Source organism: Streptomyces sp. NPDC002446, from assembly GCF_053595675.1.
Genome location: NZ_JBSFYC010000039.1, coordinates 1 through 56,783, shown reverse-complemented (window position 1 = coordinate 56,783; position 56,783 = coordinate 1). Strand labels below are relative to the sequence as shown.

Sequence of the window (56,783 nt, the reverse complement as noted above, 5' to 3'; positions counted from 1 at the left end):
CAGCCGTGGACGTACGGGAGAGCTGGCGGCTGATGCGCGGCGCGGTCGATCCGCTTACCGGCCTGGTGCCCGAGCTGCGGGTGGACCGGGCGGCGGAAGAGGAGACCGGGGGAGTGGGCCCGGCGGGCGGAACCACCTACGCACGGACGGCCGGGATGATCACCACGACGTGGTTCTCGCCGGTGGCGGCCGAGGCCCGCGGCGGGGCGGTGAAGAGCGATCCGGTCAACGCCCGGGTCTGCGCGGTCGGTGAGACGCTGGAGCGGTATGCGGCCGGGGTGTACGACCCGGGCCGGTTCGTCCGCGCCACGCTCAAGGCGCTCGGCGAGGAAGCGGTCGATCCGCGCAGTCTGCCGCTCGGGTCCGCCAAGGAGTACGCCGAACAGCGCCGTTACGCGCCCTTCGACCCGGACGTGGAGATCGACTGGGTGCGCGGCCGGTCCCTGACCACCGGCCGGGCACGGTACGTCCCGGCCTGCGCGGTCCACCTGCCCTACCGCTTCCCGCGCGCCCATAAGCCGTGGTTCGACCCGATCTCCACCGGGCTCGCGGCCGGCGGCTCGTACCACCACGCCGTCCACGGCGGGCTGATGGAGGTGGTCGAACGCGACGCCACCCTGGTCTTCTGGGAGAACCGGCTCACCCTGCCCAGCCTCGATCTCACCGGACTGCCCGACGGGCCCGCCCGCCGGATCGTGGAGCGGATCACCGGCGAAGGGGCGACGGTCACCGCCAAGGACCTCACCACCGACCTGGGCATCCCGGCCGTCGCCGTACGCTTCGTCGAGGGCACCGCCGAGCGGCCCGTCGTCATCCACGCCGCCCGCGCGGACCTCGATCCGCGCGCCGCGCTGCTGGGAGCGCTGGAAGAGGCGTGCCTGTGCCGGACCGGCGCCGGCATCTGGCTCGAAGAGGCCGAGATCCCGGCCGCCGACGCGGCCCTGAGCAGCCTCAGCGAGTTCTGCCTCTACTACTGCGCGCCCGAGCGCCAGCACCACCTCGACTTCTGGAACGACGGCCCGCTGCGCCCGGTGCCCGAGGCCCGGCCCGCCGGAGCCCTTCAGGACGATGTCGCCGAGGCGGTCCGGCGGCTGGCCGACCGCGGCTACGAGACGATCACCGTCGACATCACCCCCATCGACGTGGCCGAATGCGGCGTCTCGGTCGTGCGGACGGTGATCCCCGGCCTGTGCCCGCTCACTCTGCGCAGCGACTTCCACCGGCGCGGCGGCCCCCGGGTCTTCACCGCCCCGGTCGCGATGGGCGCCCGCGACTCCGCCCTGACGGAGGATCAGCTCAATCCGATGCCGTTGCCGTTTCTCTGACGGCGTTCCCCCCCCGCGGATGTTCCCCCGCAGATGTTTCCTTACGGATGTTCCCTGGCGGACCGTCCCTGACAGGCATTCAGCTTGCGGGCGAGGTCCGCGACGACCTGACGGAAGGCGAAGCCGTCGTGAACGACGCCCCGATCACGGACGACACCCTGACCACGGACGGTGCTCCGATCACGGACGACGCCCCGATCACGGACGGCGCCCTGACCACGGACGGCGCCCCGACCACGGACGACACCCGGGCCACGGACGACGCCCCGACCATGGACGGCGCCCCGACGACACACGGAACCCCGACGACACGCGAAACCCCGATCGCGAACAACGCGCCCCATGAGGAGTACGGCGACAAGTGCCGCTACCGCCGCAACCCCGACCTCCTGCTGGAGTGGGCCGAGGGAGGCGGCCCGGTGCTCGTCGACTGCCGGCGCTGGCGGAAGTTCGCCGCGAAGCCCGTCCTCATCGACCTCCTCAACCGGCTCGACCATCCGCAAACCGCGGACCAACTCCACGAACACTGGAGGGAGTCCGCCCCCGGAGGGGACGTCCGTAAGCTCCTGGACCGCCTCACCGCGGCCGGCATCCTCCAGCGCCGTGGCCCGGACGAACCTGACGAGCCGGAAGGCCCTGACAAGCCGGAAGGTCCGGCTGGGTCGGACCACCTGGAAGGCATGGATGGCCCGAACGACACGGGCGTTACCTTGCCCGGGGACGGCGGCCGCGACGGCTGGACCCCGTACGAGCTGGCGGTGCACGCCCAGGCCGGCCGGGGCCCGGTCCCCGGCGCCGGTCAGGGCAGCCCGCCGCCCGCCCGGCTCCGCCACCCCGAAGCCGACGACGTCATCGCCCTCCCCGACACCTCCGACGTGCCGAGCCGTCCGCTGGCCGCGGTCCTGGCAGCCCGCCGCAGCGTCCGCGGATACGCCCCCGAGCCCGTTCCGCTGCCCCTCCTCGCCGCCCTGCTGGCCCGTTCCGCCCGGGTACGCGGCCACCTGCCGCCCCGCGCCTACGAACAGACCCAACGCCCCGCGCCCTCCGGCGGCGCCCGCCACAGCCTGGAGATCTACCTCCTGGCCCGCGCGGCCGACGGTCTGACCGCCGGCGCCTATCACTACGATCCCTTCAGCCACAGCCTGCAACGGCTCACCCCATGGACCGGCGAACTGGCCGCCCTCCAGCAGCACACCGTCATCGACCCCGCGCTGCTGGATTCCCCGCCTCCGGTCAGCCTCTACCTCGCCTCCTACGCCGGCCGCACCGGCTGGAAGTACGAGGGCATGGCGCTCAGCCTGATCTACCGTGACACCGGCTGCCTGATGCAGACCCTGTCCCTGACCGCCACCGATCTCGGCCTGGCGTCCTGCCTGACCGGACGTATGGAGTCCCCGGCGACGGCCCCTTTCCTGCGGCCGTGGCACCGCGACCGGCTGATCCACGTGGGCAGCATGGCCCTCGGCCTGCCCCCGGACCGACCGGCAGCCCCGACCGTCACGCCCCTCGGCGCCGACAGGTCAGGGGCCTGAGCCGCATCGATACACGCAGGGCATCGCGTCCGACAGCGGCATGGACCGGGTGATCACCCCACTTTGGTCGGCCCCTCCAGCTGAGCGAAGGCGAGGACGTCGGGGACGGCTTCGCGCAGGCTCGCGAAGTGACGGTGCACGCCGGCCACCGCGGCCGCGGTGTTGACGCCCCACACCGTCATCCCGGCCCGCAGCCCCGCTTCGACTCCGGAGGGGGCGTCCTCGATGACCAGGCAGTTCTCGGGCCGAGCACCGAGCTGCTCGGCGGCCAAGAGGTAGGGCACGGGCGAGGGGCTTGCCTTCCTCCACTGCGGCCGCGTCCACAATGACGCGGGGAACCGGCAGGCCGGTCCGCGCAAATCGCCCGCGCACCCGGTGCTCATAGTTGGAGGTCACGAGCGCCCACACCCCTGACGGGAGGGCACCCAGCAGCTCCGACGCGCTGTCGAAGGCCGCGTAGACGCCGGACCGGACGTCCTCGTCCTCCAGTTCGTGCAGCGCAGCCAGGCACTCTCTCGCATCCTGGTCCGCAGCCACCACCGCGAAGGCCTCCATCGGCCGCGTCCGCAGCGCCACCCGGTAGACCTCATCCGCGTCCAGCCCGTATCGCTCCGCCCACGTTGCCCAGACTCGCCGTTGGTTTCTTTTGGTTGACAGCGGCCACTCGCTACGTCAACGATCAGCCCGCCAGCCCCAGCAGGTCTGTCAGGTGGCGTCGGGTGTAGGCGTATGCCTCCTAAGCATCGAGCGTCCCTACATCCACGGTCAGAACGTGCCACGGGGTCTGCGCGAGCAGGCGAGATGTCAGGCTCGCCTCGTAGCGGAGGTGAGCGGCGGCCGATGAGAGGTCATGGACAGCCTGAGTGCCTGGGGAGCCGGCAAGTTTCCGCACGTACCAGTCTTCCCAGGCGTCCCCTTCTCGGTCGACGGCGCGTCGCAGTGCCGTCTCCGGGTTGTCGTGGACGTACACCACGATGACCTGGGCCGGCTCCACGGCCCGTGCCTGTTCTCCCATGACGTGGACGAGAGTGCTCTCGTCGTGGCCCCAAGCCACGAGGGACGGAATGAAGGGCAGGAGGGCATCCGTCACCAAGTAGTCTCTGCCTGCCGCGATTGACTCCGCGACGTAGGCGCGAGTGGACTCGACGAGGGTCTCAGGCCGGACGCTGGCAGCCCCGCCGGCGAACTCTTCGGCCACCGGCTGGAAGGCCGGCCGCATGAGAATGTCGGCTTCCTCGAAGTGGTCGACCGACGCGCCGGTGCTGGCCAGCCACTTGGCCACCGCACGGCACAAGGTGGACTTGCCGACACCAGGACTGCTCCCGATGACGGAGATGAGGTGCGCAGTCATGGTGGCAGTCTCGCACCCCTGCGACGCCGTCCTCTTGGTGAGGCGACGACAACCGGTCAGGGCTGCGGCGTTGCCGCCGAACCCACAACTCCCGCCCTGTGAACGGCACTTGATGTGTATCGCCCAAGGGGGAGCTTTGAAGCATCTGAGTGCGTACGCCACCTCGACGACCCCGTTCAACGGCATCATGCCGAACAAGGGCTCACCCGTCACCGACACGAGCCGCTCGGGGCCGGATAGAGCTGAATGGCGGGTTGGCGGTGTTCTCGCCATGGTCGGGATCGGGCCCCTCCGCCAGCTACCGATGGGAGGTGTTTCCCAAAGCTCGGCCTTGGAGGGCCAGTCGGTGATCATGTGGCCGTGACCGGACCCTAGGGGCGGAGGTCTTTACGCAAAACAGAGGTCTTTGCGGAAGACGGTGGAGCTGTGCCGGACCGTCATGCCCACTCGCAGATACAGGTCGAGCGCGCCGGTGTCCGAGTGCGTCCACAGCGTGCAGGAACGGCGGCCCGCCCGGTGGAAGGCGCGGAACGTGTGGCGCAGTAGCAGTCGGGCGAGTCCCCGGCCGCGGTGGTCGTAGCGTACGGCGACCTGCTCCAGGTAACCCTCGTCCGCGCCCGGCACATCCAACGCCAGGGCAGTGCCCACCAGTTGATCGCCGACGAAGGCCAGGGTCGACTGTGCCGGGGCGAACGCGGGCCGCTCGATGGTGTGCGTGGCCCACTCCTCGTACGCCTGCCGCCGCTGCTGCCACTCGTCGAACGCGTCCTGGACGAGGGCGTGCGCGGCGGGCCCGTCGCCGACGCGGAAGGGCCGCACCGTGAGGCCCGTCGGCGGCTCGGGTACGGCGGGTTCGTCCGGCATGGCGAACTCCAGCAGCCAGGCCGTCACCAGCGGCTGATACCCGCGCGAGCGCAGCAGCGCGATGGCGCCGGCGTCCGCGTCCGGCACGGTCTGCACGATGCCGTCGCCGCTGGCCTGCCGGGACCGCGTGTGCGCCCAGTCGAGTAACGCCGCGCCCAGGCCCCGGCCTCGGTGGTCCGGATGCACGTCGACCTCGGAGCGCCGGTCCACCCAGGCCCGGGCCGCCAGACGCCCGGCCCGGTCGAGGACGAGCACGGTGTCCGACTCCGGCACCAGACCCGGTCGCGCAAGGTCCGCGGCGATGGCCCCGGCGTCGCTCTGCACCTGCCCGTACACCTCCCGTTCGCAGGCCGTGACCAGGGCGTGGATCGCAGGAACGTCGCGGACGCTCGCGGATCGCGAACGGTAGCCGGGCGGCAGCGACGGGACAAGCAAGGACATCAGCGGAACCTAGTCGCACACTGATCTCCCGGTCCAGCTGGGGTCTGATCCATCGGACAGGCTCCAGCCCGCTCTGGGAGCTGTTCGACGTCCCGGCACGTCCTCGGGAGCTGGCTGGGAATTGTGCACTGCTGTGGCAGCAGCAGAAAGATAGAGAAATGGAAATGCGGCGGCGGTGTGCATACGCATATACATATACCGCTTCAGTCTTATGAGGCCGGGGAAGCCTTAAGAGGGGGAGAGGGTAAGTGGGGAAGCGGCGCGGAAACCCGGGGTGTTGGATTCCGTGGGCTTCACTCGATTGGGTGCGCTCGGGGCGAAACTGGCCGTAGAGGCGTGCACTGTTATCGCATGAACACTGCACAGATGAATCGCCCCAAGGAAACCGTTTCGCGAATACTCGCCATCAGCGCCGCTCTGGGTATCGCTCTTGCGGCAGGATCGGCGGCGCCCGCCTCCGCCGTCACGGCAACGCCCGCCCCGCACCCCACCACAAAGTCCACGACCAGCCAGTCGAGCCCGGCCGGTGGTCACCACAACGGCTGGAGCGCCGGCTGGGACCAGGGTAAGGGCCACAAGGGCCACGGTGATGACGGCGACGACTGCAGCGGTCTCATCGTCCTGGTCTGCGGGTAACGCACCTCTCGCAGATGTGGGCCGGGCGGAGGAGAAGCCCGTGCGCTCGCGCAGCTCCTCCTCCGCCTCGCTCTTTTACGGATGCTCGCTCTTTTACGGATGCTTTTCAGCTGTCGAGGTCAGCTTCTCTGCAATGGCGGACTTCCCGCATCCAGGCGGACCACCGAGCAGCGTAAGCCCGCCAAACTGCATAAGCCCGTAAGCCTGCCGACCTGCGAAGTGTCGTCCGCGTCTTGGATCGACAATAGGGGCTTGCTCCTTGTGTGGGCGAGTAATTCCGGTGGCCGAGCTTATCCAAAGGGGACGAGGCAAATCCGAGCACCGGAATGAAAAAATTTCTTCAAGGGGAGGGGAAGTCGGAAGTCGCAGCAGCGCGGGGGCAAGAAAGGCACTACACCGCGTCAGTTCGCACTGTCACGGATTCAGTCGGAGCAGCAGCCGTTCTTCGCGCCTGCGGTGTCGGTGTCGAGGCGGCAGAAGCACGACGCTTCGACGGGGACGTCCGCGAGTGCGGTGGCCACGGTGAGCTGCTGGGCGACGATGCGGGCTTCTCCCGTCTTGCCGAGCCGTACGAGGCATTCGTGGAAGCCGTGGAGGGCCCATACGTTCCCTGGATGCTGTGAGGACCTGGGCAGGGTGTCGTCGAGTCCGAGGTCGGCCCGGTAGACGGCCTCGGCCTCGTCGACCCGGCCCTGTTCCAGCAGGAGCGCGCCGTAGGCGTGGCGGGTCGGCTGCATCCAGCCCCAGGGTTCGTCGTAGGGCAGGTTGTCGTCGAGCTCGATGGAGTGCTCCAGGGAGGCAAACGCCCGGGCGTACTCGCCCCTGCGGTATTCGAGTTCACCGTCGAGCATGGCGGAGGCGATCGCCAGGATGTCCCGGCACGTGTTGTTGAACAGCATCCGCGTCTCGGGAACCCGCCCGGCCGCGTGGCGGAACAGTTCTCGTTCGGCCTCGGCCTCGGTGGTCGCCCCCGTGGCGGAGTACGCGACTGCGCGCGCGTAGTGCAGCATCGCCGTGGTGACGCAGTACAGCTGCGGGTCGGAGGGCATCGGCAGCGCGAGGATGTCGGTCCACCGGCCGAAGCGGATCAGCACGTGCACCCGCATGGCGAGGAAGCCCTCCAGCCAGTCGGCCATGGGCGGGCTCTCCACGCGCAGCAGCTCCTCGGGGATGGACGCCTCAAGTTGGGCGACCGTCTCCAGCGCCGTCCTGGACTGGCCGAGGAACATCGCGCCGTAGATCTTGAAGTGGTAGTTGTGCGAGCGGTACAGCGTGTAGAAGTTCATCGCGCCGGCTCGCCGCAGGTACTTCTCGTCGGCTCTGATCGCGTCGCTGTTGCCCGACACGACCCGTCGGTAGTCCCCGCACAGCACGTCGAGATGTGAAGGCATGTGGTGCAGGTGGCCCGCATCCGGGACCAGTCCGCGCAGTCGGTCGGCGATCGAAAGAGCCTTCTCCGGCGTCGGCGACATCTCCATCAGGTGGATGTACATGTGCAGTACGCCCGGATGATCGGTGCCGGTCTCGGTCCGCAACGCGCGGTCGAGGACGGCCTTCGCCTCCGGCGTGCGCGCGCCGACGGCGGGCTCGCCCGTTCGCAGGTCCCACAGCTGCCACGGGGTGAGGTTCATCAACGCGTCCGCGTAGAGGGTGGCGACGTCCAGGTCGTCGGGAGCGAGCTCGTATGCGGTGCGCATGGCCTCGGCATAGGGCTCGTTCCAGATGGAACAGTCCTCCGCGGCGTGCGAGGCGGGATAGCGCTCGCGCAGCGCCTCAATGAGCGCGCGCTCGGCCGGCGTGGCCCCGTCGCACAGTGCGTGGGCCCGTTCGACGGCGGCATGCGCCCGTTCCACCGTGCGCTGCAGATCGGCGTCGTCGAAGAACTCCCAGGGCTTGTTGTAGTTGGGGCCCAGGGCGTACGCGATGCCCCAGTACGCCATGGCGCAGCCGGGATCCGCTGCCGCTGCCGATTCAAAGCAGGTGACCGCCTCTTCGTGGTTGAACGCGTAGCTCCACGCGAGGCCACGGTCGAACCAGCGCTGCGCCTCCGGCGAACGCGTCGATACGGGCCGGGTGAGGGGACCGAGGTCGAAGTAGTCCATGAGATCTCCTGCAGAGGGATGCGACTCGACGGGAGTCGGAGCCCGGTGCGCAGATGAGAGTCTGTCCCTGCTTACAGAGGGTGCACACTCCCGGGAGTTCAGTTCGACTGTAACCCGGGTTCGGCCGGCCCCCTGATACTGCTCGGGAGCCACTCGCCGTCCGCTACGACGCGACCATCCTCATGGCAGCCGGCAACGCACGGCTGTGAGCTGTGACCAGCACATTCGTAGGCGCCCAAGGGCCTTTCCGACCCTGCCCCATCGGACACCCCCTAGTCCCGCCCTAGTCCCGCTGTGTGGGCCGGAGGGTCGGTGGCCATTGTTGGTCGCCGGGCGGGCCGACGTCGCCGTTCTTCCACGCGGGGTCATAGGCGCAGGCCACGCTGACGCCGCCGGTGAAGTACTCCCGGTCCGGGTACCAGGTGAAGGACATCCGCTCGTCCCGGTCGTCCTGCCGGACGAAAAGCTCCCAGGCCTTGTCCTTACCGCCCTCACGATAGGACGTGACCTCCCAGGCGTCGTCCTTGAGGCGCTGATGTAGTCGGCGCAGGCCGGAGACAGCCCGGCTCGCGGGAACGTCGTCCAGCGCCCACCTGTGGCTCATCCGGTAGGCGCCGTCGACGGTCTTGTCCTCCAGCCCCAGCAGGCCCCCGTCGTAGCAGAAACTGGAGCCGAAAGTGTTCTCCGTGCTGACACCGATGTCCTCGACTCCTCGTTTTACGGTGCGCTTGAACCCCATGACGTCGTACGCCTCCTGGGAGCGCTGGAAGGCGCGGCTGGCCATGTCCTCGGGCGCGACGCGCGGAATGTCCTTCGGCCCCCATGAGCCCCATGCGAACTGGACGACCAGAACGAGTACGACGACGAGCGCGACACCGCCGCATCCGAGGGTCCTGAGGACGGAGGAGGGGGCCGGGGCCCCGGACTCGGGCGGGATGGTGGTGGTGTTGGCGGGTGCGCTCTCCTCGGGCATACGGGGACGGTATGTCGGTGGGGAAGCAGGTGGATGGGCACGGTTACCTGGCAAGGAGTGAGTACGCGTACTCAACTGACCTGCACCTGCACCTGCACTCGTAATGACCCGTCGCTGACCAGGGAGGGGGGACTGGGTGACTGGGTGACTCTGCAGAAGGTCTCAGTGACCTTCCAGCCGACTGGGACTGGTGGTTGGGGTGGGGGCAGGGCTGGTCAGGCGTATTTGCCCATGTCACTGGCCCGGAAGGCGGTCTTGTCGTTGATGCCGATGACGTAGCCGTCCGGATCGCGGAAGTAGAACATTCGCTGGCCGCTGTGGCCGCTGTGGCCGCTGTGGTCGGTGACGGTGTCCTCACGACCTGGGCCCGCTGGACGATGTGGTCGTGGACGGCATCGAAGTCGTCGACGCCGAGGTAGAACATGCCGGCGAAGCCGATGGGAGCGTCGGCCAGGACGGGCAGCCAGTTCTTGAGGTCCGCGTTGGCGTAGAGCATCGCGGTGAACTCGCCCTGGTACAGAAGCATGTGGATGTCGTCCCCGGGGCGGGCGGTGCTGGAGTCCACGTCGAAGCCGAGCGATGTGTAGAACGCGATGCTGGCGGCGGTGTCCTTCACGCTCAGACACGGGGCAAACGGCATGGTAAGTCTCCTCCACACGGGAAGCGCCACGGGAACCGCCACGGGAACCGCCCTGCCGCTTGTCGGTCACGGCGCTGTGTTCCATGTCCGTCCACCGGAAGACGTCGGGCAACCTGACCGGGCCCGACCGGGCGACGCCGTTCGACATCACGACGGGACGGCCGATGCCGGAGCAGGGGGGACGGCCCGGAGGCCCCCGCGCTTGGTGAGTGCGGCCCTCGGTCTTCGCGGTCTGGGGCCGCTCGGCGTGCGGCCGGGGTGTCCGGGGCGTTCGGGGTGTGCGGGGTGTGCGCCCGGCCACGGCGTGGGGGTGATCACGCCAAGAATGCTCTTCGGCGGCTGCGTTCCCGCACGTCAGGAGCTCCGGTCTGACGACCCGCCAAGGGTTTGCGTCGAATCCCGCTGACTGAAACTCCGCATTCCGGTGCGGGGCCGGAAACGTTCTGTCGAGGGCTCGCCACGCGGTGTGAGGCTCGCTCCGTTCGGTCGACAGACGGTCACCGAGAACGGAGACGATCACGATGGCAGCAACCTTCGCTGACGCACTGCAGGCTTCGCACGGTCCGGGCCTGGCGGTGCAGACGTTCGCTCAGATGGTGACCAAGCAAGCTGACATGGACACCAAGACGCTCAAGGACAACGATTCGTTCAAGAGCGAGCTGCCGGACGACCAGAAGGATGTCGTCGACGCGGGCGAGGCCGCGCTCGACCAGATCAACACCCACCTCGGCAAGGCGCGGGGACACGCCAACGACTGGAACACCGACCCGAACCTCCTGCAGGGCATGATCGGGACCAACGAGAACATCTACGGCCACGGCGACCTCATCAGCGCGGCGCTGACCGATCTGCCGGGCGCACTGCAGCAGGCCAAGGACAGCGGCGACGATGCGCAGAAGCGCAAAGCCCTGAGCGATGCCCAGGCCCAGCTGAACACGATCGAGCAGGACGTCGAGTCCTATCTGGAGGCCGTGGATGGCCTCGTGAAGCGGCTGGGGACGTTCCAGGCGGACATCGAGGCGGACTACCGGGCCTTCGACGAGGACAACACCAAGGTCACCGCGCTCCTCAACGGTGACACGGGGCTCCTCAACGCGATCTCCGACGAGATCGACGCCCTGCACTCGGCCATCCACAAGGACAACGCGATGATCGCCGGTGGCGCGGTCATGATCGCGGCCGGTGTCGTGGCCGGTGTCGTCGGCGGTTTCCTCATCGCGACCGGGGTGGGGGCGGGCGTCGGCCTCACCGTACTGGCCGGCGGGGTCCTCGTCGCGGGCGGCGGTGTGGCGATGACCACCGTCGCGGGCATAGACCTCAAGGAGAAGCAGGGCGAGCTGGCCAAGGCGGAGACGGGGCTGCACGTGCTGCAGGCGTGCGTCACGACCTTCAACTCCGCCAAGTCGGCGCTCGGCGAGCTCAGGACCGCGGCGCAGAACGCGGCGACCGGCGCCGGTCAGCTGCGCGCCGCGTGGGGTGGGCAGAAGGCGGCCTTGCAGCAGGAACAGCACGACATCGAGGCAGCCCTCAAGGCGGGTGGTTCCCAGCTCGACCTCACGCTGACGAAGGCCATCGACTTCATCAAGGCCGCCCTGAAGGAATGGGGGGTCGTGCAGACCAACGCGGCCAACATCAGGACCGCTCTCACCGGTCTGTCGGACGAGCCGAAGGCGTACGTGCCCGAAGTGGAGCTGCAGGCGGCCTGACCGCCCCCTGGGCGGGGCCCTTGCCCCAAGGGCCCCGCCCAGGCCGTACGCCCATCCACCCCTCTCCAGGAAGTGCCTCCATGCCCCAGCCAGCACAGACCTCTTCACCCGTGCAGACCTCTTCGCCCGTGCAGACCTCTTCGCCCGTGCAGACCTCTTCACCCGTACAGACCGCTCTCCTGGGCTCGCACGCGCCCGCGCTCGCCGTGCAGAGCCTGATCGAGTGCATCGAGCTGACCTATCCCCTCCAGTTCGCCGATCTCAAGGAACTTCCCAAGGTCCAGGAGGAGCTGGAAGACGTCGTCAAGGCAGTCGGCCAGGCGACGGCCGACGAAGCCGTGACGGCGCTGAGCGGCATCGCCACGCACACCGGTGCGGCGCAGCGGCACGGGCAGTACTGGCGGGACCATCTCCTCCAGCAGTTCCAGAACACCGCCGCCGACGTCCAGGGATACGCCGGCGTGTTCGGCGCAGCGGCCGAGGACGTCGCCGAGCAGTTCAAAGCCGCCGGCTCCGATGCCGGCAAACAGCGCAAGGCGTTGAGCAACGCCCGTGATCAGCTGTCCGCATTACTGGAGGATGCGCACAGCCGTAAGAGCCCCGCTCGCGATCTGGGCACGGACCTCGCCAACTTCGCCGTACTGGTCGGCAGGGACAGCGCCGCATTCGACGCCGACCGGCAGACCGTCGAAAAGGCCGTCACCGGCAAGGGCGGCATCATCGAGAAGCTCAAGGAACGCCTCGACGGGCTCGGCAAACAGCTGGCGGCCGACCTCGCGAAGATCGCCCAAGGCGTGATCGAGATCGGGGAGGGCATCGTCCTGATCGTGATCGGCGGCATCTTCACCGTGGCCGACAAGCCGGATGCCGGGATCGGGTTCATCGACGCCGGTATCGGACGGCTCAACGACAGCAGCGGAAACACGGTGAGCGACGTCAACCTCGACCAGGAGAAGAAGGAACTGCGCAACCTCCTGACCGGGCTGTCCGTACTCCAGGCATCCATCGCCTCCTTCAGTACGGCTCAGCAGGCCGTGGCCACCTTCGCCGGCAGCAATCAGAACAGCGCCGCGGGAACCGACGGCCTTGTTGGCATGTGGGGCGCCCATGGCGACGCCCTGGACGCACAGGTGAAGGCGATCGACGACCCGCACGCCGATCCCGCCCAACTCATCAAGGACATCGGCCGGTTCTTCGAGACCACGCTCAACGACTGGCAAGCGGGGGAGAGGACCGCGAACTTCATCCTGGACGGCCTCAGCGGCATCCAGGACAACATCGACACCACCCGCGTCGACCGGCCGGTGGCCGCATGAGCCAGAAACCGTTGCTGCGTACGTTCAACGATGCGGTCGCCGCCACGCAGAACGCCTTGTACGCCTACATCCTGGACGTCACCCCGGACGGCGGCAGCCCGGCGGCGAGCGCCATGAACGACGACGTCCGGTGCGTGACCAGCTATCTGTGCAATCTGACGCAGTGGATCAACGATGCGTGCGGCAACCTGCGCGCGACGCCGTTCGCCGAACTGCTCGACCAGCAGGACATCGACGGGCTCAACCAGCACATCCAACCGGTGCTGCGCGACTTCGACGACACCCAGGACAACGCGAAGATCAAACTCCTGCACAGCTACATCGGGCAGTTCGGGGGCGAGAAACGCGCCCTGAACGCGGAGACTCCGCCCGAGAAGTACAAGGGCGACTGGCAGGCGTGCGTCACGGCGGCCGAGGGCATCGCCGCAGCGCTGACTCCGCTGTACAGCGCGATGTACGCCATGGGCGCCGCCGCGAAGGAAGCCCTGCACCTGGCGGGGATGCCGTCCGGCCACGCCGGGGCACTCGACGAATGGCAGCGGACGATGGATTACGCGACGCAGATCGCGGGACCCGCGGCCTGAAGGCCCGCCGCTGGCCGCCGCCGGTCGCCGCTGGCCGCCGCCGGCCGTCGTCCTGCCGAGCTACCTCTCCGACCCCGCCTGCGGGAGCAGATCACGCGAGCCACCGACGAGGTCGAGTGCTGCAACGGCTGCAACGGCTGCAACGGCTGCACTCGACCTCGTACGGCTTTGCCGCTGCGCTTCTCCACCGCCATCGACATGCTCCGCTGCCCGGCTTGACCTGATCGTCGATGCTCAGGACCTCGTAACGAGCACCAGACAGAAACGGATTGAACTCAGTGAACGAGAAATCGCGAAACGAGAAATCGCGAAACGAGAAGGCGCGCCACGAGAATGCACGAAACGAGAATGCACGAAACGAGAACCCGGTCGCAGCAGCCGACACGAAGTGGGACTGGGACAAGCTGCGCAAGCAGCTCACCGGCGGCAGCCTGATCATGAGAGGCGACCGGGAGTACGCCGCTTTTGCCACCCACGGCGACAACCCCAACCCGCTGTACACCAATACGCCCGACGGCATCGCGGTATGCACGAACACCGACGACGTCAGGGCATCGGTTCGGTGGGCGAGCGAACAGGGCGCGCCGCTGTCCCCGGTGGGCCAGCAGCACAACTACGCCGGGTACAGCGACATCCCGGGTGGCCTGTCGATCTACCTGCCCCAGATGAACAAGGTCGCCCCCTACGACCCCGAGCGCAACACCGTCGTCGTGCAGGCAGGAGCCAATATCCAGAACCTGTACGACGCACTCCGCGCATCGAATGAGAAGAATCCGCCGTTCCCCGTGGTCGGCCTGTGCCCCACCGTGGGAGTGGGCGGGTTCCTGCTGGGCGGCGGGATCGGGCGCGCCACCCGTATGCACGGCATGGGCGCCGACAACGTCCTCGCCACCCAGCTCGTAACCGCCGACGGAAGCCTGCTCACCTGCGACGACACCGTCCACAGCGATCTCTACTGGGCCTGCCGTGGTAGCGCCGGCCGCAACTTCGGCGTCAACACCTCCTTTACGCTGCAACTTCACCGCATCGAAAAGATGACCCAGTACAAGATCACATGGGCCTTCGACAAGGCGCCGGACGCGTTGAGTCGACTGCAGGAGGCGCTGCTGGCCGACAGCGGCAACAAGCTCTACGGCCATCTCGCGATAGCGGCGGACCCGGGGGTGACCGAGCCGCCCGTGCTTGTCGCCGACGGGGCCTACTTCGGTCCTCGGAGCGAGGCCATGGACCAGGTACTCAACGGTGTGCTCCAGGAGGTCCCGCCGTCGCAGACACCGGTCATCAAGGAAGGCACGTACTGGGAGCTGTTCGACGCGCCCACGCCCCACGCGCTCAGGCTCTGGCAGGACGACGCCGAGTACTTCACGGTCAAGTCACGCATCATCGACAGCGCAGGGCTTCCGCACGCGGCAATGCAGGAGATCATCAAAATCCATCAGGAATGGCTGAAGGCAGGAGCGGAGGGCGAACTCGGTGTGACCTTGATGACCGTCGGAGGTACGGCAAACACCATCGACCCCCAGGCCACCGCCTTCCCCTACCGCGACGCTCTCTACATCCTCGAGATGCACGCATTCTGGAAGGCGAGCCAAAACCCGGACAAGCTCCGGCAGTACCTCCACCGGCTGTACGACGCCATGGGCCGCTACGCACTCAAAGACCCCGACAACGCAGCGTTCGCCAACTTCCCTGACCCCGATCTCGTCGACGGCGGACAATACAAGAAGGCCTACTACGCGCAGAACTACAACAGACTGGCCGGCATCAAGCGCACTTACGACCCCCAGAGCCTGTTCACCTACCCCGAAGGCATCAGGCCCGAGGACGCCATTCGGTAATCCAGCGCGCGCTCTGAACGCGGCGGGCCCTGCCTCCGGCGCCGCGGCCCGGTGGCCCTCACCGGCGAGACGGCCGAGTACGTCGGCCCGGCCGCAGTCATCGCCCGCCGCGGCACAGCGCATGCGCACCGGACTGCGCCCGGGTTGACGGACTGCGCCGGGGCCGACGGACTGCGCCGGGGGCGACGGACGGCGCCCGAGCCGGCAGGGATTTCATCGGCAATGGAGCAGGGATTTCACCGGCAATGGATCGGTCGCCGGCCTGATGGGGCCTGAGGCTGGTGACCCGCAGACAGTCCCGGTGTGATTCGGCCGGCCTTCAAGGTGGCGGACAGTGAGACGCCGCCTTCGAGCACGGGAGCTTCAACAACCCACATGCTCAAGGCACTCATGCCCGCCCACCCACCCGCGAAAGTCCGCCCTGCACTACGGATTTACTTCGACTGTTCCGGGGCTCTGGACCACACGCTGGGAGAACCGCCACAGCTGGCCTTCCCAGGTGCATACGTAGATCATGCTGTTGACGCTGTCCACCGCGACGCCGAGTGGGGAAAAGGCTCCGGATTTCGGCTTGACCACCTCGCGCCGTGCGCCGTCAGCCAGGTGGACCTCGTGCAGGCGGTCGCTGCCGTGGTCGGAGACGTATGCCTTGCCCACGCCGTCCAGCGCTATGCCGCAGCTGACATGGGAAAGGGTGGCCACCACCCGCTTGGTGCGCTTGGCCAGGTCGACCTCGTACAGGGCCCCCGCGTCGTTCCAGTGGCCGGTGTACGCCCTACCGTTCCCGTCCAGCGCCACTTCGGAGGTGGACGGCCCCAGGCCATCGATGATCATTTTCTTCTGTTTGGCCGCCAGGTCGACCTCGAGGAGCTGCCCTTTGGCCTGGTCGGTGATGTATGCCTTGCCCTGCCCGTCCAGCCCGATGCCGTACGCCGTCACATGACGACGGCGGCCCGGGCCGGCGCGCCTCAGGTAGTGGTCCCCCAGATAGTGGACCAGCCGTACTGGGCCGCCCGAGTGGCCGAGCTGGGCATCGGCTCCGCCTCACGACGGCCCGACGCCGACCTTGAGGTCGTCTCAATTGACCGGTGGACAGTGAGAGGAGGCACTCCGATGTGTGGGTGCAGTCACGCTCAATGCGCATGGGAATCTGCCTCCATCATTGACCCACTTTCCGGAGGGCGATGCGGTCCGACTGCGTCCACCTGCTGTCAACATGCGCGCGACCGAGCCTCGCCATGAGCGTGAGCTAAGCAGCCCGGCCATACTTGATGCTCGCGAGCCGAGCCCGGAACGGCCGCGTGCGGAAGGGCCTTCGGGCTGCTTCCCCTCGCATAGGTCGTCGCAGGCGGGGCGTCGATGCGGGATCACGGGGCCGATGCCCGGGTAGCCGCCATCGGCGATTGTCGTCCCTTTCCCCACGGCCTCCTTGGCTCAGGATTCGGCCCATGCCTTGCAGTCGTTGCGGTTGCCCGAGAACGGCCGTCCGGCCGCGACGACCAGGCGGGCGTCAGCGTCGATGACGACCTGGTGGTTGGTGGAGTACCTGTACTTCTTCGACTGCTCAGCGATGTTGTGATCGTGGGTGGGAACCACGTGCCGTCCACGATAAGCATCGCGCCTTTGCGGAACCGCTGTCGCTGCTTGAGCGCGGGCAGTGGGCTGGCGAGGGCGACGATCCGGTCGGCTGCGGATTTCGAGACGCCGAACAGCGAGGCAAGCTGCTACAGAGTCAGGTTGTGCGCCAGCGAGCGGCGACGAGCAAGACCTGGTCCTCCAGACGAGCAAGACCTGGTCCTCCAGCGGGAGTGAGCAGGGGCGCCCCGGCCGCAGTGCTTCGGCTCCTTCGCGGCGCAGCGTCGTGATCAGCCGGCGGAAGCCCGCGGAAGCCCGCGTGTTCAGCCCGGTGGAACGGGGCTGTCCAGATGCTCCGCCGCCGTGATCACTGCTGGCACATCAAGATCGCCCCATCACCCGGAGTCCGACTCACGGAGATCGCTGCCCGCCCGAATTTCGCTGGGCCGTCTCGTCATCGGTCAGTACCGTGCCAGGCAGGGGCAGGGGCAGGGGCAGAGGGGGGAGGAACTGGTGCTGCAGCCAGTGCTGTTGGTGGATGTGGACGGACCGCTGAATCCGTATGCCGCGAAGCCGCACCGACGGCCCGAGGGATACGAAACGCACCGACTGCTGACGCCTCGCTGGGAGGCCGCCGAGCGGCGCCGGCTGACTGAGTGGGGGCTGCCGAACAAGCCGGTGAAACCGCTGCGTGTGTGGCTCAACCCGCGTCACGGCCCGGCACTGGATGCGCTTCCATTCGAGCTGGTATGGGCGACGACGTGGGAGGAGGAAGCCAACGCATTCATCGCCCCGGTACTGGGATTGCCCGAGCTGCCCATTATCGTCTGGTCCTCGCCGCGGGCTGAGCCGGGCGACGGTGTGTTCTGGAAGACGCCGGAGATCGTCGCGTGGGCGAAGGGCCGGGCGTTCGCCTGGGTCGATGACGAGATCACAGAGGCGGATCGTGCATGGGTGAAGGAGCACCACGACGGTCCCGCGCTACTGCACCGGGTCGACCCCCGATGCGGCCTTGTCGACGCCGACTTCGCCGCGCTGATGGCGTGGGCGGCCGACCTGGACTGACTGCATGCCCCGTCGACAGCCAGCAAGCCACCAAGCCACCTATGCCACCTACGACGCGGTGCCGCACGATCATTGCGAAACAACTCCTTGACGTCGTTTCCTATCGCGGGCGGGGGGACGTCGGGCAGCATGGCCTGCTGGATGGATCACAGCGAACCGCGAGGGGACGAGAGCTACAGGTGTCTGGGAGCGAGCAGGCTGCGTTGACGGAGCTGTGGCGGCAGCGTTGGCCCGACTGTGAACCGGTAGGACACCTACTCCGTGACGTACACGGGGACGTCTGGGTGCGTTTCCACAGCCTGCCGGGCTCGAAGCGCTACCCCGGGGATGAGAGCGAGTACGCGGTTGTCCTGGAGCGCTACAACACCGTGCTGGACGAGCTGTTCGCAGGTGCGGAGGTGTATGTGATCCGTCCGGTGTGGACGACCGAACCCAGTGTCCCCGCTCACGCGCCGGCTGCGGGCTATTGGCGGACCTTGCTGGTAGCGGACGACCCCGATCCGGAGTTCCGCACCTACTACCACCTGTTCGCCGACCGCCGCCCCTGGCACCGTGGATGCATCGACGGCCTGCTGCGTGAGGTCGCCGACGATGAGGTGGCGGACGTCCTCATCACCGACATCCGGATGGAACGCATTCACCACCCCTACGACGGTGGCGCCGACGTCTTCCTCGCCAGTCCTGCGGAACGGGACCGGCTTCGCGACCGGCACGCTGACTGGCTTTCCAGCCACCCGGCCGGCCTCTGAGATCTGCTTGTGAGATCTGCTTGATCGGCGCGTCCGCGACCGTGCCCCAGCCACGGCGGTCCGTCGGCGGCTTCCTACTCCGCCCCGATCCCGGCCCGGCACCACAGGGAATGTCCCCCGCCGGGTCCGTCCGCCCACCTCCTGGTGCAGAGAAGTCGCCACGCTACGCGAACGGCCGTCCGAGCCACACGTCAGCGCGACGCCTGGCTCAGACGGCACTTCTGGTTATCCGAACTGGCCGGGCTGGTAGTCGCCGGCGGGCATCTGGAGCATGACGTTCCCGCGGTTGAAGGCGTTGATGACGGTAATGACCCCCACCAGGGCGCCGAGCTGGTCCTCGTCGTAGTACTTGGCGGCATTCGCCCAGACCTCGTCCGGGACGCCGCCGGCCGCGTCGGCGATGCGAGTGGCCTCCTCCGCCAGCTCCAGCGCCGCGCGCTCGGCCTCGGTGAACACCGTGGCCTCCCGCCAAGCCGCGACCAGGTTGAGGCGCTCCGCGGACTCTCCGGCGTGCACGGCGTCCTTGAAGTGCATGTCGGTGCAGAAGCCGCAGCCATTGATCTGGCTGGCGCGGAGCTTCACCAGCTCCTGCGTCGAAGCCGGCAAGGTCGACTCCTCGAGCACCTTGCCCGCGGCGATGATGTGCTTGAAGACCTTGCCCAGGACGGGGTTGGTGAAGGGGTTCAGGCGTGCTTCCACGATGCGCTCCCATGCCGTTGTTTTGCGGTTACACACCTATGACGAGGCAGCTCAGCGAGTTGTGACATGGACTCCTGTGACGCGTGTCACTCCCATCACTCCCGTCACTCCCGTCACTCCCGTCACTCGTGCTGCGTCAGGCAGCAGAACCCCGCGCCGACCTGGGAGATCAGCAAGATCGTGGGAAATCAGCAAGATCGCTCAAGCCTTGAAGCGGCTGAAGCCCGGTATCTATGACGCGGACGTGCGGGAAGGACGCGGACGCGGATCGCTGGTGACGTCCAGGACGTCCAGGACGTCCAGGACGTCCAGGACGTCCAGAACGTGCAGGTGACGTCGCGGACGTGCATGCCCTCCACGCCGAACAACTCATCGTGGACCCGGAGGCCGCGAGACGGCTCATCCAGGCTCATCTGCAAGAGTCAAAAAAACTCGGCCGGCGATGTCGAGAACCCGTGGCTGGCTCCGTCCCCGTAGTGAACGCGACCACAATGGGGCGCACCAGTACCGAGGAGAACCACGATGGCCAAGTACCTGTTGCTCAAGCACTACCGCGGAGCCCCGGCCGCGGTGAACGACGTGCCGATGGACAAGTGGACGCCGGAGGAGATCTCGGCGCATGTGCAGTACATGCAGGACTTCGCGGCCCGGCTGGAGGGGACCGGCGAGTTCGTCGATGGCCAGGCGCTCGCCCCCGAGGGGGCGTGGGTCCGGTACGACGGCGAGGGACGCCCGCCGGTCACCGACGGCCCGTTCGCCGAGACCAAGGACCTCATCGCCGGCTGGATGGTGATCGACGTCGACAGCTACGAGCGCGCCGTCGAGCTGGCCGGAGAACTGTCGGCCGCCCCCGGGGCGGGCGGGAAGCCGATCCACGAGTGGCTCGAGGTGCGCCCGTTCCTGACCGCGCCGCCCACCATCACGGAGTGACCTCTCAAGTGACCTCTCAGCTGAATGAGGCCCTGCTCCGGAGTCTCACGCCCAGCGTGCTCGCCGTCCTCGTCCGCCGCGGAGCAGACTTCGCGGCGGCCGAGGATGCCGTGCAGGACGCGCTGGTCGAGGCGGTCCGCGTCTGGCCGGCCGGAGTGCCGCGGGACCCCAAGGGCTGGCTGGTCACCGTGGCCTGGCGCAAGTTCCTCGACGCGACACGGGCGGACGCGGCCCGCCGCCGGCGTGAGGACCGCCTCGACGAGGAGCCGGCGCCGGGACCCGCGCCCGCCGTGGACGACACGCTCCAGCTCTACTTCCTCTGCGCCCACCCATCGCTGACACCGTCGTCCGCGGTCGCGCTCACCCTGCGCGCCGTCGGCGGACTCACCACCCGCCAGATCGCCCAGGCCTACCTGGTGCCCGAGGCGACCATGGCGCAACGCATCAGCCGGGCCAAGCGGACCGTCTCCGGAGTCCGGTTCGACCAGCCCGGCGACGTCGCCACCGTGCTGCGCGTCCTCTACCTGGTCTTCAACGAGGGCTACTCCGGCGACGTCGACCTCGCTGCCGAGGCCATCCGCCTCACCCGGCAGCTCGCGGCCGCGATCGACCACCCCGAGGTGGCGGGCCTGCTCGCCCTCATGCTGCTCCACCACGCCCGGCGCGCCGCCCGAACCGCACCCGACGGCAGCCTGGTACCACTCGCCGAACAGGACCGCAGCCACTGGGACACGGAACTGATCGCCGAGGGCATCGAGACCCTCCAGGCGGCCCTGGCCCGCGACCGGCTGGGCGAGTTCCAGGCCCAGGCGGCCATCGCCGCCCTCCACGCCGACGCGCCCACCGCCGAGGAGACCGACTGGGTGCAGATCGTCGAGTGGTACGACGAGCTCGCGCGCCTGACCGACAGTCCGGTCGTCCGGCTCAACCGCGCGGTGGCTGTCGGCGAGGCTGACGGACCGCGCGCCGGTTTGGCGGCGCTCGCGGAGCTCGACGACTCACTGCCCCGCCACACCGCGGTGGCGGCGTATCTCCACGAGCGCGACGGCGACCTGGCGATGGCGGCCCGGCTGTACGCCGAGGCGGCCCAGAAGGCCCCGAACCTCGCCGAGCGCGACCACCTGACGCGCCAGGCCGCCCGGCTCAACGCCCGCCGGTGTCACTGACGGGCCGCGCTCGGACTTTCCCGCGGCGCTGAGCTGCCCGGTGCAGATGGCTCACTGCGACGATTCCGACGATTCCGACGGTTCAGCTGCCTGAAAGCGGCTCACCCCGCTCATCTACGAAGAGCCACTATTCCGCAGCGGTCCTCAGCGGTCCTCAGCGGTCCTCAAGACCCCGCTTGCGTGGAACTTGCCGACACGGCGGCTCTGCGGACCGGAACGTGCGGAAGACCGCGTGCCGGTCAAGCAGTTCCGAGCCGTGGCCACCGCAATGACAAGCGCGGCTGCGTCTTCGTGGGCACCGTGACCGCTGCCGCCGCCGCTGCTTCCGCTGCCGCTGACTGTGCTGGCCATCTGGCTACGCTGGTCATCCGGCTACACACCTGATCCGCGTGCGTCATGGCCCAAGAGCGATCGACCGGTAGGCAAGCGCCTGAGCAACGACGCCCTCGGCCGACGCCTCACCGCCCCTGGGCCAGAAGATCAGATCGCTGATGTGCGGACATCCCAGATCGCGGCTGAGCGACGCGAACCATTCTGTGAGTTGTACGTCGTCGGCATAGTCACCGGCAATGATCCTGCGCACCAGCTCAACGGCCTCATCACGGCTCATCCGATCGTCGGCCATCCGTACCTCCCTCACCTCCCTCGATCTGCGCTGCAGCCTAGTGCCGCAGAGATCGACCGGACACGGCCGAGCCCTTCGCTAACCTACGGCGGTGGAGATCACGCAAGGCGCTGACGAGGGTGACGATGCCTGGGCCGCGCTCTCCGAGGGCATTCACCCCTCCGAGCACCTCGCCCAGGCGTGGCTGTGGGGGCTGGGCTTCAACCGAGCCGCCCCCAAGGAGGTACTGGTCAGCATCCTCGACACCGGTAGGGCGGACTTTCTGTTCCGCGAGGACCTTCCCCCTGGTGTCCTGGATGCGGCGGTCGCCCATCCGGTGAAGCGTGTCTGGGGGACGGCTGCAGAGACCGGGAAGCTCTCACCCGCGCAGTGGGAACGGCTGCTGGCCGCCACTGCGGACCTGCCAGTTCACGAGCTCCTGGCCGACATGGCAGCGGAGCACGCGGTGCGACGCCAGCGAAATGGAGCACGCATCGGCATCGAGCGCGCGCCGCACCCCGAGTCCCGACCACCCCTGACTCCGACCGAGATCGACGCGATGGCCAGCGCCGTTCCCGAGATAGGTCCGGATCACCGCACATACGCCTTGTGGTGGGTCGCCGCCCTCCACGGCAACTCTGACGCCATGCGGCAACTGGCGTCGTCCTCGAACCTCTGGATCCGCCGCAGCGTGGCCCGGGCCACGCACCTTCCCCAGGACGTCGTGGATCTCCTTGCCCGGGACGAGGACCGCGTTGTGCGCCTTTTCCTCGCCGAGTCCTGTGACGACGCCCCGGCGGACCTGCTCCTCGACGTGTGGGCCTGGTGGCCTGGCAGCTTCTCGTTCCCTGGCCGCCCCCGTAACCATCCCAACTTCCCCCGCCACGGCCTGCTCCGCTTCGCGGACGACCCGCAGCCGCGCCTGCGCCTTCTCGCGCTCGACGATCCCGCGTCGACCGGCGCCCTTGTGGAGCAGTTCAGCCGCGATCCCGACACCTCTGTACGAGGTCGCGCCGCAGAAGACCCGCGCCTGTCACCCGAATCCGCTGTCAGGTTGGCCGATGACGCCGACCATGGTGTCCGCCGCCTGGCCCGGCGACACCCTGCCCTGCCACCGGCGTTCCTGGTGCCTTTGCTCCTTGAGGAACACAGTGCCAAGGACACCGCCGAGAATCCGACGATCCCGGCGGCCGTCATGCGCCGCATGATCGCGCTAGCAGCTCCGCACTGTTGATGCGCTACGCCCGCCGATTCAGCCGCACCCAAGATCGACAGGACGGGCAGGTGCCCCGACCGCCGGACTGATCGGGGCACCTCGCGGCGAAACAGCAGGCTACTGCGTAAGCGATGTGAATAGGCTCCGCAGAGGTTTGATGAGTTCGGGGTGGTCGCCGCGCACTCCCCGGTTTTCCAGCTATGGTTAGCCCTTCAAATACAGCAACCACTTTGCGGATTCTATGCACTTCCACTGCTGCCCGGAAGACCTTCCGGCTGCAACGCATTTGTCGAGAGTGCTGTAGTTGCCTGCGTAGTACCAGCCCTGCGCGACACTGTCATGCACGTTCGAGAGAGGTGTCGCACTGGCAGGACCCGCCGTGGCGACGCCACCTCCGGACAATATCGCGGCAGCTATTCCAACAGCCAGAACATGACGCTTTACTCGCATCAACTTTTCCTCCAAATCGATCACTTCAGGTCGTGACGTCCTTGTCCATGCAGTATCGGATTGGATTGCATGGACCTCAGCAGCCTATAAGGCGTCTTGATGCACTCAATCGTGGCCAGAAACAGGGGACTTCGCAAGGATTCATTGATGCAGATGAGGAAGCGATTCATGCACTTACCTGCATAGTTCTGGAGGAACGACACGTGGGATACCCCTCTGTCCCTTCTCTTGGCTCATCGGCGAAGAGGTTCCACGATCGAATCTCGTCTTCCGGTTGCAGTAACCAGTCTCGCGAGCGCTGCCGTGGCCCACGAGTGGAATCCGCCCGGCTCGTCCGCGGCATCGGCGACGGTGCGTTCCGGCGGACCTGCTTCGCGCTGCAGGCCGGGAACGGCGTCGGCGGAGGCTGCGATCGCCCGAAGGAGTGCCGGAGGGGAGTGGGGAGTTCGGGGGCCAGGAAGTGGGGCGCGCTGCTCAGTACGTCGACGGTTTCGGGCGTGACGAGTGCGTCGAGCGACTCCGTGCGGACGGATTCGCGGAAATCGACAGACCGTATTCCTACTTGCGGTGCGGTGATAACGCACTGTGATGTATGGCGTGAATCTGCTCGTGATGTCTGGCGGGACCGTCGCACTCAGCGGAAGAAACTACTCCGAAGCGTTCCTCAAGACCCCGCTTGCGTGGAACTCGCCGACGGCCGGCCCCGCGGCCCTGTAACCGAGGCGCTGCTGCCACTGAGGGTCCGTGGCACGCACGTAAGACCGGCGCAGACGAGCGGGAACGAGACCAAGGCGCGCGTCGGGGACGGGACGGTCGTTGGCGGCCGCCCAGGCGCATACAGCATCGAAGTCCGGAGCAGGCGCCGCGTTGACCGCGTGCACGGGAAGACGGGCAGCGGTGAACACGGTTTGGGGCAAGGAGAGGCGGAAGCGTTCCTCGAAGACGGCCAGGGCGCGGCGCTGACGATCGGTGTCATCGTCGCTCTTGTCCTCTCGAAGAGCGGTGCCGTCGGCCGTGAGGATCCGGGCGGCGACGAGATCGGGCACCAGCAGATCGGGCTCCACGCCCCAACGGACCCACTCTTCCCCCAGCCCGAAGCCACAGATGCTGCGGCCGTCGCGCGCGTAGAAGACGATGGTCGGCGGATGCTCGGGGTTGTGCGAGTAGTACACGGCCTCGACGCCCTCGCGGGAGACCTCCTCAAGGCGCGACAGGCTCTCGCAGTCGCCGTACTCGATCGCGAAGGCCCACCCGTCGTGCTCGCCAACGCGGACCACACCGTCACCGGATTCGCCCGGCCTGTATGCCTCCACATCCAGATCAGAGATCTCGGCGTCGGTCATCGGATCGCCGCCCGGCCCCTCCGGTGCCCCCAGCCGCACCGCCAACTCATGGGCATCGATGCCACGAGCGAAGACCACACCGACCATCGGATCCATCCCGGTGTCCCCGTCGATCAACCACTGAATCCCGTCGCTCACAGCGCCCCTCCCGAGGTTCGCGTGCAGATCCCCTGCACTTTCACCGAAACCCTAAGAGGTTGTCTCACGTGGCAAGCTTCGCGAGCTTCTTGTAGCAGGTCAGGGCGGCGGAGTGGGCCCAGGCCGGGCACCCCGCACCGCCATGGCCAGGCCTCGGCTCTGCCAGTCGTTCCGGACCACGTACGGGATCTTGAGACCGCTAGCAGCCAGTGGCAGGCTCATGCCGCATGATCGATGAATTCGCGAAAGGCAGCCTGCACGGGAGACTGCGGCGGGACCGCAAGGCGCTGCTCTGGAAACTCGACGGCTTGTCCGAGTACGACGCCCGCCGACCTTTGACAGTGACCGGGACCAACCTCCTCGGCCTGGTCAAACACGTGGCCACCGTCGAGGCCAGGTACTTCGGCGAGGTCTTCGACCGCCCTTCCCCGGAACCGCTGCCCCGGTGGCAGGACTCCAACGGTAGCGATCTGTGGGCGACCGAGGACGAGACCCGCGATCAGATCATCGGGTTCTACCGGCGCACGTGGGAACACTCGGACGCGACGATCAACGAGCTTCCCCTCGACGCCCCCGGCCACGTGCCGTGGTGGCCGGAGCCTTATCCCAACGCGAACCTGTTCGCCATCATGGTCCATGTCCTCGGCGAGTCCATACGGCATGCCGGGCACGCCGATATCCTGCGCGAGGGCCTCGACGGCCGGACCGGGTTGCGTGCCGAACACGAGAAGCAGATCGACGAGGAAGCCCGTGCAGCCTACTGCGCGAAGATCGAGCAGGCCGCCAGGTCGGCCGCACCAATCAAGGCTTAGAGGTTGTCTCACGTGGCAAGTTTCGCGAGCTTCTCGTAGCAGGTCAGGGCGGCGGCCAGGCCGATGAAGGCGAGGAAGGCGAGGAAGCGCGAGCCCTTTCGTTCGTATCGGACGGTTTCGTATCGGACGGTGAGGCGGCGGTAGCCGAAGCGCCAGACGATCGACCGTTCGATCTTCCAGCGGTGCCGACCGAGGCGTTCGCCGGACTCGATGCCGGGCCGCGCGATGCGCGCGACAAGCCCGCGCTCGCGCAGCCAGACCAGGTGTTCGGCGGAGAAGTACGAGAAGTATGCCTTGTCCGCGCGGAGTTTGACGGGTCGGCGCCGCCGTGGTCCCCGGCGGGACCGGACGGCGGGTATGCCGCGGATGAGCGGCTTGAGGGCGAGGCTGTCGTGCATGTTCGCGCCGGACACGGCGACGGCGAGCGTCCAGCACCGCCCGATGCAGCCGACGCCACAGGCCGGCCTTGGTCCATACGGTGAAGCGGCGATGCGCGGTGGCGGGCGACGTGCCGAACGTCGGCGGCACCGAGCTCCGCCAATGTCCTCGGGGCGACATCCGCACCGTCGGCGCCGGCAGCGGCAGCGAACCGGCCGCTGGCGAGGGGCGAAGACCTAGAGACATTTTCACCCATGTCTTCATCAAGGGCAGCTGCGTCCCCCTCGAATCTGACGAATTCCGAGACCATCGGCTCCGACCACACGCTGCGGTCTGGCACCGGTGGGCGGCGGAGCGAGCACGGCCCGAAGGGAACGAGAACGAGATTCTCACCGGCTCGGTCCTGCCTCCCCAACACGGGTGCCTGGGGCGCAACTCTCCCTTAGTCCGGACGCCGATGAACTCGGCCAGAGGCGGGTCAGCTCTTCGGCGGAATGGTCGAGGAAATCCTCGTAGGCAAATGCAGTGCGCTGGTCGGCGGGCAGTTGGCTGAGGAAGGGAACTCCGTGCCGTCGGTGACGAGTTCGGTCATGCGGCCGGAGGCGGCGTGCCGACGCCCAGCATGGCAAGGAAGGCGGAGGCTGCGGGTGACGGGGTGAACCGGCTCCAGACGAGACGTTCCACCCGTACCGGCCCGTTGGTGACCGGCACACTCCGCAGGCCGGGCAGTTCGGCGGCGAACGTCGCGGGCAGCAGGGCGATGCCCAGTCCATGGCGGACCATCCGGGCCATGAGCTCGACGCCGGACACCTCGAAGGCAACCTCGCGCCGCAGACCGGCCGCCGCGAACGCCTGGTCCGACTGGGCGCGGGCGGCGCTCCCGCCGGCGAAGTCGACGAACACCTCCTCGGCGAGGAGGCGGAGGTCCACCTCGTGTTCGGTGGCCAGCGGGTGGCCCGGGGCGACCACGGCGACGTGCCGCCCGTGGGCGAGTTCCTTGTCGCGGACGCCCTGAGGCTGGAATCCGGGCTGTACGCCGAGGAATGCCGCGTCCAGTTGGCCGTCGCGCACCTGCTCGACGAGCCGCTCGCTGGAGGCGGTCCGCAGACTGATCCGCACCTGGGGGTAGCGCAGGCGGTAATCCCTGAGCACCGCCGGGAGATCGACGGCCGCCACGGTGGGGATCGATCCGACAGTCAACTTGCCCCGTATCTCGCCGGTGGCCGCCGCCACCTCCGCCCGGGCCCGGTCGGCCGCCTCCAGGGCCTGGCGGGCGGCGGGCAGGAAGGCCTCTCCCGCGGTGGTCAGCCGAACCCGGCGGCTGGTCCGTTCGAACAGCCGGGCGCCCAGTTCCTTCTCCAGCCGGGCGACTTGGTGGCTGAGTGCGGACTGGACGACGTGGCATCGCTCGGCGGCACGGGTGAAGCTGGCGGTGTCCGCCACCGCGAGGACGTAGCGCATCTGCTGGAGATCCATTGATCCATCGTGAAACACGATGGATTGGATGACAAGCATGTGTTGGACCGATGGATGCCTGCTCGGCGATGCTGAAGTCAACGGCGGGCCACGGCGGTCAGCGACCAGCCACCGCCCCGGACCGGCGAGGCCCGGGGCGCGCCGGCCCCGTCGTACGACAACCGACGCCCCGACCCCGTGGAGACACCCATGCGCGTGATTGCCTTCGACCACCTCGTCCTGAACGTCGCCGACATCGAGCGCTCACTCGCCTTCTACACCGGCCCGCTGGGGCTCGAACCGGTGCGGGTGGGGGAGTGGCGGGCCGGCAAGGTCTCCTTCCCGTCCGTGCGGGTGAGCCCCACCACCATCATCGACCTCGTCGAGACGCCCGAGGGGCGGCCGGAGGGCTCCAACGTCGACCACATCTGCCTGGTGGTTGAGCCGCTCGACTGGCAGCAGGTCATCGATTCCGGCGTCTTCACCGTCCTCGACGGTCCTGGCGAGCGCTTCGGCGCACGAGGCACCGCGGTCTCCCTCTATGTGCAGGACCCGGACGGCAACACCGTGGAACTGCGTTGGTATCCGCAGGACGCCTGAGCTCGAGCTCGTCATTTAGTGGCTTCACCAGTGTGCTGCGGTTGCGGTTTGGTGCCTTCTTGCGACGGACTGGTCGGGTGTACGCCTCGCCGGTGGCCAGGACGTGTCCGACAGCATCGTGACGTCGTGTGGGTCGGCGGATTTTCGAGCCGGGTGGGCGCCTGGGCCGGGGGTGGGGCGGCTTCGATGCACCCGCTTGCTGGTGCGGGGCTCTTCGCGCGCAGGTTCCGGAACCCCCGGCGGACTCTGGCCGGGGTGAGCTTGTGCGGCTTGCCCTTCGTAGCCGATGGGCGGCGGAGGAGGACCGGTCGAGCACCACCAGGGGGCCGAAGCGCCGTCTGGGCATCGTTGGCCCACTGACCGGCCGTCACCTCGAGACGTTAGCGGGAGGAGTCTTCTCCGTAGGCGCGGACCCGGGTCGGCAGGCTGTCCTCGGGAAACACGGCGATAGCCGCGGCCGACGGCCTGGTCCGGAACGACGGGCAACCCCTTAGCAGCATCGGCATCGGCATCGGCATCGACATCGGGGCACCCCCTGCGACCGCACGACGCAGCAGCGGCTCGCAAGGATCAACCTCGTCAACGTGCTGATTCCTACCGGGAGATGAGCAACAGAGCACCCCTGCTATGGTGCGCCGATGTCATCGATCAAGAAGTTCCAAGTTACCTTCGACTGCGCAGAACCTGAGCGCGTCGCTCGTTTTTGGTGCGAGGTGTTGGGGTACGTCGTACCACCGCCACCGGAGGGGTTCACCACTTGGGACGAATTCGACCGCTCGCTGCCGCCTGAGCGGCAGGGTTCAGCGTTCGCCTGCAGTGATCCCTCAGGTGTGGGCCCGCGACTGTACTTCCAGCGCGTTCCCGAAGGCAAGGTCGTCAAGAATCGGCTGCATCTTGATGTGCGGGTCGGCACCGGGCTCGTGGGTGAAGAGCGCCTCGCCGCACTTGAAGCCGAATGCGCACGACTGGTCGCGCTCGGCGCGGTACGCGTGCGACTACTGCGTGCCGATGGCGTCGACGAGTCGTGCATGGTGATGCAGGACATCGAGGGCAACGAGTTCTGTCTCGACTGAGCGACTGAGCACCCTCCGAGACGGCGAGGTGGGGAGCCGTCTTCCTTGGGCCTCCCTTAAAGGTGGTCTCGTACGGGGCGGGAGTTATCGGGAGTTATCGGGAGTTATCCCGTGAGGGAAGGGTTGTGCAGTCGGGCGATGCCGAGCATTGCAGTGTGACTGCCGTCGCCCTTCGGACGGCAGTCGCGAAGGATCTTCTCGGTCTGGTTGCGTTCGCGGGGATGCGGGATGACCCAGGCTGATGCCCCGGTAGCCGCCGTCCGTCAGCACGGCGTCCTTGCGGAACTGCTTGCGGGGCTGGCTGGAGTGCGAGGGGGGACGGCCCGAGGTGGCCGATGATGCGGTCAGCGGCCGACTTCGACACCCCGAACAGCGGGGCGAGCTGCCGCAGCGTCGAGTTCGTACGCCAGCAGGTCGCTACTAGCAGGATCCGGTGTTCCCGGGGCAGGCACTACGGGCGGCGCTTGCGTACCGGGTTCGCACCCTCGCGCTGAGCGCCGCTTCCTGGCCGCGGTCGTGCTGGAAGAGCAGGAGCGCCGCCTTGCCCAGCCGCGCCGCAGAGCCGCCGCAGAACCGGCGCAGAACCGCAGGGCGGAGCCGATGCTGGGAACGGCTGACGCAGGGTTAGGCGTTGGCCTGGCATGGTTCTGATGTTGATCGTCTCCCTGCTCATGACGCTTGTGATCGTCGTGCCCCTCCTACTGTCCGGCGCCCGGCGCCTGGTGTTGCGCACCGGTCGTCCCGTGTGGCTGCGGCAGCTCGTGAGCCGATTGACGACGGGCGGGGGCGGAAGCGGCGCTGGGGCGGCTGTCGCCGACGAGCTGGCTGCGGCCCTCAACCCGAACAAGCGGGTGGAGATTGCACAGCGCCGCACGGACCAGTTGGTACGTCATGACAGCCAGGCCGGTGCACCACAGCACGCCACCGATGTGGATCTGACGGCAGGACGGGCGGTGATCAGGCGCCGCTAAGCGCTCGCTGGTCAGTCTTCGAGGCGCCAAGCAGTCTGAGCGTTTCAGGGATGCCTGCAGCGCCGTCTCCTGCTCAAACCCTGGGTGCGGCGTCCCTGGCAGGATGCGTTTCTCTAAGCGGTGGACCGCACCGCGATGCTCGTCGGTCGTCGCGCTCTGGCAGCGGGCGACCTGCAACCCTCGCTGGTCGCGATGACACTCGACCGTGCAGCGATCCAGCGGATGCAGTGTTCAGCGACGGCCCCACCCCTGGAATCGGCGGGAGACGGACCGGGTCCGGCAGGTTCATGTGCCGGACCCGGCAGTGTCAGCGATTCATGGCCGCCCAGAACTCCTCGAAGGACATCTTGCGGTCGCCGTCGGTGTCGAGCGAGTCGATCAGCTCCTGGGCCTCCGACTCGCTGATCTCCGAACCCTCCAGCTCCGCCACGACCTTCCGGTATTCGTCCGCGGTGACCTGGCCGTCCCCGTCGATGTCGTAGCGCTCGAAGACCTTCCGCGCCGCCGTCTCCACGATGTCTGCCATGTGCTCTGCCCTTCTGCGATCTTCGCTGACGGGCCCAGGTTATCCGTCCGCCCAGAGTGACCCGGGCGCGCCCACCCCGCCTAACTCGACGACCGGCTGATACCGGCGAGGGACTGTCCCAGCTGCTCGCCGCTGATCAGGTCCCAGACCGGACCGGCACGAAATCGTCGTGTCCGCATTGTCGTGTCTGCATCGTCGTTTCCGCATCGTCGTGTCCGCCGGACGAGCCGAGGCTCGTGTGCCGAGACACGTCGGTGTCTCCATGAACCTCGCTTCATGATGCGTACAGTTCGACGGCCCGGCCGTCCGGATCTTGCACCACATGCCGACCGGGAGCCAGCGGCGGCTCCACGCTCTGGCCGTCGACCGTGAATCCCAGCCGCACGCTGGAGGCCGGCCTGGCCTCCGTCGCCGGGTAGAGCTCGATCACAGTGTCGTCCGCCTGTGTGGCCGCGTAGTGAAGCGGCCCTTTCCCGTGTTGCTCCGGGACGAAGGTCAGCCCCAAGCCGGTGTAGAAACTGCGGGCTTCCTCGAGGTGATCGCTGTAGAGGACGATGAGCGCGATGCGCGCGGCGGACGCAGGGGTCGCGGACGCGGTGGTCATGGTGGATTCTCCGTTGCGTAGGAGGGGCGGCGCGTGGGGCGGTTGCCTGGTCGTTGCGCAGACGGTCGTCGAGTGCGTCGGCAAAGGCGTGGACGATGTGCAGCACATTCTGACGGTGTGCGCCACGGTCTCTGCGGATGGAACTGTGCCCGGGGCGTGGGGCGCGGCAGGTCACAGTGCGGCGACGTCGAGTACCAGCTTGCCGGTGGTTGCCCCCGTCTCGATCCGACGGTGCGCTTCGGCCGCTCGTTCCAGAGGCAGGGCTTCGACCTGCACCTGCAGCTCTCCCTTGGCTGAGGCCTCCACCGCGTGGCGCAACGCTCGTCCCACCTCGGCGGGGTAGGCGGCGGCGAAGGCGGCCAGGTTGAAGCCGGAGACCGTCTTGTTGGTGAACCAGAGTTCGTTGGCCGGGACGCCGACGTCCTCGGCGCCTGACGCATTGCCCATGACCACCAGGCGCCCCATCGGGGCCAGCCGGTCCAGGCTGGCTCGGCGGGTCGGGCCGCCGACCATGTCGACCACGATGTCGAACTCGCCCGCGTCGGCCACCTGGTCTCGCTGGATCACCTCGTCGTATCCGAAGCTCTTGGCGGTGTCGATCTTGGTGGTGCTGCCGACCGTGCCGACCACGCGGCCCGCGCCCAGCAGGCGGGCGGCCTGGCCGAGTTGGCTGCCCACACCGCCGGCCGCGGCGTGCACCAGGACGCTCTCGCCGGGAGCGATGCGGGCCACCCGGTCGAGTACCAGGAAGGCGGTGGTGCTGTTGGACGGCAGAGCCGCGGCCGTCTCCAGCCCGATGGCCAGGCCGTCCAGGGGGGCGACCAGGTCGGCCGAGGTGACCGCCACCTCGGCGTAGCCGCCGGAATCGACGATCGTCAAGGCGGCCACCGGTTGGCCGGGCCGCAGGTCCTGTACGCCCTCGCCGACGGCACGGATGCGTCCGGCGACCTCGATGCCGGGTACGAAGGGCAGCGGCACGTCGACCACACCGCGCCGGTAGAGGACCTCGGCGAAGTTCGCACCCGCGTAGGCGACGTCGATGGCGACCTGGCCCGGGCCGGGGGTGGGGATCGGCACGGTGTCGACGCGGAGCACCTCGGCGTCGCCGAACTCGGGAATGGTCACTGCCTTCATGTGCGTGTGCGTATGCGTGTGCGTATGCGTGTACGTGCGCGTGTCGTTGCTGTTCATGGCAGTGATCCTGCGGCTTCGTCAGCGGCCCGGGCAGTGTCCGTTCATCCTGGGTGTGCCACCACCAGGTTGCGCCGGCGTGACCCTCATAGGGTGCAGGCCCGGCTGCCGAGCTCGGACGGCCACTGGACAGCCACCCGCTGCGCCCGCCGCCCCGTGGCTGTCTAGCGGTCGATGCCATCACTCGATCAGGTGAATGTGATCCAGTCAGCCTCGGAGTGCCCACGACTGCGTCTTCTCGCCGCAGGGCGGCATGACGACTCGGCTGCCGTCTCGGACGGCTTCTGCCGGCCGTTGTTGCAGTACAAGCAGGGCTGGCTGCGGCGTATGAGTGGGGCGCGGAGGCGAGGAATCGGTCGCTTGTGACACGCGGGGCGGGGTGCGCCGGCCGTCTGATGCTGGCTGATCTTGCCCTACTGCGCGGTAACGGGGGTTTGCGCATCCCGCTGTTCTGTGGAGTTACTGCTCCGAACGAGTGAATGGGGAGGGTTTGTGAGTGACCTGATCGAAGGCAGCCAGTACCTGATCAAGAACAAGAAGACCGGTCTGTACCTGACCGGGAAGCCCAACGAGCAACGCGCAGAGCACGGAACCGTTGAGCTGCAGCCCCTGCGGGAGGGCGAGGCACGCCAGACACAGCTGTGGGAGTTACGGCAGGGAAACGCCCAGGGACGCTTCATGCTGCGCAATATGCAGCGGCGGCAGTCGTACCTGCACCCCACCGGGCACAGCCATTCCGCCAGCACCCTGCTCGAGGAGTTCGTCTACGAGCCGGATCACGCCGACAGCTACATGTGGGAGATCACCAAGGAGAGCACCCCGGATGGTGATGCCTGGACGCTGAAGTGCGTGGGCGGGGGCCACTGGCTCAACATCGTGAGCCACAGCCATGAGGCGGGAGCCCGGGCGGAGGTGTGGGACGACCCGTCGGATTCCCACGCGTACCGGCAGTGGTCCTTCGAACGGATCCCCTCGGCGGAGGCCCGGACCGGGGTGGAACTGCCGCTGACGTTCTCCGTCCCCGAGCAGTTCCACTCCCTCGACCTCGCGGGGTCCGCGGAGGAGAACACCAACCTGTTGCTCGAACGGCTCGGGCAGCTCGAAAGCCGGCCGTCGCAGGACGAGCTCGCCCACGCCGTCCTGGCGCAGCAGACGATGTACGAGATGCTGACCGCGGCCGGTGCCGTCTACGCCGGCGTCCTGCTAGCCAAGACCCCGACGGACGCTCCCCCGGAGAAGCAGCATCTGAGCTCGGTGATGCTGACGGTCGTCGCCAGGCCCAGTGAGCTGGCCAACGAGCACACGGTCACCCGCCTGGCACGCACGCTGGGCGCGATCCACCCCGAGGCCGAGGTCGGTGTCTCCGTGCTGCCCACGGGGCCCGCGGTACTGCTGACCCAGGACACCAAGGTCGAAAAGCCGGTCAACCTCCTCGCGAACGACGACCAGCCCACCGTGGTGCGCCAGCTGCATGTCTTCGTGCCCATCCCGGGCCGGCTGGCGATGGCGGACTTCTCCATCGCCACCGAGAACCTCGCCGACTGGGACCACTGCGTCGACATCCTGGCCGGAGTCTGCAGCACCATCGCCTTCACCTGACAGCCGCCTGCCGCCACGCACCCAAAGGGAATTCCGTCATGACGAAGCCGTTGTACACACCCGAACGCGAAGCCGACACCCAGCTGCAGCACCTCGGCTACAACGCCTCCGTGCACGACCTGGTCGTGCAGGCCGCCCACAAGGAGCTCAACCGGTTCCTTGAGAGGGAGGGCGAAGCCGTGCAGATGTGGGGCTGGAACCCCAACTCCCTGCACGCCGCGGACCGGTATCGCATAGCCCAGCTCCTGCGCTCCTTCATCTACCAGGAACAGCGCATCGTCGCCGCCCTGCACTGGCTGGACGAGAAATACCGCGCCTACGTGGCCTCGTCCCCCCAGGCCCGCGCGCAGGCCGAGGCGTTCATCGCCTCCCTCAACCAGACCGCCGCCCGCCGCGCGGTCGATCTCGTAGCCGGCCACAACCCGTGGAACGCGGCGGCCTCGTGGCTCACGGACGACAAACGCGACCGCATAGCCAAGGACGTGGTGGCCAAGTGGCAGCAGGAAGCCCCTCATGCCGACGCTCACGTCTCCCAGACTGAGCGGTGGCCGGATGATGACGAGCTCGACTCGCGGCTGTCCAGGCCGGTGAATGAGGGCGAACAGCTCGTGGGGCGTGTGATCGCCAACCACCTCAAAGACACCCCCGGTCTGGCGAAGGTGACGGAGACTCTCGCTGAAGCCAACAGCGAGAGCGACGGGGATGGCGAACCCATCGATGAGGAACTCCTTGAGAAGCTCAAGTCCCTCCCGGGCTTCAAGCCCGTTGCGGACGGCGCCAAGCGCGTCGTGGACGCTGTCGAGGACCTTGTGAACCGCGTGTACGCCACGTACGTCGACCCGTCCGCGGGCGACTACCTGCCGCCCGCCTTCCGACGCATCCATACCCTGCGCAGCATCGTGGACTTCCACGACCCCGAGATCGCCCACGAACTCGGCCGACGCGGCGACGTGTTCGGCTTCAACCACTGGGACGAGCAAGGGAGGGAGAGGCCCGAGGACACGTCCTTCAAGGGGTCGGGCTTCGACATGGAGCTGTGGCGGCTGCAGGACCACGGCTACCCCAAGGAGCGCATCCCCGACGGCCTGCTGTACGACCTGGTGGACACCGTCCTGGCCGTGCAGGCGGAGTACCAGCTCCAGTGCTTCTTCGTGGACCGGGAGCTGGCAAAGATCATCGACACCCGGGGCAAGGACGAGCAGTGGCTGTACCAGAAGACCGCGGAATGGGCCGCCGAGCGCGCCAGGGCCGAAGCCGAGGCGAAGGCGAAGGAGAGCGGCTTCTGGGGCTTCGTCGGGGACATCCTCGGACTGGTCAGCGCCGCCGCCGGCGTCCTGGCCCTCATCCCGGTGCTCACACCGATCATGGCCCCCATCGCCATCGTCACCGCTGTGGGCTCGCTGGGCGCGCACGCGGCGGCCGCCTCCATCTCGGGTAACTGGGACGCCGCCACGATCGCCGGTCTCGGAGCGGATGCGCTGGCTGCCCTCCCGGCCATCGGCGCCATAGCCAAGGGCGCCAGGGGTGCCTGGGCCGCGGCCCGTATGAACAAGGTCGCCAACGTGATCATCAACGAAGGCGGGCGGGCCTTCGTCGGAGCGATCGCCGGCAAGGGCGCGTCGGATGCCGCGCGCTTCTTCGACTACCTCGGCAAGAAGGGCGCCGGAGTCGTCGGGGGCACCGTCAGGCAGGGCCAGGTCGCCGGGAAGGTGCTGCAGGGGGCGGTCAGCCTGTCCACCCAGGTGCCTCTCGTCATCGAACTGTCCAGCGGCTCCACCGTCGACCAGAGGGCGAAGGACGCGGCCACCGGCACCGCGCTGACCGCCAACATCGGCCAGACTGTGGGCAACTGGGACACGGTGGGCGCCTTCGCGAAGAAGGCCGGCACGATCAGCATCGAACGCTTCAGCCGCTTCTTCAGCCGGTAGATCTCGGTAGATCACAGTCCTCGCGCCGCCGGTACAGGGGCAGGGGGAGGGGCCACCCTGTACCGGCGGCGCCCAGTTGGCCGCCGGGCCCGCAGAGGCCCGGCGGCCGTATTGTGCGGCGGCACGCTGCCAGCCGTCGGACTACGGGAGTCAGCAGGACTGTTCAGGCCTTGGTGCTGCCGAGTGTGCCTGGTCACGAGCGGCGGCCATGCTCCCTAGGCGCCGAGCCGACCTGGCCGCATTCGGACAACTTCCGGCGGGTGTGCCGCGGGTGTAGCGGGCACGTCAGGAGGCTGCTTCCTCCCGGCGGACGGAAGAGATCACTGCGGTGGACCGGCGAACGCCCAGGTCTGATATGTGTGCGGGAGGGACGCTCGCGGTCCTTGGCGTGATTTCGTCTCCTTTTGCTCCGGTGTCCCATGGGGCCGAGGCAGAGCTACCCGCGGGTAGGCATGATGTTGATCATGAAGAGGAACGCGAGCGCGACTGCCGGAACAGGCCCCCGTGGGTCGCAGGTACAGCAGGTACAGGCGGGAGACGCCGCCGCAGCACAGCACCCGCTGACGGCCTATCAACGGGATATCCGGGCTGGTGCTGGTGCTGGTGCTGGCGCCGGGGCTGCCGCTGGCGCCGGGGCTGGCACTGGCGCTGGCGCTGGCGCACCGGCTCCGGAACCGGGAGCCGTGATCGCCCCCTCCCGTTCGATGAGCGACCTGGAACGGGCCGACACCCCCGTACGGGAGCACGCCCGGGACGACCACCTCCACCTCCAGCTGACGTCCCAACAGAAGCACGCCCACCACTCGGAAGCGCACGCCGTCCCAGGCGTCCCGGAGCCCGAACCCTGTGTTCGGCGGGCCCTCAGCCCCCTGGAGCGCTGGTACTGGATCGCGGACCGGACCTCACCGCTCAACGGGGTCGTCCGCACCCGGGTCCACGGCCGCCTGGAGGCATCGCTGCTGCGCCGCGCCCTGGACGTCCTCCAGTCCCGACACCCCCTGCTGCGCACCGCGATCAGCGGCGACGACGAAGCAGCGGCCGCCATGTTCCGTCCGGTGGGCGGGCGGCCGATCCCGCTTCGGCACGTCCAGATATCGGCTGCGGACCCCGACGCCGACACGCGGTGGGAACACGAGGTCGACGAGCACGAGCTCGCCGAGGGCATCGACTGGCGCACCGGACCGCTGCTGCGAGCCGTCGTCCTCACGCAGGAGGGCGCCGAGCACGGCGAGGACGTCCACGACCTGCTCCTGACGGCGACGCACTGTATAGCCGACGGCATGACGGGTCTGTCCCTGCTGCGTGAGTGGATCGACATCGCCGCGCAGCTCGCCCGCGGTGAGCAGCCGTCACGGACGTCGCACCGGGCGCTGCCCGCCGCGGAAGACCTGCTGCCGCGCCACCACCGGGGCGAGGCGGGTGCTGCCGGTCTCTCGGCACTGCTGGAGCGCGATGCGCAGGAGACCGCTCGACTGCGGCCTCGGCGCGTCGTTGCGAGCCGTCCGGTTGCGTTCCACCACCGGCGCACCCGGTTTGTGCACAGGTTCTTGACCGCCGGGGAAGTGGAGCTGCTCGTGGACGCCTGCAAGCGGCAGGGCGCCACGGTGCACGGAGCCCTCGCTGCCGCCATGGTGACTGCCGTCGCCCTGGAGGCGGAAACGTCACAACCCGCCCACTTCGCCATCGGCTCCCCACTCGACTTCCGCGCCGAACTCGACCCCGCCGTCTCCTATGACGAGGCCGGGACCTACGCGGCCACCCTGCCCTCCCGCGTCCTGTACCGGCCCGGCGCGCCACTGTGGCCCATGGCCCGCACCATCAGCCGGGACCTGGCCGAGCGCCGCAGTCGTGGGGAACACCTGGCCCTGGTCAACCTCCTGGACCGGGCAGGGCCCAGGACGTCGGCCGATGCCGAGGCGTTCATGCACTACCTGGACGAGCAGGGGCCGCTCAACCTGTGCCTCTCCAACCTCGGCCGTTTCGATGTCCCGGACCGGGTGGGCCCCTGGCGCCTGTCCGACACCCAGATCGTCGCGGGCATCTCGGTGACGGGCGCCGTCGTCGCCACCGCCGTCACCAGCCACCGCCAACTCGCCTGGAACTTCAGCTACGTCGAGCACATCGTGTCCGCACCACGCGCCCGCCACCTCGCCGACGCATCCGTACGCACCCTGCTGTCCGCGATCTCGGCCGCGTCCAGCGCACCCCCCGTCGCCGGCTGACCCGTCCAGCGGCCCCATCCCGCCTCCCCACCCCCACCCCCAACTCCACCACCCCAACTCCACCACCCCCACCCCTCACCCCCACCTCAAAAGGAGAACTCAGTGTTCAACCATCAGCCCACGCCCCTGCCACCGGCCGGGCGCGCCGTCGTCATCACCGGCGCCTCCTCCGGGCTTGGCAAGGAGTGCGCGCTGCAATTGGGGCGGCGCGGCTTCCGGGTCTTCGCCGCAGTGCGTACGGCGGCGGACGGCGAGCGACTGCGCGCCGCGGCGCCCTGGGCACGGCTGCAGCCGGTCCTGATGGACGTGACCGACGAGGACTCCCTACGAGCCGCTGCCGCCGAGGTCGCCAGTGCCGTGGGCGGACAGGGCGTGTGGGGGCTGGTGAACAACGCCGGTACCTGCTTGTCGGCGCCGCTGGAGTGCGTGCCGCCGCAACGGCTCCGGGCACAGCTGGACACCAATGTCGTCGGTGCCCTCGCCGTCACCCAGGCCTTCCTGCCACAGCTGCGCCGCAGCCGCGGGCGCGTCGTCAACGTCTCCTCGGGACTCGGCAGCGTGGCAATCCCCTACCTCGGCGCCTACGCAACGGGGCAGTTCGCCAAGGAGGCGATGAGCGACGCGCTCCGCCGCGAACTGCGGCCCTTCGGCGTCGGTGTCTCCGTCGTGAAGCCGGGTGCGATCGCCACCCCCATCTGGGACAAGGTACGACAGGCCGGTGAGGAGATCCTCGACGGGGCCGCCGCGACCGTCGCCGACCCCTACCGGGCTTCCTTCGAACGGTTCTTGCGCCACAACGAGCAACGGGCGCGGTCGAGCGCCACACGCCCGGAGCACTTCGCACGCACCGTCTTCCGGGCGCTGACCGCTCCCCGGCCCCGGACCCGCTACTGCGTCGGCCCCGATGCCCGGGCGGCCGCCGTGCTGTCGCGCCTGCTCCCCAACGCCGTCCTGGACCGCGCCCTCGGCGCCGTCACCGGCGGCCGGCCAGGGGCGAGCTGACCCGCACGCGGCCGGGCGGAGCGGCCCGGCTGCATCCGCCCCGTCAGGCGGGCGTTGGGCTGATCATGTCGTTGATCTGCCCTGCGCGGCCTCGGCGGCCGTGTCGTCCTCCACCGTCGTCAGCGGCCCGTACTCGTCGGCCAGTTCCTGCCAGCTCAGGGTGTCCGCGCAGCGTTCGTCGTGACTGGTGTGGTCCCAGCCCGGCAACTGCCAGGTGCCCGCGGGGGAGCTGCGCCGCCATATCTCGCCGTCGCCGTCGATGACCTCGGCGGGGGCCGGACGGGGCTCGGTCCCGTCGGTCGGCGCCCACGTGGTGCGGTGCGGATGCTGGGCCCTGCGCGCCCCGGTGACGACGATCTGCGCGGCGCGGCCGCGCGCCTCCGACGGGGCGGCCGCCACCTCCGGGAGGCGAAAAGCGTCATCGAGCGTCATCAGGTCGGTCACGAGCCTGCTCCCTTTCTGTGGCCGCTGCCCCATGGGGCAGGCGATCACCAGTATCTCGGCAGCTGGGCAGGGGCTCGTACGTGGCAGGGGCCGCGTCCCGCAGCAGCAGGGTTACCCCTGCTGTGACGAGGGCGAGGACAGTGCAGGCCACCAGCAGTCTGGCGCGCCATGGGTGCCGTAACCCGATCAACTGCATTCCCCACCCGCCGCGCACTCCGCAACAGGTACTGGGTGGTCGGTCGGCTGGCTTGCGCGGTCCTTCCCACCGCGCAAGCACACTTCATGCCCCAATGACTCCGTCGATCTGCTCGCGGATGAGATCGGCATGACCGTTGTGCCGTGCGTACTCCTCGATCATGTGCACCATGATCCAACGCAGGGAGACTCGCGGCTCGCCGACGTGACCCGCATCCTCTTCGGACAAGCGGCCGGAGTCGTCCAGTGATGCGTCAGCGATGAGTTCGCGTCCTTGAGCGATCTCCGCTTGCCAGGCAGACATCACCTCGTCGAACCCTCGGTCCGGCCGAAGGGCAAAGCCGGCGCCATCGTTCTGCCCGAAGACCGGAGGCACATCCTGGCCTGCGAATACACGCTGGAACCAGTTGCGCTCGACCTCGGCCATGTGCTGGACGAGACCGAGCAGCGTTATCGGCGAGGGTGACGCTGCAGCAAGCCGTAATTGATTATCCTTCAGGCCCGTGCACTTGAGGGCGAGAGTCGCACGGTGAAAGTCCAGCCACGCTTTCAGCATGGCGCGCTCGTCAGCGTGGGCGGGTGGGATGGGACGTCCATCCGGTGTCGTCTTCATGAGTACACCCTGGCAAGAGAGGCCGTGACCCACGGCTGACTTCGCTGGCGACGAACACGCGTATCGCCCGCCTCTCTACCAGCGGCTTGGTTTCCTGTAGACGAGCCCGAGCTTCTCAGCTGCGCCCCGACCTCCGCCGATCATCTCTGCGACGGACTTCGGATCCGTGTTCCTCATCGACTCGATGATCTCGGATGCGAGGCTCTCCGGGGCCCGGCCTGCCACGTCGACCACGAGGCCGAACTGCAGGGAAGGGTCCTTGAAGGAGCCCCTGCGAGCCGGGTGGGTGAACGTCAGGCGCGCGCTGTCGTAGTCCTTCAACCAGGCTGTGCACCAACCGGGTGCGCAGTCCCACCGGCCGAGGATCGTCGGGTCGGCGCGGAGCTGGTCGCCCACCAGCCGGGCCACTGTGCGGGCCGGCCACTCCCAACTGTGGTCCTGCTCGGCTCGGGCGACCTCCCGGTCGTACGCTGCCGCGTCGAACCGGACCTCCTGCGGCGGATCGCCGGGCATCGAGGATCGCCAGTCCTTCCAGACCACCTCCGCCCCCTCGCGCACGATCGTGGTGTAGAGCCCGCCGCAGCACCCTTCTGTGCAGTACGCCTCGGCGAGCATGACCTCCCTCGGTTCGCTCGTGGCTCTCAGCTGCCCCTTGTGGACCAGCCGCTCGGGCATCTCGGCGGGTCCCTTGTCGAATGCGGCCGCGACGATCGGCATCCCGTCGATCGCGATCCTGGCCTCTACTTGGGGGAAGCCGACCGGATTCGGATCGGGCACTACGACCCGGATCGCGAACCTTCCCTCTGGTATGTCGTTCCGGGTGGCCTCGCTGAGGATCCACGCGGCGCGCCGGGCCTCGACCGGGACGCTGGAACCCGCACTGCGGCCCAGCATCCCGGCCCACGGCGGGGAGGACAGTACGTTGTTGATCTGGTCGATGAGGCACCGGCGAAGCCCGCCAACCACCGGGGCCGCCGGCCCCGTGCACAGGTCCTGGGCAACCATGGCCAGCAGAGCGGCTCGCTCCAACGTCGCCGGTCGCCGTTCGGCGAGGGCGACCCAGCGCTGATACGCGACCGGGGCTTCCTGGTATCGGCCGATCTCGGACTGGTAGTTGCGCGTACTAGTCATCGCGAGCAGGAGGTTCCCGGCCTGATCCCACAGGACATCGCCGACCGCCGGCCGGCCGAGCATCTCCGCCAGCCCGCACCCCTCGGCGATCTGCCGCGCGAAGTCGCTGGACAGCAGGTCCTTGGGCGCCGACAACACCCACTCGCGCACCATCGGGTCCGCATGCCCGGCCAGCGCCCGGACTGCGATGACCCACGGATAGTGCCGTGATCGTTCAGCGAGCCAGATGAGATCGTGTGCCGCACTCGGGATCTGCGCGAGAGTCTCCGCGGCAAGCTGGTCGGCGAAGGACAACAGCCCGACAGTCTTGATCGTCGGGACGTCACGCTGTTCGGCGTGGCCGCGCAGCAGACCCAGCCCGACGAGGACCGCGTGCCGATCCCACCCGTTCCTGACGAGCCAGCGGGCCGCATCAAGAAGCCGTTGCGTGGGTTCGGGCACCACCTCGGGCACGACTCTGGTCACGTTCCTGGTGCTGACATCCAGGTGCGCGCACCGCTCGTGAAGGTCCGCCGCCGACAGGGTCGGATCGCCGATGAACTCCCGCAGTACGGCGGCCAGGGCGAGCCTGCGTTCCGGAGAGGAAACACTCGGGTGGTGGTCACCGCTATCGGGCCAGGGACGGCCGCCGTCAGGCAGCGGTTGGTCCGGATACAGCCGGGACAGTCGTTGCGCGTGTACGAACAGGGAAACCGGGCGGTCGAGCGCACTGCGCTCGTGGACCACGCTCACCGGCTGGAGGAAGACTCGATTCTCTTGGTCATGCCCGGAACAGTACACGCCGACGATGTCACCGGCGAAGGAAATTCCCGCCGGGCAGCGACCTTGGAGCCTGTGCCTGTGCCTGTGCCTGTGCCCGTGCCTGCCCCCCGGTGTGCGTGGCAGTCCTCCATGGCCGTGGCCGTGCCCGCCGCCCGTGCCCGTAGTCGTGCCCGGGCGAGGGATGTCGTCAGTGCAGTCGCCCGCGGACTCGCCAATGCCGTAATTCCGCCCGCACGTTCGCCATGGGCGGGTGGCGGGTCCCACATCGGCGTCGGTCGACTTCCACAGGAGCGGATACGGAACAGCCGGTCACAGACGTGTTGCTACGCAGATCAGCTCGGCGACTGCGCGAAGTCCGCTCTGCGACGGCCAAGCGATCACCGTTGTCACGGGCGGAGCATCCAGGACCGGCACGGCGGCGAGATCCCGGCGCAGGTCGGTGCCGACGGACTCGGGCACGATCACGGTGGTACGGCCGAGCGCGATGAGCTGGAAGAGCTGTGTCAGGTTCGGTACCTCTGCGACACCAACATCTTGATCGACAACGCCTGCCCCGGCTACGTGGCCACGACCTCAATGGCCACCGACCTCAACGGATTCAGCGGTACTCAGACCCCTGAGCAGGGCGCGGTGATCGCCATCCGGTCGGCGGCCCTGCCCGAAGACGGCCCTAGCGGCCAGCTGTTCGACGACAAGGGAGTCGCGCCATGGTGACTCTCTGACGTGTTCCTGCTGACGTGTTCCTGCTCGACTGGGCCGCGGCTCAACGCGCCCCACCAGGGCCCTGCGGGCAGCCGTCACCCATGGCCTTGGACTCGGCGATCATCTTCGTCGCCACGTCGGGTTCCGGGGTGCGGCAGGCGTCGAGGAGGGCGCTCAGACGGCGTGCGGGTGTGGCGGGGTGGACGGCCAGGAAGGTTTCGGCGGTCAGGCCGGGCGGGGCGAAGGGGCGGAAGGCGGTGCGGCCGCTCTGCAGGTACTGGGCTTGGGCGGCGTAAAAGACGGTCCAGCTGGGCTTGCCGGTCGCGATGGCGGCGAGGGTGTCCTGGTCGGTGGTGAAGGCGGGGCCGAGGACGGGTTCGAACCCGGCGTCCCTGCACGCTCCGATGACCAGGTCGATGAGTTGCGGATTGGCCTCGCGGGGGACGATGCGCAGCGGGAGCCCGGTGAGATCGGCGAGGTGCACCGTGGAGCGGGCGGCCAGCGGATGGGTGGCGGGGAGCGCCGCGACGAGGGGGTCCTTCCAAACGGGGATGAGATCCAGGCCGGTGCTGTTGCTGTGCGTCAGTCCGCGTACGAAGGCCGCGTCCAGATCGCCGTCGCGTACGGCCTGCAGCCGGGCAGCGGAGGCGGCGCTCACCAGTTCCACGGTCAGTTCCGGGGAGCGGACCGCGAGGGTCGTAAGGACGTGTTCGAGGTGTGCTCCGAGGCCGACGCTGGTGCCGATGCGCAGCACCGTGGCCTCCGTGGCCCGAAGGTCGGCCATCGCGTGGAGTGCCGCTTGCTCGGAGGCCAGGATGGTGCGTGCATGCGGCAAGAAGGCGGTGCCGGCGGGGGTGAGGGTGACCTTGCGGGTGGTGCGGTCGAACAGGTCCAGCGCGAGTTCGCGTTCCAGACGCCGGATTTGCTGGCTGACGGTCGGCTGGACGATGTGCAGCCTTTCGGCGGCGCGGCCGAAGTGCAGTTCTTCGGCGACGGCCACGAAGTAGCGGACCTGGCGCAGTTCCATTCCCCACCCCACCCCTCCACTCCGGATTCATCATGATTCTTGATGAGTGTACGGGTGAAGTGGGTCTTGGCCCGGACGCACCACCGCGGTGAACTGGCCCTGCTCGACACCGCGACCAACAGGGGGCGGTGCACACGAGGGAGGGAGCGCGACAATGCCGTACGCCGCCGTGAACGGAATCCGGCTGTTCCACACGGACGAGGGGACCGGGATGCCGGTGCTGTTCCTGCACGGCTGGGGCACCAGCGGCCGGGTGTGGGACGCCCAGGCCGCCGATCTGGCCGCCGACCACCGGGTGGTGACCGTGGACTGGCGGGGCTGCGGCCGCACGGAGCAGCCCGCCGCCGGGAACACCATCGACGCGAACGTCGCCGACATCCTGGGCCTGATGGACGTACTGGCCCTGGACCGGGCCTTGCTGGTGGGCAACTCGGTGGGTGCGAACTTCGCCCTGGAGACGGCACTCAGGTCGCCGGAGCGGGTGGCCGGTGTGGTGTCGATCAACGGGACGGGCTACTGGCTGAGCGAGGCCGCCATGTCCGGGCCCGTGCGTGAGCTGGGGACGGCACTCGCCGCCGATCGCGCGGCGGCCTTGGCCGACTGGGTCCCGCGGTGGTTCGCCCCTGCGGCCGACCCGGACCTGGCGCGGCAGACCGTGCGAAGGATCCTTCAATCGGGCGTGTTCATCGACGAGTTGTTTGCCGAGGCCGCGTCGCACGACCTGCGCGAGACGATGGGCCGGCTGACGGTGCCCGCGGTCTTCGCGCACGGCCGGCTCGATTCCGAGATCCCCCTGGAGGTCTCCCGGACGCTGGCCGAGCTGGCTCCGTACGGCGAGTTCCGAGTGATCGAACGGGCGGGCCACATGCCGCATCAGGAACAGCCCGCCGCGGTCAATGGCCTGATCCGCGCCGTGCTCGCCCGCCTGGCTGCCGAAGCGGCCCCGTCCGCCTGACACACTCCGTCCCTCACTTCCCCGTTGAGGCGCCTCCACTTCCCGGTTGAGGCGCCTCGGTGAACGGGAGCGATCAGCGCGCGGTCGGCGCAGATCCGGCCAGGTCGGCCAAATGGCTCCTGTGAAGTCCGCGGAAATTCCGTGATCGTTGACAACGCACAGCTGCACGGGGCCCGGAACGGAACGGCTCCCACGCAGCCGGAAACGGAACAGGAGAAAGCCATGGACTTCCCGGTATCAGCGGCACGTGAGGCCGTCGTACGCGCACTCGCTGAGGACGGGGCCCACGATGACGTCACCACCCGCTGGAGTGTGCCCGCGGGACTGTCTGCGAGCGCCGAGATCACGGCCAAGCAGCCGGGAGTGATCAGCGGGCTGCCCATCGTCTCCGAGGTGTTCCGCCGGCTCGACCCCACGGTCGAGGTGGAGGAACTGGTTCCGGAAGGGGCGCTCGTGTCACCGGGGCAGGCGGTGGTCCGCCTCACGGGCGAGGCGCGCAGCCTGATCACAGGGGAACGCACCGTACTCAACTTCCTGCAACGCATATGCGGCATAGCCACGTTGACGAAGCAGTACGTCGACCTGGTCGCCGATCTCGGTGTCAAAGTCCTCGACACCCGCAAGACGGCCCCAGGGCTGCGGGCTCTCGACAAGTACGCCGTTGCCTCCGGGGGCGGCAGCAGCCACCGGCTCGATCTTTCGGCCATGGTGCTGCTCAAGGAGAACCACATCGCGGCTTCCGGCGGCATTACCGCGGCGATCAACGCGGTCCGCGCCGGAATGGCCGCCGAGGGCCGCGACATACTCATCGACGTCGAAGTGGAGACCGTGGCAGAGGCGGTGGAAGCACTGCATGCACGGGTTCCCTGGATCTTGCTGGACGACATGACGGTGGCCGAGGTCAGGCAGGTGGTCCAAGCCCGGCAGGAGATCGCCCCTGGTTACGGAGTCGTCCTGGAAGCCTCCGGAGGAATCACCCCGGAGCGACTGCGGCCGATCGCCGAGGCCGGAGTGGACATGGTCTCGGTCGGGGCTCTGACACACAGCGCCCCCAGGCTGGATCTGAGCATGCTGCTGACCGGGACGACCCGCGCGTGAAGGACCTGTCCCCGACGGAGCCCGGCCCCGTACCGGAAGCGGACATCACCGTCGATGGCACCGGACTGCTCTGCGTAACGCTCCTCATGCGACTGCGGACCGCGATCGCCCAAGCCGAGCCGAACACCGTCGTCCATGTCATCGCGACCGATCCGGCCGCTCCGCTGGACTTGCCGGCCTGGTGCCATATGACAGGCCATCACTATCTCGGACCTGTCCTCGACGGCAAGGACAGCAGCGTTTACGCGCTCAGGCTCTCCGGAGACGCACGTACGACTCGCCCCGACGCGCCTTGGCATCCGAGCGCGCCGTAGCGTTGACGCTGGACCGTAGGGCGTAGGGCGTAACGCGAAAGGCGCTAGGGGCCGTTCCGAGTCGTGATCAAGATGCGGGCGCCCCTCCGTGATCGGTCTGCCTTCCGTGATCGGTCTGCGCCCAGTAGAGCGCGGGCTCGGAGCGCACGGAACTCACTGATAGACAAGGGGAGTTGATCGAGTCGTTCCCATCAATTGGCAAGTTCGGCCCGCATCCCACGCGGCCGCGGCCGCGGCATCCCGGCCCAACCGGGCCATGGAACGCGTGCGATGATCGGGCCATGCCACGGGACACGCAGGGCACTTCCGGCAAGGGATACCTCCTGGACAACCAGCAGGCCGAGGCGGGGGAGCGGTTCACCGCGCTGTCGGCGCTCTTCGACCCGTCGACATTCCGGCACTTCGAGACGGTCGGGGTCGGCGAGGGCTGGCGGTGCTGGGAGATCGGCGCCGGTGGGCCCAGCGTGCCGGCCTGGCTGGCCGAGCGCGTCGGCCCGACCGGGCACGTGGTGGCCACCGACATCGACACCTCCTGGATGCGGGAGACGGCGGGCTTCGAGGTGTTGCGCCACGACGTGGCGGCCGAGGCGCCCCCGGCCGGCGGGCCGTTCGACCTGATCCACGCCCGGCTCGTGCTGGTCCACGTCGCCGACCGCGACAAGGCCCTGCGGTCGATGGTCGAGGCGCTGCGCCCCGGCGGATGGCTGGTGTTGGAGGACGGCGACCCGGCGCTGCTGCCGCTGATCTGCCCCGACGAGTACGGGCCCGAGCAGGAGCTGGCCAACAGGCTGCACCACGGCTTCCGCGAGCTGCTGCGGCAGCGCGGCGCGGACCTGGCGTACGGGCGCAAACTGCCGCGGCTGCTGCGCGAGGCCGGGCTGGCCGACGTCGAGGCCGATGCCTACTTCCCGATCACCTCGCCCGCCTGCACCGTGCTGGAGGAGGCAACCGTCCACCAGGTCCGCGACAAGCTCGTCGCCGCAGGGCTGGCCACTGACGAGGAGATCGACCGCCACCTGGCCAACCTCGCCGCGGGCGGCCTCGACCTGGGCACCCCGCCGATGATCTCCGCCTGGGGCCGCCGCCCGGCGGCGTAAGACGTGTCCTGATCCGGGGTCACCTGGCGGGGCGCCGGGCGGAAGCCGCGGATCCAGATGACCGCTCGTGACCCAACCGGACAGCCCGTGGGGCCTGACCGGTTGGGTCAACCGTGCCTACTCGACGGTGATGTCCTCGTAGGTGATCGTGACTTGCTCGGTTGCGGGCCCGGATTCAGAAGCTCCCAGTGAGGGGCCTTCCCAGCGGGACGCCCAGGCGTTGCTGAGGTGGATACGCCGGACAGTCTGCTTCTTTGCGTCCTGTAGAGCGATGGTGATGTTCTGTCGGGCACTGTCGAGGTCGGCGTTGACCAGCGTCGCCTTGATCCAGTCGGTGAATGCGGTGCTCTTGTCCATGCCGCGGGTGATCGTGATCTCACCGCTCTTGCGCGAGCCCGGCTGTTTGCGCACGAGCAGCTCACCGGTCGAAGACACCTGCCGGACCTCGACGACATCCTGTTCCAGTTGCAGTCCGGAGACGCTCTGGACCGTCTCGACTTGGAACTTGCCCAGTTCGACGGCAAAGGTGCTGCTGCTGAAACTGTCACCGGTCAGCACGACGGATACCTCCTGCTGCTACTTCCTTCACGCTCCTGACTCGTCGATCGTCGCTTGTCTCCAAAGTGCCCGCAATGGAAACTTATGTCCACAATATGGCGGCCGCCCGTGTGCGCGGAGGAGGCCGCGGTATGGGGCCGTCCCCGTCCGCGTGGGGAGCAGTCATTCACCAGCCGGCGGCTCATGGAGTTGCGGCCGCGTCGTGGTCTGCGGTGTTCGTAGTCTGCGGTGTTCGTATGCCCAGGACGCTGTGCTGCGCCACTCCCGCGGTCGTCGGGTCCGTGTCGGCGCGCTCCTGCACGACACCGCGCCGCGACCCGCTTTCTTCGCTCGCTCCTCGCTCCACTGCCGCTTTGACGACCTCGCCAACCTGTTGGTCAATGCTTGTTGGTGGGTGCCTGAGCGGCCACGTGGCTCGAGGGCCCGCACCACCGACGGCACCACCGGGACCACCGGGACCAATGTTCTTCTGCTGGCGAAGCTGCCGCAAGTCGCCGAGTGACGGTTTCGCCTGGGAGAGTTCGCCGGCCTGTGCTGGGAGCCCCGCCAGTCGGACCGGCGGGGCTATTCAGGCGTCAGACCATAAGCAGTAGCCGTGTGTGCGGTACCAGCTTGCGGTTCACGCTGGTGCTCTGCACAAAGATCGTGAAGTCGTCGTTGTGGTCCGGCTTGACGCGAACCTCCATGTCCGGCAGGCCGAGCAGGGCTCGGGCCTCTGGCCCCGTGTACACCCGGTCCGTCTTCTTCTCCAGCACCGCAATCTGCTTCCGTGCCTGGATCTTCTCCGACTTACTCAGCTGATAGAACGCACAACCGGTACGGAAAGTGTGCCCGCATTCGATGACCCAGTTTCGGATCGTCGCTTCGCGATCCACCGGAATCAGCTGGTACTCGGACGAATTCACCGGGCTGAGACCGGCTGCCTCTATGGTGTCCTTGTTGACAACCTCGGCGCCCGTAGAGAACACCGCCCGCGATCCCCGGACGCCCTGAGCGCGGCCCACCATGAATTTCTCGGTTGCCTGCTGAATGACCTGCCCGGCCTCCTCCAGACCCTGTGTGCTCGTGGCGTCCCAGATGGCGACGTTGTCCTTCGGGAAGCCGCACTGCATGGCCTCGCGCTTGCCCATCTGGTCCGGCACAAGGACGGCTAGCGTCCAGTTGTCCTGCTGCGTCTCGATCATCTCGGCCACGGCCTGCACCAGTTCACGCGGATGCCTGGCAGAAGCATCCAGGCAGCGGTGACTCGCATTCTCCTGTCCGTCAGTCAGTACGAACGTCAGGAAGCTGTGGTCGCCGTAAAGTTGAGCGGTCTGCGCCAGCTCCTTCTGCGACTTCAGCGTGGCTGCCAGCAGAGCCGTCATTCCACCAACCTGGTACAGCTGCTTCAGGGACGGCATCCGCAGCACGTCCTTGTCGTAGATGACGCACTCCACCTCGTCTGCGAAGACGTACACCGTAACGCGGGTTTCCTGGTCCAGTTCCTTCGATCGGCGGGCCAGATATGCAATCTGCTGGTCGGCGACTTCGACGACCTTGCCGCTCAGGCGTGACATGGACGAACTGGCATCCAACACAAGAGCAACGTGATTGATGTAGTTCTGGTTCTCGGACATGACCGCTCCCCCTCTTCCGGCTCGATGCATTCATCGTCTCACCCACCACTGACAATCGATCTTGGAGTCCGGGTGGATGCAGGTGCTCGTACGGGGCGTTCTTGGGTGCGTCCGGGCAGCCATCGAGATGACCTCCCACCGGGCCCGCAACCTGACCCGGCTGAAGCGCTCCGGCCGGGCACGGATCACGGTGTCGGACGAGGACCTGGGCGGGGCGCTGAAGGGGCTGGTCAGCAAGCACAGCAGCGGATACCGCGGCACGGCGACGCGGATCGAGCGCACCTCGGCGTTCTTCGCCGGCACGATCGACGCAGAGACCGCGATGGAGCGCTGGCTGGGCAACAACAGTGCATTCGACTGAACCGAGCTTGCGGGACGGACCGGGGCCTCGCGATACGTGCGGTGAGCGCCGTCACCAGTACCGCGCAACGCCGGGCGCTGGCTCGGCTGCTGAGGTTCTGGGCCCGCTCGCCACTGGCAGAACCGCGCCTGCAGCGCGGCCTGTTGGACGGCGAGCAGCGGGCCGCGCTGTCCGATGAGAAGGGCACACTGCTGCCATTGTCCATCACGATGCTGCATGGCGACTGGGGCCGTTCCCGTTCCGACGCCACCCGGAACATCGCGGAGTTGCTGCAGCGCGGGGCCGTGCCCTGGCCCGCCCCGCCGGTCTCCTCGACATCGGGCGGTGCCTGAAGGCTGGGCCACCCTTGAGCGGCTGCATCGGCTGGTGGACGAGTTGGAGTACGGCGGACCGGTCCCCTTCGCCCCCGCCCCGCTTGCCGGAGCCCCCGACCTCGACTGCGCCGCGGCGGCCGTGCTGATGGCGGGTCTGCCGCACATCGCGGACGACGGGCACAACTTCCTGCGGTCGGAGACCCGTAAGACCCTGGGCCTGAAGGTGACGGAGGCCAAGACTGCCCGCGACAGGCTCCGTCGCATACCGGAGGTCGCCCGCCTGGAGCCGCCCGCCTGGAGCTCTACGACGCAGCCATGGCCGATGCCCCTGCGGAACTGTGGAACCAACCCACGCTGGCGGAACGGCTGGCGACGGCATGGAAAGCGGGCAGGGACCCCCCTGACCCATCAGACAGGCTTCTAGCCTGTGTGCGCGAAGTCAGGGCAGCCATAGCCTCAGGCACGGGCAGTGGTGAGCATCGCTTGGTAGTGGCGGGCGCGCCTGTCGTAGCGGGTGGCCAGGGCTTTGTCATGCTGGAGCCGATTGAAGCAGCGCTCGATGACGTTGCGGTGCCGGTAGGCCGACCGATCGAGTCGGCACCGGCTCTCGCCCCGCCGGATACGGCCGTTGATCTGGTCGTCCATTTCAGGTACCGCTGCTTTGATGCCTCGCCCGCGCAGGTAGGAGGAGGAGCGGATGTTGCTGGACGAGTAGCCTTTGTCGGCAACGATCCGCCCGGCCGAGTTCGGGGTCTGCCAGGGCCTGCATCGCGGGATACGGTAGTCAGCCCGCCGCGGGCCCAGTCGATCACCTCACCCGGCCAGCCCCCTTTTCTGGCCCGGCCGCGTGTTGGTGGGCGTGCACGGTTGTGGTGTCGATACATACGACGGTCCAGTCGGCGGCGCCGACCGCGTCGGAGCGCTGCTGAACCTGAGCCAGCAGCCAGTCCCACGTGCCGTCCGCGGACCAGCGCCGGAACCGTTCGCAGACCGCCTTCCCCGGCCAATACAGCTCGGACAGGTCCCGCCAGGGCACCCAGATGGACAGCTTCCACAAGATTCCGTTGACCATCTCACGGCGGTTCCGCGCCGGACGCCCCGTCTTCGACGCGACCAGCAACGGCTCGATCACAGCCCACGACTCATCATTCAGTGCGTGACGACGCACCACGAACCGCTCAACGACAGTCCGGGGCTAGGTGTCGCCCCGGAGAGGTTCGTCACCACCGTCGGTGCACGGTTGCCTTACTGCCGGTCACCAGGCTTGCTGGCGGAACGTCATCGGTCACCACCGCGCCAGCGGCGACCACGGCATCACGGCCAATGCTGACGCCAGGAAGGATCGTGGCACCGGCGCCGATCCACACGTTCTCTGCCACATCGATGGGCGCGCCGCTTAGCCACCCCCGTCGCTCCTCAGGATCGACCGGGTGACCGACGGTGATAAACGTGGCCTTTGGCCCGACCATCACGCGCTCGCCGAGCCGGATGCCGGCGTAGTCCAGGAACGTGCAGTTCTGATTGATGAACACGCGCTCCGCGAGGTCCAAGTGAAGGCCGTGGTCCGTGTAAAAGGGCGGATAGATCGTGACTCTCGTCGACAGCGGCCTGCCGAGGATCTGTTCAAACAGTTCCGCCTTGCCTGCTTCGTCCTCGAAGGGCAGGACATTCAGGCGGGAGGTGAGCTCGGTGACCCGCCGGACCCTCTCGGCCATGGCCTGGAACTCGGTGCTATGGATGCGCATGAGATGGTCGCCGGACATGCCACGAACCTTTCTGGTGTACCGGTGACTGGATATGAAGCACTAGATGCTGGTGGAGGCTGCTATCTGCAGCCGGTCGAGTCACCTTTGTCGGGGATGGGACCTGCGAGCATTTGCGCTGTCGCTGTCGCTGTCGCTGTCGCTGTCGCCGCGCCGTGACGTCGTTGCCCAGGACGGGAGCCAGACCGTCTCGCGGAGCCTTGGCAGGCTTCCGAGGTGGGTGATGATTCCACGGAGACCTGGATGTGGATTTGTTTCGGGGAGGATGAGAAAGAGTGGGTATGCGAGGGTCGGATTCACGATGGGAATGCGACGTAGGTCGTGGTTCGTCGGCCAGACGTACCGGTCGCGTGCCCCAACGAGGGTGGCCACGTCCGCGGAGTCCGCGAGGGTGTCCAGGAGTACTTCGTCTCCAAAGTGCGGGCCTGCCGCGTCGATGCGGAGGTCGAATTCGGTGGCGAGCTGATCGTAGAACTCTGCCCATTCGCTGCGGGGTGCGATGCCAGGCACCCATATCCGGTGCTTACGCAACTGCGATGGCGTCAGTCTTCGTGCGGATGCGAGCGGATGTCTCGGGCCGACGAGAAGTTCCAGCGGAGAGTCGAACGCATGAATCATGCGCACGTCGGGCGGCAGTGTGTTCAGGGAAGTGACGGTACGGAACGAGGCGTCGATATCGCCTGCTTCGACGGCGGCGACCGCCGCGCGGGGGTCGTTGACCCGGAGGGTCACCACGTCGAGGTTGGTTTCGGGATGCGACTGCCAATAGTCGTGCAGAACAACGGCCTGCGCGCTTCGCAGGCCGAGAACGTCGATCCGAAGGGCACGGGAGCCCGGCCTGACCGCGGTGATGGCGCGCTCGATACCCACGACGATGCTCCGCGCGTGGGGGAGAAAAGCCTGACCATCGAGCGTCAGCTCAACTCCTCGGGCGGTACGCGTGAACAGACGGACTTCCAGCTCGCGCTCCAGGGCGGCGATCCGCTTGGAGACCGCCTGCTGAGTCACGCCCAGCTCATCGGCCGCATATCGCAACTGTCCGAGCTCGGCCGCCCGGACGAATGTTCGCAATGCCTCGGTGTCCACTGGTTCACCTTAGGCATGCACAACTGATCGTTGTGGTTCGCCGTGGATCGGTTGTTTGATCACGCTCCAGTGCGGCTGACGTGTTCAAGCATCCAAACCGTCGGTTGTCGCGAGGAGCCATGTGCGCGAGAGATTGGGCCCCAGCTTCGGGCGGCTGTGCTCGGCCTACGCCGTCAGCACATACGGCACGTGGATCGCTTTCGGGCATTCCCGCTCATCGGGGTGCGGGTGCTGCACTCGCCGGATGCAGTTGCATCGGCGCCCCTGCCGGATCGAAACCGTTCTGCGGCAACCGTTCCGCGTGCCATCCGGTCTGGTCATGCATGAAGCATTTAAGAGCGGATCTGCGGCGGCAACGGGCAGTCGCATCAGGGACAACCGCCCTGCTGGTTTGCACTTGGCGGGGCAGTGGCTTCCTGCGCCGAGAAGCAGACCCGAGGCGCGAAGAAGCAGTCCGGAGCGGCGGGGAAACAGTCCAAGCGGCCGGAAGTGGAGTTCCGGTAGGCACAAGCGGGTCGGGGGGCGCCCAGGGAACGCCTCTCCGTGGTGGGATCCGACCCGAAGGACCCGGACCAGGAGAACAACACGCGCCGATCAAAGTGGAGTACCTCGACTGCCCGGCCCGTGCGCGCCGCCGCCCGGGCGCCCATGGGCCGGGCACAGGCCCTGCACTCCCGGGGGTGGTCGGGGCCAGCTCGGTGGCGCGGGCGCCGAGGTCCCGCCGGACGACGATGCGGACGTCCCCAGTCTCGAGGATTTCGATGTAGTCCGGGTGGCTGCCAACGCGTGACGTACGACCAAGGAAACGGCCGTAGAACGTGGCCAGCTCCCAGGGTTCGGCGACATCCCGCACTAGGACACTGTTCTTGGCGACGGCTATCTGAACCCCGGCTCGATGGCCGACCACGGGGGGTGGTGGACACGAGGCCGCTGTTGTGTCCTTGTAAGGTCGTGGTGGGTCAACGCTGTGGCGTGTCCGCACGGGCTCTGAAGCATGGGAGGGGCATAGATGGTCTCGATGTTGTTGCTGTTGGTGGGCTTGGGCGTGCTGGCCGCGATCGTGGTCGTTGTCGCCGTGGTGGTGAGCAAGCGCGGCAGCAGCGCGCCGGCGCCGGTCGCTCCTGGGGGTTGGGGTGCGGGCCCTGGCATGCCGAACCAGGTGCCATATCCGCCCGCCCAGCAGCCCGGCCAGGGGTTCCCGCCGGCGCAGCAGCCGGGCCCGCAGGCGTATCCGCCGGTCGCCCCTCCCGGGCAGCCGCCGCAGTACCCCGGACCGTACGGCGCCCAACCGCCACAACAGCCGCCCTATCAGGGGCAGTGACACCCGAAGATCGCCGATGACCGGCCGCGGAAGCTCCGTGTCCATTGATGCGATCCCCAGTCCCTGGGCGCCGGTGCCTTTCTGTGGCCTGGGTGTGGTGAGGATGCGGGGGGGGGGAGAGAGAGCCGGTAGCCGGGCGGAGATGCGGGTGTCGCCAGGGCCGGTCGTGGTTTGCTGCCTACGGCTGGCCAAGATCGCCTGTGGTTCCGTGTGCTTGGTTGATGGTGGCGTGGTTGAAGCCGCCCATTCGCTGTCAGTAGAGGTGTTCTCCGCCTGTTAGGGCGGTCTCTGGTGGCCCGCGGACGTGTCCTTGGCCATTGGTGCGTCGGTGTCCTGGCGGTCGACGAGGGAGGCGTATGTGGCGAGCACGACCACAGGTCCGCGCCTTGCCCATAGGGCGAGCTGGATGGGGTTGGTGGTGGTGTACCCCGAGGCGTTCTAGGACTTTGTCCTTCTCGAGTGAGCACGCAGCGATCGTGGGGGAGCGGTGGCCTGCCAGGCGCCACGCCGCGGCGGTCTGGACGGGTAGGTCCAGGGTTGGGACGGTGACCAGGATCCGGCCGCCTGGGGAGCACTCCAGCGCCGACGCAGCCGCGGTGATGGTCTTCCCCGATCCGGTCGCGGACACGATCGTGCCCAGCACCCCTGAGCGGGCACAGAAGATCTTGCAGAGAATCCGACCAATTTACGAAATCTTTTTCTGGCCCATTTGGACTCGCGAAGCGAAATCAAAGACATCATTACATCTTCCCTAATTCCCTTTCCGGTCGTTACGAAGAATTACCGGGACGGCATAAAGGACGGCACGGATACCGTCCCGTCACCGCTCACCACGACCTGTTCGGCAAGCTGCGCCAGGACCTGGACGGGCCGGAGCCCTGCCCGCTGGGCTGTTGTACGGATCAGCCAGCCACCAGCTGCGGACAGCCGAAACTCTGCCTGCAGTTCACCCACCTGCCCGCGCCGCTACCCCTCAAAGACAGCCCACACGCAAAAGCCTCCCCACAGCGCTCCACGCACCCCTGACCCCACCTCACCCCCAGCCACCCCGCTCCGACCCGCACACGCCCCAACCCTCAACAAACATCAGCCCCCTGACATGCCGCCACTCCAAGCACTCGGCCCCCAGCCATCGCCGCCGCTCAGAACCCGTCTCGAACTCGGAAGAAGAACCGCCCCGCCGCATCTGCTCCGCGGCCCACACTCGCGGACAGCGGCCTGCGCACTCTCTTCCCCCACCGCAGCAAGATCGAGGCCGCTCGCTACATACCCGACCTGCCGCCGCACAACATCCCGAGCACTCCACATAACGTTCCCCTTTCCCTAACCACCGAGCCTCGACCCATACCAGAGCCAGGGAGTCCCACCTTTCTGCCAACGCTACATGCTGCATCAACTAATGCACGCTACGCCCGAAACCCACCCCCGACCGAGTCATCCCCACCTAGCCAGCCGGCCCGCACAGCGGGCCCAAGGACCTGAAGGCGAAGCCGAAGGGTCCATTGGGTGGGGGAGCGCAGCGGACCCACCCAATGGAGGCTGAAGCGCAGCGGAAGCCACAGCCACGAGACACGAAACCCCGTCAGCTCCGGAAGCGCAGCGAACGGAGCGTCAATCTGACCGCTACGCAGTCAGATTGAGCGGGAGCGCAACACCCCCGCTCCGCGGGGGTGTTCACTTGCGCAGCGCGCAGCGCTGCGACTGGGGTGCTGCGCACCCCAGCCCCGACCCGCGAAGCGGGTCGGGGCCACCGAGCGAAGCGAGGTGGTTTGCCTTGCACAGCGCGCAGCGCTGAGATCGGAACAGCGGAGTGTAGGGAAAG

General features: G+C 68.0%; 50 protein-coding genes and 8 pseudogenes (1 of these 58 running past the window's edge). 30 read left to right on the top strand and 28 right to left on the bottom strand.

Annotated features, from left to right (window positions below; translation table 11 throughout):
* Positions 1-1,325, top strand: partial view of a YcaO-like family protein gene (locus ACWD6P_RS22295; RefSeq protein ID WP_451445886.1) — the 3' portion only. The gene continues 1,000 nt to the left of window position 1, outside the view; 1,325 of the gene's 2,325 nt are visible here — the last part of the coding sequence; its start codon lies off the left edge, out of view; the stop codon is at positions 1,323-1,325.
* 128 nt (positions 1,326-1,453) lie between these two features.
* The gene (locus tag ACWD6P_RS22290; protein WP_451445885.1) at positions 1,454-2,857 is read left to right on the top strand and encodes a SagB family peptide dehydrogenase; all 1,404 of its coding nucleotides are present in this window, start codon (positions 1,454-1,456) and stop codon (positions 2,855-2,857) included.
* A gap of 53 nt (positions 2,858-2,910) precedes the next feature.
* Here the strand turns inward: ACWD6P_RS22290 and ACWD6P_RS22285 are convergent.
* From ACWD6P_RS22285 to ACWD6P_RS22275, 3 genes and pseudogenes are all read right to left on the bottom strand, one after another.
* Positions 2,911-3,514 (bottom strand): annotated as a pseudogene (locus ACWD6P_RS22285) (HAD family hydrolase).
* 79 nt (positions 3,515-3,593) lie between these two features.
* Entirely contained in the window at positions 3,594-4,208 is a 615-nt protein-coding gene (locus ACWD6P_RS22280; protein WP_451445884.1) for a hypothetical protein, read from the bottom strand.
* 387 nt (positions 4,209-4,595) lie between these two features.
* Positions 4,596-5,513, bottom strand: a complete 918-nt coding sequence (locus tag ACWD6P_RS22275; RefSeq protein WP_451445883.1) for a GNAT family N-acetyltransferase — start codon at positions 5,511-5,513, stop codon at positions 4,596-4,598.
* Between the two features lie 351 nt (positions 5,514-5,864).
* On the opposite strand from ACWD6P_RS22275, the gene ACWD6P_RS22270 reads away from it, so the two are divergent.
* Complete coding sequence (locus tag ACWD6P_RS22270) at positions 5,865-6,149, top strand: hypothetical protein (protein WP_451445882.1); 285 nt, start codon at positions 5,865-5,867, stop codon at positions 6,147-6,149.
* Positions 6,150-6,571: 422 nt separating this feature from the next.
* Here ACWD6P_RS22270 and ACWD6P_RS22265 read toward each other — a convergent pair whose 3' ends face one another.
* The 3 genes and pseudogenes from ACWD6P_RS22265 to ACWD6P_RS22255 form a co-directional block, all read right to left on the bottom strand.
* Positions 6,572-8,251, bottom strand: coding sequence for a hypothetical protein (locus tag ACWD6P_RS22265; RefSeq protein WP_451445881.1), 1,680 nt, complete (start codon positions 8,249-8,251; stop codon positions 6,572-6,574).
* Between the two features lie 283 nt (positions 8,252-8,534).
* Positions 8,535-9,224 (bottom strand): hypothetical protein, encoded by a 690-nt coding sequence (locus tag ACWD6P_RS22260; protein ID WP_451445880.1) that lies wholly within the window; start codon positions 9,222-9,224, stop codon positions 8,535-8,537.
* Between the two features lie 376 nt (positions 9,225-9,600).
* A pseudogene (locus tag ACWD6P_RS22255) lies at positions 9,601-9,864 on the bottom strand (VOC family protein); the annotation flags it as partial.
* Between the two features lie 521 nt (positions 9,865-10,385).
* On the opposite strand from ACWD6P_RS22255, the gene ACWD6P_RS22250 reads away from it, so the two are divergent.
* The 4 genes from ACWD6P_RS22250 (at position 10,386) to ACWD6P_RS22235 (ending at position 15,308) form a co-directional block, all read left to right on the top strand.
* On the top strand, positions 10,386-11,570 hold the full coding sequence (locus tag ACWD6P_RS22250) for an HBL/NHE enterotoxin family protein (RefSeq protein WP_451445879.1): 1,185 nt from the start codon (positions 10,386-10,388) through the stop codon (positions 11,568-11,570).
* An 80-nt stretch (positions 11,571-11,650) separates the two neighbouring features.
* Positions 11,651-12,886: an HBL/NHE enterotoxin family protein gene (locus ACWD6P_RS22245; protein WP_451445878.1), complete on the top strand. Its 1,236-nt coding sequence runs from the start codon at positions 11,651-11,653 to the stop codon at positions 12,884-12,886.
* Positions 12,883-13,470, top strand: coding sequence for a hypothetical protein (locus tag ACWD6P_RS22240; protein WP_451445877.1), 588 nt, complete (start codon positions 12,883-12,885; stop codon positions 13,468-13,470). Before ACWD6P_RS22245 ends, ACWD6P_RS22240 begins: the two co-directional genes overlap by 4 nt.
* Positions 13,471-13,748: 278 nt before the next feature.
* On the top strand, positions 13,749-15,308 hold the full coding sequence (locus tag ACWD6P_RS22235) for an FAD-binding oxidoreductase (protein WP_451445876.1): 1,560 nt from the start codon (positions 13,749-13,751) through the stop codon (positions 15,306-15,308).
* 426 nt (positions 15,309-15,734) lie between these two features.
* Here ACWD6P_RS22235 and ACWD6P_RS22230 read toward each other — a convergent pair whose 3' ends face one another.
* Positions 15,735-16,247, bottom strand: a complete 513-nt coding sequence (locus tag ACWD6P_RS22230) for a hypothetical protein (RefSeq protein ID WP_451445875.1) — start codon at positions 16,245-16,247, stop codon at positions 15,735-15,737.
* Between the two features lie 3 nt (positions 16,248-16,250).
* Between ACWD6P_RS22230 and ACWD6P_RS22225 the strand changes: the two are divergent.
* Positions 16,251-16,383 (top strand): annotated as a pseudogene (locus ACWD6P_RS22225) (glycosyltransferase); the annotation flags it as partial.
* Between the two features lie 278 nt (positions 16,384-16,661).
* On the opposite strand, the pseudogene ACWD6P_RS22220 reads toward ACWD6P_RS22225, so the two are convergent.
* Positions 16,662-17,263: pseudogene (locus ACWD6P_RS22220) on the bottom strand (transposase); the annotation flags it as partial.
* Between the two features lie 133 nt (positions 17,264-17,396).
* On the opposite strand from ACWD6P_RS22220, the gene ACWD6P_RS22215 reads away from it, so the two are divergent.
* Positions 17,397-17,948 carry a hypothetical protein gene (locus ACWD6P_RS22215; protein WP_451445874.1) on the top strand — a complete coding sequence of 184 codons (552 nt, stop codon included), beginning with the start codon at positions 17,397-17,399 and terminating at the stop codon, positions 17,946-17,948.
* 179 nt (positions 17,949-18,127) lie between these two features.
* Positions 18,128-18,697 (top strand): DUF3885 domain-containing protein, encoded by a 570-nt coding sequence (locus tag ACWD6P_RS22210; protein ID WP_451445873.1) that lies wholly within the window; start codon positions 18,128-18,130, stop codon positions 18,695-18,697.
* A gap of 225 nt (positions 18,698-18,922) precedes the next feature.
* Here the strand turns inward: ACWD6P_RS22210 and ACWD6P_RS22205 are convergent, their stop codons facing one another.
* On the bottom strand, positions 18,923-19,396 hold the full coding sequence (locus ACWD6P_RS22205) for a carboxymuconolactone decarboxylase family protein (RefSeq protein ID WP_451445872.1): 474 nt from the start codon (positions 19,394-19,396) through the stop codon (positions 18,923-18,925).
* A gap of 522 nt (positions 19,397-19,918) precedes the next feature.
* On the opposite strand from ACWD6P_RS22205, the gene ACWD6P_RS22200 reads away from it, so the two are divergent.
* Both ACWD6P_RS22200 and ACWD6P_RS22195 read left to right on the top strand, forming a co-directional pair.
* Positions 19,919-20,326, top strand: a complete 408-nt coding sequence (locus tag ACWD6P_RS22200) for a YciI family protein (protein ID WP_451445871.1) — start codon at positions 19,919-19,921, stop codon at positions 20,324-20,326.
* A gap of 20 nt (positions 20,327-20,346) precedes the next feature.
* The gene (locus ACWD6P_RS22195) at positions 20,347-21,492 is read left to right on the top strand and encodes an RNA polymerase sigma factor (RefSeq protein ID WP_451445899.1); all 1,146 of its coding nucleotides are present in this window, start codon (positions 20,347-20,349) and stop codon (positions 21,490-21,492) included.
* Positions 21,493-21,886: 394 nt separating this feature from the next.
* On the opposite strand, the gene ACWD6P_RS22190 is transcribed toward ACWD6P_RS22195, so the two are convergent.
* Positions 21,887-22,117: an e9imm peptide gene (locus tag ACWD6P_RS22190; RefSeq protein WP_451445870.1), complete on the bottom strand. Its 231-nt coding sequence runs from the start codon at positions 22,115-22,117 to the stop codon at positions 21,887-21,889.
* Between the two features lie 91 nt (positions 22,118-22,208).
* Here ACWD6P_RS22190 and ACWD6P_RS22185 point away from each other — a divergent pair, with 91 nt between their 5' ends.
* Positions 22,209-23,330 carry a hypothetical protein gene (locus ACWD6P_RS22185; RefSeq protein ID WP_451445869.1) on the top strand — a complete coding sequence of 374 codons (1,122 nt, stop codon included), beginning with the start codon at positions 22,209-22,211 and terminating at the stop codon, positions 23,328-23,330.
* Positions 23,331-24,409: 1,079 nt separating this feature from the next.
* Here ACWD6P_RS22185 and ACWD6P_RS22180 read toward each other — a convergent pair.
* Complete coding sequence (locus ACWD6P_RS22180) at positions 24,410-25,243, bottom strand: DUF6461 domain-containing protein (RefSeq protein WP_451445868.1); 834 nt, start codon at positions 25,241-25,243, stop codon at positions 24,410-24,412.
* A 227-nt stretch (positions 25,244-25,470) separates the two neighbouring features.
* Between ACWD6P_RS22180 and ACWD6P_RS22175 the strand changes: the two genes are divergently transcribed.
* Complete coding sequence (locus tag ACWD6P_RS22175) at positions 25,471-26,055, top strand: DinB family protein (protein WP_451445867.1); 585 nt, start codon at positions 25,471-25,473, stop codon at positions 26,053-26,055.
* An 8-nt stretch (positions 26,056-26,063) separates the two neighbouring features.
* Here ACWD6P_RS22175 and ACWD6P_RS22170 read toward each other — a convergent pair whose 3' ends face one another.
* A complete protein-coding gene (locus ACWD6P_RS22170; RefSeq protein ID WP_451445866.1) occupies positions 26,064-26,468 on the bottom strand; it encodes a hypothetical protein in 405 nt (134 codons plus the stop codon).
* Between the two features lie 553 nt (positions 26,469-27,021).
* The gene (locus ACWD6P_RS22165; protein WP_451445865.1) at positions 27,022-27,909 is read right to left on the bottom strand and encodes a LysR family transcriptional regulator; all 888 of its coding nucleotides are present in this window, start codon (positions 27,907-27,909) and stop codon (positions 27,022-27,024) included.
* 189 nt (positions 27,910-28,098) lie between these two features.
* On the opposite strand from ACWD6P_RS22165, the gene ACWD6P_RS22160 reads away from it, so the two are divergent.
* Positions 28,099-28,488 carry a VOC family protein gene (locus ACWD6P_RS22160; RefSeq protein ID WP_451445864.1) on the top strand — a complete coding sequence of 130 codons (390 nt, stop codon included), beginning with the start codon at positions 28,099-28,101 and terminating at the stop codon, positions 28,486-28,488.
* A gap of 638 nt (positions 28,489-29,126) precedes the next feature.
* Positions 29,127-29,561, top strand: coding sequence for a VOC family protein (locus ACWD6P_RS22155; protein WP_451445863.1), 435 nt, complete (start codon positions 29,127-29,129; stop codon positions 29,559-29,561).
* A 104-nt stretch (positions 29,562-29,665) separates the two neighbouring features.
* Here ACWD6P_RS22155 and ACWD6P_RS22150 read toward each other — a convergent pair.
* Positions 29,666-30,054: pseudogene (locus tag ACWD6P_RS22150) on the bottom strand (helix-turn-helix domain-containing protein); the annotation flags it as partial.
* Between the two features lie 157 nt (positions 30,055-30,211).
* On the opposite strand from ACWD6P_RS22150, the gene ACWD6P_RS22145 reads away from it, so the two are divergent.
* Positions 30,212-30,532: a DUF6191 domain-containing protein gene (locus tag ACWD6P_RS22145; RefSeq protein ID WP_451445862.1), complete on the top strand. Its 321-nt coding sequence runs from the start codon at positions 30,212-30,214 to the stop codon at positions 30,530-30,532.
* A 307-nt stretch (positions 30,533-30,839) separates the two neighbouring features.
* Here the strand turns inward: ACWD6P_RS22145 and ACWD6P_RS22140 are convergent, their stop codons facing one another.
* From ACWD6P_RS22140 to ACWD6P_RS22130, 3 genes are all read right to left on the bottom strand, one after another.
* Entirely contained in the window at positions 30,840-31,058 is a 219-nt protein-coding gene (locus tag ACWD6P_RS22140; protein ID WP_451445861.1) for an EF-hand domain-containing protein, read from the bottom strand.
* Positions 31,059-31,332: 274 nt separating this feature from the next.
* A complete protein-coding gene (locus ACWD6P_RS22135; protein ID WP_451445860.1) occupies positions 31,333-31,662 on the bottom strand; it encodes a VOC family protein in 330 nt (109 codons plus the stop codon).
* 171 nt (positions 31,663-31,833) lie between these two features.
* On the bottom strand, positions 31,834-32,796 hold the full coding sequence (locus ACWD6P_RS22130; RefSeq protein ID WP_451445859.1) for a quinone oxidoreductase family protein: 963 nt from the start codon (positions 32,794-32,796) through the stop codon (positions 31,834-31,836).
* A 549-nt stretch (positions 32,797-33,345) separates the two neighbouring features.
* On the opposite strand from ACWD6P_RS22130, the gene ACWD6P_RS22125 reads away from it, so the two are divergent.
* The 4 genes from ACWD6P_RS22125 to ACWD6P_RS22110 all read left to right on the top strand — a co-directional run bounded on the left by ACWD6P_RS22125 (position 33,346) and on the right by ACWD6P_RS22110 (position 39,604).
* Positions 33,346-34,452 (top strand): RICIN domain-containing protein, encoded by a 1,107-nt coding sequence (locus tag ACWD6P_RS22125; RefSeq protein ID WP_451445858.1) that lies wholly within the window; start codon positions 33,346-33,348, stop codon positions 34,450-34,452.
* A gap of 38 nt (positions 34,453-34,490) precedes the next feature.
* The gene (locus tag ACWD6P_RS22120; protein WP_451445857.1) at positions 34,491-36,380 is read left to right on the top strand and encodes a hypothetical protein; all 1,890 of its coding nucleotides are present in this window, start codon (positions 34,491-34,493) and stop codon (positions 36,378-36,380) included.
* A 704-nt stretch (positions 36,381-37,084) separates the two neighbouring features.
* Complete coding sequence (locus ACWD6P_RS22115) at positions 37,085-38,602, top strand: condensation domain-containing protein (RefSeq protein ID WP_451445856.1); 1,518 nt, start codon at positions 37,085-37,087, stop codon at positions 38,600-38,602.
* Positions 38,603-38,704: 102 nt separating this feature from the next.
* Positions 38,705-39,604, top strand: a complete 900-nt coding sequence (locus ACWD6P_RS22110; RefSeq protein WP_451445855.1) for an SDR family oxidoreductase — start codon at positions 38,705-38,707, stop codon at positions 39,602-39,604.
* 63 nt (positions 39,605-39,667) lie between these two features.
* Here the strand turns inward: ACWD6P_RS22110 and ACWD6P_RS22105 are convergent, their stop codons facing one another.
* From ACWD6P_RS22105 to ACWD6P_RS22090, 4 genes and pseudogenes are all read right to left on the bottom strand, one after another.
* The gene (locus ACWD6P_RS22105) at positions 39,668-40,048 is read right to left on the bottom strand and encodes a hypothetical protein (RefSeq protein WP_451445854.1); all 381 of its coding nucleotides are present in this window, start codon (positions 40,046-40,048) and stop codon (positions 39,668-39,670) included.
* A 280-nt stretch (positions 40,049-40,328) separates the two neighbouring features.
* Positions 40,329-40,856, bottom strand: coding sequence for a DinB family protein (locus tag ACWD6P_RS22100; protein WP_451445853.1), 528 nt, complete (start codon positions 40,854-40,856; stop codon positions 40,329-40,331).
* A 75-nt stretch (positions 40,857-40,931) separates the two neighbouring features.
* The gene (locus ACWD6P_RS22095) at positions 40,932-42,713 is read right to left on the bottom strand and encodes a hypothetical protein (protein ID WP_451445852.1); all 1,782 of its coding nucleotides are present in this window, start codon (positions 42,711-42,713) and stop codon (positions 40,932-40,934) included.
* A gap of 345 nt (positions 42,714-43,058) precedes the next feature.
* Positions 43,059-43,268, bottom strand: a pseudogene (locus tag ACWD6P_RS22090) (LysR family transcriptional regulator); the annotation flags it as partial.
* A 15-nt stretch (positions 43,269-43,283) separates the two neighbouring features.
* Here ACWD6P_RS22090 and ACWD6P_RS22085 point away from each other — a divergent pair.
* A complete protein-coding gene (locus ACWD6P_RS22085) occupies positions 43,284-43,463 on the top strand; it encodes a hypothetical protein (RefSeq protein ID WP_451445851.1) in 180 nt (59 codons plus the stop codon).
* Between the two features lie 49 nt (positions 43,464-43,512).
* Here the strand turns inward: ACWD6P_RS22085 and ACWD6P_RS22080 are convergent, their stop codons facing one another.
* Positions 43,513-44,478: a LysR substrate-binding domain-containing protein gene (locus ACWD6P_RS22080; protein ID WP_451445850.1), complete on the bottom strand. Its 966-nt coding sequence runs from the start codon at positions 44,476-44,478 to the stop codon at positions 43,513-43,515.
* 154 nt (positions 44,479-44,632) lie between these two features.
* Between ACWD6P_RS22080 and ACWD6P_RS22075 the strand changes: the two genes are divergently transcribed.
* The 4 genes from ACWD6P_RS22075 (at position 44,633) to ACWD6P_RS22060 (ending at position 47,942) form a co-directional block, all read left to right on the top strand.
* Positions 44,633-45,433 carry an alpha/beta fold hydrolase gene (locus tag ACWD6P_RS22075; RefSeq protein ID WP_451445849.1) on the top strand — a complete coding sequence of 267 codons (801 nt, stop codon included), beginning with the start codon at positions 44,633-44,635 and terminating at the stop codon, positions 45,431-45,433.
* Between the two features lie 222 nt (positions 45,434-45,655).
* Positions 45,656-46,531, top strand: a complete 876-nt coding sequence (gene nadC, locus ACWD6P_RS22070) for a carboxylating nicotinate-nucleotide diphosphorylase (RefSeq protein ID WP_451445848.1) — start codon at positions 45,656-45,658, stop codon at positions 46,529-46,531.
* Positions 46,528-46,845 (top strand): sulfurtransferase TusA family protein, encoded by a 318-nt coding sequence (locus tag ACWD6P_RS22065; protein WP_451445847.1) that lies wholly within the window; start codon positions 46,528-46,530, stop codon positions 46,843-46,845. Before nadC ends, ACWD6P_RS22065 begins: the two co-directional genes overlap by 4 nt.
* 281 nt (positions 46,846-47,126) lie before the next feature.
* Positions 47,127-47,942: a methyltransferase domain-containing protein gene (locus ACWD6P_RS22060; protein WP_451445846.1), complete on the top strand. Its 816-nt coding sequence runs from the start codon at positions 47,127-47,129 to the stop codon at positions 47,940-47,942.
* Positions 47,943-48,059: 117 nt separating this feature from the next.
* Here the strand turns inward: ACWD6P_RS22060 and ACWD6P_RS22055 are convergent, their stop codons facing one another.
* Complete coding sequence (locus ACWD6P_RS22055) at positions 48,060-48,500, bottom strand: phage tail protein (protein WP_451445845.1); 441 nt, start codon at positions 48,498-48,500, stop codon at positions 48,060-48,062.
* Positions 48,501-49,075: 575 nt separating this feature from the next.
* Positions 49,076-50,116, bottom strand: a complete 1,041-nt coding sequence (locus ACWD6P_RS22050; protein WP_451445844.1) for a vWA domain-containing protein — start codon at positions 50,114-50,116, stop codon at positions 49,076-49,078.
* Positions 50,117-50,192: 76 nt separating this feature from the next.
* On the opposite strand from ACWD6P_RS22050, the gene ACWD6P_RS22045 reads away from it, so the two are divergent.
* The 3 genes from ACWD6P_RS22045 to ACWD6P_RS22035 are packed head-to-tail and all read left to right on the top strand — an operon-like array spanning position 50,193 to position 51,215.
* Complete coding sequence (locus tag ACWD6P_RS22045) at positions 50,193-50,477, top strand: hypothetical protein (protein WP_451445843.1); 285 nt, start codon at positions 50,193-50,195, stop codon at positions 50,475-50,477.
* Between the two features lie 41 nt (positions 50,478-50,518).
* Positions 50,519-50,809 (top strand): hypothetical protein, encoded by a 291-nt coding sequence (locus tag ACWD6P_RS22040; RefSeq protein ID WP_451445842.1) that lies wholly within the window; start codon positions 50,519-50,521, stop codon positions 50,807-50,809.
* Entirely contained in the window at positions 50,802-51,215 is a 414-nt protein-coding gene (locus ACWD6P_RS22035; protein WP_451445841.1) for a hypothetical protein, read from the top strand. The genes ACWD6P_RS22040 and ACWD6P_RS22035 overlap by 8 nt, the downstream gene beginning before the upstream one ends.
* A gap of 15 nt (positions 51,216-51,230) precedes the next feature.
* Here the strand turns inward: ACWD6P_RS22035 and ACWD6P_RS22030 are convergent.
* The 3 genes and pseudogenes from ACWD6P_RS22030 to ACWD6P_RS22020 form a co-directional block, all read right to left on the bottom strand.
* A pseudogene (locus ACWD6P_RS22030) lies at positions 51,231-51,962 on the bottom strand (transposase).
* Positions 51,963-52,011: 49 nt separating this feature from the next.
* Positions 52,012-52,554 carry a DapH/DapD/GlmU-related protein gene (locus ACWD6P_RS22025; protein WP_451445840.1) on the bottom strand — a complete coding sequence of 181 codons (543 nt, stop codon included), beginning with the start codon at positions 52,552-52,554 and terminating at the stop codon, positions 52,012-52,014.
* Positions 52,555-52,635: 81 nt separating this feature from the next.
* Entirely contained in the window at positions 52,636-53,640 is a 1,005-nt protein-coding gene (locus ACWD6P_RS22020) for a LysR family transcriptional regulator (protein WP_451445839.1), read from the bottom strand.
* Between the two features lie 1,009 nt (positions 53,641-54,649).
* Between ACWD6P_RS22020 and ACWD6P_RS22015 the strand changes: the two genes are divergently transcribed.
* On the top strand, positions 54,650-54,961 hold the full coding sequence (locus ACWD6P_RS22015) for a hypothetical protein (protein ID WP_451445900.1): 312 nt from the start codon (positions 54,650-54,652) through the stop codon (positions 54,959-54,961).
* Positions 54,962-55,003: 42 nt separating this feature from the next.
* On the opposite strand, the pseudogene ACWD6P_RS22010 reads toward ACWD6P_RS22015, so the two are convergent.
* A pseudogene (locus ACWD6P_RS22010) lies at positions 55,004-55,699 on the bottom strand (DEAD/DEAH box helicase family protein); the annotation flags it as partial.
* Positions 55,700-56,783 lie beyond the last annotated feature (1,084 nt).

Coding starts and splice junctions, on each gene's coding strand:
- ACWD6P_RS22155 (WP_451445863.1), top strand. CDS start 29,127: ATGTCATCGATCAAGAAGTTCCAAGTTACCTTCGACTGCGCAGAACCT.
- ACWD6P_RS22025 (WP_451445840.1), bottom strand. CDS start 52,554: ATGTCCGGCGACCATCTCATGCGCATCCATAGCACCGAGTTCCAGGCC.
- ACWD6P_RS22275 (WP_451445883.1), bottom strand. CDS start 5,513: ATGTCCTTGCTTGTCCCGTCGCTGCCGCCCGGCTACCGTTCGCGATCC.
- ACWD6P_RS22245 (WP_451445878.1), top strand. CDS start 11,651: ATGCCCCAGCCAGCACAGACCTCTTCACCCGTGCAGACCTCTTCGCCC.
- ACWD6P_RS22250 (WP_451445879.1), top strand. CDS start 10,386: ATGGCAGCAACCTTCGCTGACGCACTGCAGGCTTCGCACGGTCCGGGC.
- ACWD6P_RS22190 (WP_451445870.1), bottom strand. CDS start 22,117: ATGGCCGACGATCGGATGAGCCGTGATGAGGCCGTTGAGCTGGTGCGC.
- ACWD6P_RS22045 (WP_451445843.1), top strand. CDS start 50,193: ATGCAGGTGCTCGTACGGGGCGTTCTTGGGTGCGTCCGGGCAGCCATC.
- ACWD6P_RS22165 (WP_451445865.1), bottom strand. CDS start 27,909: ATGGATCTCCAGCAGATGCGCTACGTCCTCGCGGTGGCGGACACCGCC.
- ACWD6P_RS22115 (WP_451445856.1), top strand. CDS start 37,085: ATGAGCGACCTGGAACGGGCCGACACCCCCGTACGGGAGCACGCCCGG.
- ACWD6P_RS22260 (WP_451445880.1), bottom strand. CDS start 9,224: ATGCCCGAGGAGAGCGCACCCGCCAACACCACCACCATCCCGCCCGAG.
- ACWD6P_RS22200 (WP_451445871.1), top strand. CDS start 19,919: ATGGCCAAGTACCTGTTGCTCAAGCACTACCGCGGAGCCCCGGCCGCG.
- ACWD6P_RS22100 (WP_451445853.1), bottom strand. CDS start 40,856: ATGAAGACGACACCGGATGGACGTCCCATCCCACCCGCCCACGCTGAC.
- ACWD6P_RS22140 (WP_451445861.1), bottom strand. CDS start 31,058: ATGGCAGACATCGTGGAGACGGCGGCGCGGAAGGTCTTCGAGCGCTAC.
- ACWD6P_RS22015 (WP_451445900.1), top strand. CDS start 54,650: ATGGTCTCGATGTTGTTGCTGTTGGTGGGCTTGGGCGTGCTGGCCGCG.
- ACWD6P_RS22145 (WP_451445862.1), top strand. CDS start 30,212: ATGTTGATCGTCTCCCTGCTCATGACGCTTGTGATCGTCGTGCCCCTC.
- nadC (WP_451445848.1), top strand. CDS start 45,656: ATGGACTTCCCGGTATCAGCGGCACGTGAGGCCGTCGTACGCGCACTC.
- ACWD6P_RS22160 (WP_451445864.1), top strand. CDS start 28,099: ATGCGCGTGATTGCCTTCGACCACCTCGTCCTGAACGTCGCCGACATC.
- ACWD6P_RS22175 (WP_451445867.1), top strand. CDS start 25,471: ATGATCGATGAATTCGCGAAAGGCAGCCTGCACGGGAGACTGCGGCGG.
- ACWD6P_RS22060 (WP_451445846.1), top strand. CDS start 47,127: ATGCCACGGGACACGCAGGGCACTTCCGGCAAGGGATACCTCCTGGAC.
- ACWD6P_RS22080 (WP_451445850.1), bottom strand. CDS start 44,478: ATGGAACTGCGCCAGGTCCGCTACTTCGTGGCCGTCGCCGAAGAACTG.
- ACWD6P_RS22240 (WP_451445877.1), top strand. CDS start 12,883: ATGAGCCAGAAACCGTTGCTGCGTACGTTCAACGATGCGGTCGCCGCC.
- ACWD6P_RS22280 (WP_451445884.1), bottom strand. CDS start 4,208: ATGACTGCGCACCTCATCTCCGTCATCGGGAGCAGTCCTGGTGTCGGC.
- ACWD6P_RS22130 (WP_451445859.1), bottom strand. CDS start 32,796: ATGAAGGCAGTGACCATTCCCGAGTTCGGCGACGCCGAGGTGCTCCGC.
- ACWD6P_RS22075 (WP_451445849.1), top strand. CDS start 44,633: ATGCCGTACGCCGCCGTGAACGGAATCCGGCTGTTCCACACGGACGAG.
- ACWD6P_RS22270 (WP_451445882.1), top strand. CDS start 5,865: ATGAACACTGCACAGATGAATCGCCCCAAGGAAACCGTTTCGCGAATA.
- ACWD6P_RS22135 (WP_451445860.1), bottom strand. CDS start 31,662: ATGACCACCGCGTCCGCGACCCCTGCGTCCGCCGCGCGCATCGCGCTC.
- ACWD6P_RS22050 (WP_451445844.1), bottom strand. CDS start 50,116: ATGTCCGAGAACCAGAACTACATCAATCACGTTGCTCTTGTGTTGGAT.
- ACWD6P_RS22265 (WP_451445881.1), bottom strand. CDS start 8,251: ATGGACTACTTCGACCTCGGTCCCCTCACCCGGCCCGTATCGACGCGT.
- ACWD6P_RS22120 (WP_451445857.1), top strand. CDS start 34,491: ATGACGAAGCCGTTGTACACACCCGAACGCGAAGCCGACACCCAGCTG.